The sequence below is a fragment of the Pleionea sediminis genome (genome assembly GCF_007570825.1).
Lineage (GTDB): Bacteria > Pseudomonadota > Gammaproteobacteria > Enterobacterales > Kangiellaceae > Pleionea > Pleionea sediminis.
In genome coordinates this window covers 807,399-865,069 of sequence record NZ_SUNB01000002.1, presented here as the reverse complement: position 1 = coordinate 865,069, position 57,671 = coordinate 807,399, and the positions used below count along the sequence as shown (strand labels likewise).

The 57,671-nt window shown below is 40.1% G+C and carries 50 protein-coding genes (2 of these 50 cut by a window edge); 27 read left to right on the top strand and 23 right to left on the bottom strand.

The genetic code is table 11. The annotated features are described in order from the left end of the window. The 3 genes in view from parE to FAX86_RS13605 are tightly spaced (at most 58 nt apart) and all read left to right on the top strand, a layout consistent with a single transcriptional unit that may run on beyond the window. On the top strand, positions 1–642 hold the end of the coding sequence (gene parE / locus FAX86_RS13615) for a DNA topoisomerase IV subunit B (RefSeq protein WP_144393960.1). Its footprint begins 1,248 nt before the window's first position; only the last 642 of its 1,890 coding nucleotides appear in the window; the start codon falls outside the window, past its left edge; its stop codon occupies positions 640–642. Between the two features lie 18 nt (positions 643–660). Continuing rightward, complete coding sequence (gene parC / locus FAX86_RS13610) at positions 661–2,907, top strand: DNA topoisomerase IV subunit A (RefSeq protein ID WP_144393959.1); 2,247 nt, start codon at positions 661–663, stop codon at positions 2,905–2,907. A gap of 58 nt (positions 2,908–2,965) precedes the next feature. Beyond that, complete coding sequence (locus tag FAX86_RS13605; protein WP_144393958.1) at positions 2,966–3,808, top strand: HDOD domain-containing protein; 843 nt, start codon at positions 2,966–2,968, stop codon at positions 3,806–3,808. A gap of 14 nt (positions 3,809–3,822) precedes the next feature. On the opposite strand, the gene FAX86_RS13600 is transcribed toward FAX86_RS13605, so the two are convergent. Further along, entirely contained in the window at positions 3,823–5,214 is a 1,392-nt protein-coding gene (locus tag FAX86_RS13600; RefSeq protein ID WP_144393957.1) for a hypothetical protein, read from the bottom strand. A gap of 118 nt (positions 5,215–5,332) precedes the next feature. Between FAX86_RS13600 and serB the strand changes: the two genes are divergently transcribed. After that, the gene (serB, locus tag FAX86_RS13595; RefSeq protein ID WP_144393956.1) at positions 5,333–6,262 is read left to right on the top strand and encodes a phosphoserine phosphatase SerB; all 930 of its coding nucleotides are present in this window, start codon (positions 5,333–5,335) and stop codon (positions 6,260–6,262) included. 28 nt (positions 6,263–6,290) lie between these two features. Here serB and FAX86_RS13590 read toward each other — a convergent pair whose 3' ends face one another. The 3 genes from FAX86_RS13590 to epmB all read right to left on the bottom strand — a co-directional run bounded on the left by FAX86_RS13590 (position 6,291) and on the right by epmB (position 11,646). After that, positions 6,291–8,357 (bottom strand): EAL domain-containing response regulator, encoded by a 2,067-nt coding sequence (locus FAX86_RS13590; RefSeq protein WP_144393955.1) that lies wholly within the window; start codon positions 8,355–8,357, stop codon positions 6,291–6,293. A gap of 167 nt (positions 8,358–8,524) precedes the next feature. After that, the gene (locus FAX86_RS13585) at positions 8,525–10,342 is read right to left on the bottom strand and encodes a hypothetical protein (protein WP_144393954.1); all 1,818 of its coding nucleotides are present in this window, start codon (positions 10,340–10,342) and stop codon (positions 8,525–8,527) included. 269 nt (positions 10,343–10,611) lie between these two features. Further along, complete coding sequence (gene epmB / locus FAX86_RS13580; protein ID WP_144393953.1) at positions 10,612–11,646, bottom strand: EF-P beta-lysylation protein EpmB; 1,035 nt, start codon at positions 11,644–11,646, stop codon at positions 10,612–10,614. A 39-nt stretch (positions 11,647–11,685) separates the two neighbouring features. Between epmB and efp the strand changes: the two genes are divergently transcribed. Together efp and epmA are read left to right on the top strand one after the other, a co-directional pair. Further along, positions 11,686–12,255 (top strand): elongation factor P, encoded by a 570-nt coding sequence (gene efp, locus FAX86_RS13575; protein ID WP_144393952.1) that lies wholly within the window; start codon positions 11,686–11,688, stop codon positions 12,253–12,255. Between the two features lie 89 nt (positions 12,256–12,344). Then, a complete protein-coding gene (gene epmA, locus FAX86_RS13570) occupies positions 12,345–13,295 on the top strand; it encodes an EF-P lysine aminoacylase EpmA (RefSeq protein WP_144393951.1) in 951 nt (316 codons plus the stop codon). Positions 13,296–13,478: 183 nt separating this feature from the next. Here the strand turns inward: epmA and FAX86_RS13565 are convergent, their stop codons facing one another. The 4 genes from FAX86_RS13565 to FAX86_RS13550 form a co-directional block, all read right to left on the bottom strand. After that, positions 13,479–14,735 (bottom strand): ATP-binding protein, encoded by a 1,257-nt coding sequence (locus FAX86_RS13565; protein ID WP_144393950.1) that lies wholly within the window; start codon positions 14,733–14,735, stop codon positions 13,479–13,481. Positions 14,736–14,738: 3 nt separating this feature from the next. After that, positions 14,739–15,455, bottom strand: coding sequence for a response regulator (locus tag FAX86_RS13560; protein WP_164503579.1), 717 nt, complete (start codon positions 15,453–15,455; stop codon positions 14,739–14,741). After that, the gene (locus FAX86_RS13555) at positions 15,455–15,817 is read right to left on the bottom strand and encodes a DUF3019 domain-containing protein (protein WP_164503578.1); all 363 of its coding nucleotides are present in this window, start codon (positions 15,815–15,817) and stop codon (positions 15,455–15,457) included. The genes FAX86_RS13560 and FAX86_RS13555 overlap by 1 nt, the downstream gene beginning before the upstream one ends. A 135-nt stretch (positions 15,818–15,952) precedes the next feature. Continuing rightward, positions 15,953–16,801 (bottom strand): MipA/OmpV family protein, encoded by an 849-nt coding sequence (locus tag FAX86_RS13550; protein ID WP_205859197.1) that lies wholly within the window; start codon positions 16,799–16,801, stop codon positions 15,953–15,955. A 209-nt stretch (positions 16,802–17,010) separates the two neighbouring features. On the opposite strand from FAX86_RS13550, the gene FAX86_RS13545 reads away from it, so the two are divergent. Beyond that, positions 17,011–19,005: a beta-propeller domain-containing protein gene (locus FAX86_RS13545; protein ID WP_144393946.1), complete on the top strand. Its 1,995-nt coding sequence runs from the start codon at positions 17,011–17,013 to the stop codon at positions 19,003–19,005. Positions 19,006–19,157: 152 nt separating this feature from the next. Here the strand turns inward: FAX86_RS13545 and FAX86_RS13540 are convergent, their stop codons facing one another. From FAX86_RS13540 to FAX86_RS13530, 3 genes are all read right to left on the bottom strand, one after another. Continuing rightward, positions 19,158–20,000 carry a helix-turn-helix transcriptional regulator gene (locus FAX86_RS13540; RefSeq protein WP_164503577.1) on the bottom strand — a complete coding sequence of 281 codons (843 nt, stop codon included), beginning with the start codon at positions 19,998–20,000 and terminating at the stop codon, positions 19,158–19,160. A 353-nt stretch (positions 20,001–20,353) separates the two neighbouring features. Next, the gene (locus tag FAX86_RS13535) at positions 20,354–21,127 is read right to left on the bottom strand and encodes a hypothetical protein (RefSeq protein ID WP_144393944.1); all 774 of its coding nucleotides are present in this window, start codon (positions 21,125–21,127) and stop codon (positions 20,354–20,356) included. 453 nt (positions 21,128–21,580) lie between these two features. Then, positions 21,581–21,949, bottom strand: a complete 369-nt coding sequence (locus tag FAX86_RS13530) for a methionine-R-sulfoxide reductase (RefSeq protein ID WP_144393943.1) — start codon at positions 21,947–21,949, stop codon at positions 21,581–21,583. A 462-nt stretch (positions 21,950–22,411) separates the two neighbouring features. Between FAX86_RS13530 and FAX86_RS13525 the strand changes: the two genes are divergently transcribed. After that, positions 22,412–24,592: a S8 family peptidase gene (locus FAX86_RS13525; protein WP_144393942.1), complete on the top strand. Its 2,181-nt coding sequence runs from the start codon at positions 22,412–22,414 to the stop codon at positions 24,590–24,592. Positions 24,593–24,757: 165 nt separating this feature from the next. Beyond that, a complete protein-coding gene (locus FAX86_RS13520) occupies positions 24,758–25,138 on the top strand; it encodes a hypothetical protein (RefSeq protein WP_144393941.1) in 381 nt (126 codons plus the stop codon). 110 nt (positions 25,139–25,248) lie between these two features. Here the strand turns inward: FAX86_RS13520 and FAX86_RS13515 are convergent, their stop codons facing one another. The 3 genes from FAX86_RS13515 to FAX86_RS13505 form a co-directional block, all read right to left on the bottom strand. Continuing rightward, positions 25,249–26,472, bottom strand: a complete 1,224-nt coding sequence (locus FAX86_RS13515; RefSeq protein WP_144393940.1) for a DUF5610 domain-containing protein — start codon at positions 26,470–26,472, stop codon at positions 25,249–25,251. 193 nt (positions 26,473–26,665) lie between these two features. After that, on the bottom strand, positions 26,666–27,427 hold the full coding sequence (locus FAX86_RS13510) for an RES family NAD+ phosphorylase (RefSeq protein ID WP_144393939.1): 762 nt from the start codon (positions 27,425–27,427) through the stop codon (positions 26,666–26,668). Between the two features lie 40 nt (positions 27,428–27,467). Then, positions 27,468–27,839 (bottom strand): antitoxin Xre/MbcA/ParS toxin-binding domain-containing protein, encoded by a 372-nt coding sequence (locus FAX86_RS13505; RefSeq protein WP_144393938.1) that lies wholly within the window; start codon positions 27,837–27,839, stop codon positions 27,468–27,470. A 194-nt stretch (positions 27,840–28,033) separates the two neighbouring features. On the opposite strand from FAX86_RS13505, the gene FAX86_RS13500 reads away from it, so the two are divergent. Together FAX86_RS13500 and FAX86_RS13495 are read left to right on the top strand one after the other, a co-directional pair. Continuing rightward, a complete protein-coding gene (locus FAX86_RS13500) occupies positions 28,034–28,456 on the top strand; it encodes a GNAT family N-acetyltransferase (RefSeq protein WP_144393937.1) in 423 nt (140 codons plus the stop codon). Positions 28,457–28,588: 132 nt separating this feature from the next. Further along, positions 28,589–29,467, top strand: a complete 879-nt coding sequence (locus tag FAX86_RS13495; RefSeq protein WP_144393936.1) for a type 2 periplasmic-binding domain-containing protein — start codon at positions 28,589–28,591, stop codon at positions 29,465–29,467. A gap of 49 nt (positions 29,468–29,516) precedes the next feature. Here FAX86_RS13495 and FAX86_RS13490 read toward each other — a convergent pair whose 3' ends face one another. Beyond that, on the bottom strand, positions 29,517–30,827 hold the full coding sequence (locus FAX86_RS13490) for a GGDEF domain-containing protein (protein ID WP_144393935.1): 1,311 nt from the start codon (positions 30,825–30,827) through the stop codon (positions 29,517–29,519). 285 nt (positions 30,828–31,112) lie between these two features. Next, a complete protein-coding gene (gene asd / locus FAX86_RS13485) occupies positions 31,113–31,970 on the bottom strand; it encodes an archaetidylserine decarboxylase (RefSeq protein WP_144393934.1) in 858 nt (285 codons plus the stop codon). 148 nt (positions 31,971–32,118) lie between these two features. Here asd and motA point away from each other — a divergent pair, with 148 nt between their 5' ends. From motA to FAX86_RS13470, 3 genes are read left to right on the top strand one after another with little or no spacing between them, the layout of a single operon-like run. Then, positions 32,119–32,970 carry a flagellar motor stator protein MotA gene (gene motA, locus FAX86_RS13480; RefSeq protein ID WP_144393933.1) on the top strand — a complete coding sequence of 284 codons (852 nt, stop codon included), beginning with the start codon at positions 32,119–32,121 and terminating at the stop codon, positions 32,968–32,970. A gap of 5 nt (positions 32,971–32,975) precedes the next feature. Beyond that, positions 32,976–33,821 (top strand): flagellar motor protein MotB, encoded by an 846-nt coding sequence (motB, locus tag FAX86_RS13475; protein WP_144393932.1) that lies wholly within the window; start codon positions 32,976–32,978, stop codon positions 33,819–33,821. A gap of 3 nt (positions 33,822–33,824) precedes the next feature. After that, on the top strand, positions 33,825–34,364 hold the full coding sequence (locus tag FAX86_RS13470) for a DUF924 family protein (RefSeq protein ID WP_144393931.1): 540 nt from the start codon (positions 33,825–33,827) through the stop codon (positions 34,362–34,364). Positions 34,365–34,458: 94 nt separating this feature from the next. Here FAX86_RS13470 and FAX86_RS13465 read toward each other — a convergent pair whose 3' ends face one another. Together FAX86_RS13465 and FAX86_RS13460 are read right to left on the bottom strand one after the other, a co-directional pair. Then, positions 34,459–36,783 carry a TonB-dependent receptor gene (locus tag FAX86_RS13465; RefSeq protein ID WP_144393930.1) on the bottom strand — a complete coding sequence of 775 codons (2,325 nt, stop codon included), beginning with the start codon at positions 36,781–36,783 and terminating at the stop codon, positions 34,459–34,461. Positions 36,784–37,001: 218 nt separating this feature from the next. Beyond that, the gene (locus FAX86_RS13460) at positions 37,002–38,117 is read right to left on the bottom strand and encodes a cystathionine gamma-lyase (protein WP_144393929.1); all 1,116 of its coding nucleotides are present in this window, start codon (positions 38,115–38,117) and stop codon (positions 37,002–37,004) included. A gap of 122 nt (positions 38,118–38,239) precedes the next feature. On the opposite strand from FAX86_RS13460, the gene FAX86_RS13455 reads away from it, so the two are divergent. Then, positions 38,240–39,127, top strand: a complete 888-nt coding sequence (locus FAX86_RS13455; RefSeq protein WP_144393928.1) for a DMT family transporter — start codon at positions 38,240–38,242, stop codon at positions 39,125–39,127. A gap of 8 nt (positions 39,128–39,135) precedes the next feature. Here the strand turns inward: FAX86_RS13455 and FAX86_RS13450 are convergent, their stop codons facing one another. After that, positions 39,136–41,403 (bottom strand): TonB-dependent receptor plug domain-containing protein, encoded by a 2,268-nt coding sequence (locus FAX86_RS13450; protein WP_144393927.1) that lies wholly within the window; start codon positions 41,401–41,403, stop codon positions 39,136–39,138. Between the two features lie 305 nt (positions 41,404–41,708). Next, a complete protein-coding gene (locus FAX86_RS13445) occupies positions 41,709–42,815 on the bottom strand; it encodes a lipase family protein (RefSeq protein ID WP_144393926.1) in 1,107 nt (368 codons plus the stop codon). 1,115 nt (positions 42,816–43,930) lie between these two features. Between FAX86_RS13445 and FAX86_RS13440 the strand changes: the two genes are divergently transcribed. Beyond that, entirely contained in the window at positions 43,931–45,079 is a 1,149-nt protein-coding gene (locus tag FAX86_RS13440; protein ID WP_144393925.1) for an amidohydrolase family protein, read from the top strand. Between the two features lie 82 nt (positions 45,080–45,161). On the opposite strand, the gene FAX86_RS13435 is transcribed toward FAX86_RS13440, so the two are convergent. From FAX86_RS13435 to FAX86_RS13425, 3 genes are all read right to left on the bottom strand, one after another. Next, positions 45,162–45,428: a hypothetical protein gene (locus tag FAX86_RS13435; RefSeq protein WP_144393924.1), complete on the bottom strand. Its 267-nt coding sequence runs from the start codon at positions 45,426–45,428 to the stop codon at positions 45,162–45,164. A 137-nt stretch (positions 45,429–45,565) separates the two neighbouring features. Next, complete coding sequence (gene rsgA / locus FAX86_RS13430) at positions 45,566–46,552, bottom strand: small ribosomal subunit biogenesis GTPase RsgA (RefSeq protein ID WP_144393923.1); 987 nt, start codon at positions 46,550–46,552, stop codon at positions 45,566–45,568. Between the two features lie 6 nt (positions 46,553–46,558). Continuing rightward, positions 46,559–46,933: a 4a-hydroxytetrahydrobiopterin dehydratase gene (locus FAX86_RS13425; RefSeq protein ID WP_144393922.1), complete on the bottom strand. Its 375-nt coding sequence runs from the start codon at positions 46,931–46,933 to the stop codon at positions 46,559–46,561. 126 nt (positions 46,934–47,059) lie between these two features. Here FAX86_RS13425 and orn point away from each other — a divergent pair, with 126 nt between their 5' ends. The 11 genes from orn to hflC form a co-directional block, all read left to right on the top strand. Next, a complete protein-coding gene (orn, locus tag FAX86_RS13420; RefSeq protein ID WP_144393921.1) occupies positions 47,060–47,602 on the top strand; it encodes an oligoribonuclease in 543 nt (180 codons plus the stop codon). Positions 47,603–47,667: 65 nt separating this feature from the next. Beyond that, positions 47,668–49,194 carry an NAD(P)H-hydrate dehydratase gene (locus FAX86_RS13415; RefSeq protein WP_144393920.1) on the top strand — a complete coding sequence of 509 codons (1,527 nt, stop codon included), beginning with the start codon at positions 47,668–47,670 and terminating at the stop codon, positions 49,192–49,194. Beyond that, positions 49,194–49,652, top strand: coding sequence for a tRNA (adenosine(37)-N6)-threonylcarbamoyltransferase complex ATPase subunit type 1 TsaE (gene tsaE / locus FAX86_RS13410; RefSeq protein ID WP_144393919.1), 459 nt, complete (start codon positions 49,194–49,196; stop codon positions 49,650–49,652). Before FAX86_RS13415 ends, tsaE begins: the two co-directional genes overlap by 1 nt. A gap of 126 nt (positions 49,653–49,778) precedes the next feature. Next, complete coding sequence (locus FAX86_RS13405) at positions 49,779–51,077, top strand: N-acetylmuramoyl-L-alanine amidase (protein ID WP_144393918.1); 1,299 nt, start codon at positions 49,779–49,781, stop codon at positions 51,075–51,077. A 5-nt stretch (positions 51,078–51,082) separates the two neighbouring features. After that, entirely contained in the window at positions 51,083–52,930 is a 1,848-nt protein-coding gene (mutL, locus tag FAX86_RS13400) for a DNA mismatch repair endonuclease MutL (protein WP_144393917.1), read from the top strand. Between the two features lie 13 nt (positions 52,931–52,943). Further along, positions 52,944–53,906, top strand: a complete 963-nt coding sequence (miaA, locus tag FAX86_RS13395) for a tRNA (adenosine(37)-N6)-dimethylallyltransferase MiaA (protein ID WP_144393916.1) — start codon at positions 52,944–52,946, stop codon at positions 53,904–53,906. A gap of 15 nt (positions 53,907–53,921) precedes the next feature. Next, positions 53,922–54,059, top strand: coding sequence for a hypothetical protein (locus FAX86_RS22515; protein WP_205859196.1), 138 nt, complete (start codon positions 53,922–53,924; stop codon positions 54,057–54,059). A gap of 26 nt (positions 54,060–54,085) precedes the next feature. Further along, positions 54,086–54,352: an RNA chaperone Hfq gene (gene hfq / locus FAX86_RS13390; RefSeq protein WP_144393915.1), complete on the top strand. Its 267-nt coding sequence runs from the start codon at positions 54,086–54,088 to the stop codon at positions 54,350–54,352. A 97-nt stretch (positions 54,353–54,449) separates the two neighbouring features. Next, positions 54,450–55,742, top strand: a complete 1,293-nt coding sequence (gene hflX, locus FAX86_RS13385) for a ribosome rescue GTPase HflX (RefSeq protein ID WP_144393914.1) — start codon at positions 54,450–54,452, stop codon at positions 55,740–55,742. A 72-nt stretch (positions 55,743–55,814) separates the two neighbouring features. Next, positions 55,815–56,837, top strand: coding sequence for an FtsH protease activity modulator HflK (gene hflK, locus FAX86_RS13380; protein WP_144393913.1), 1,023 nt, complete (start codon positions 55,815–55,817; stop codon positions 56,835–56,837). Beyond that, positions 56,837–57,671, top strand: the 5' portion of a protein-coding gene (gene hflC, locus FAX86_RS13375) for a protease modulator HflC (RefSeq protein ID WP_144393912.1). The gene runs 53 nt beyond the window's last position; the window shows 835 of its 888 coding nt (coding positions 1–835); its start codon is at positions 56,837–56,839; the stop codon falls past the right edge of the window. Before hflK ends, hflC begins: the two co-directional genes overlap by 1 nt.

The window sequence follows — 57,671 nt, the reverse complement described above, 5'->3', positions numbered from 1 at the left end:
GAGGGAGATTCTGCGGGCGGAAGTGCAAAGCAAGCAAGAGATAAAGATTACCAAGCGATTATGCCGTTACGCGGAAAAATATTGAATACCTGGGAAGTGGATGCTCATGACATTTTAGCATCACAAGAAGTGCACGACATTTCTGTTGCGATTGGAATGGATCCAAATACGAGTGATTTATCAAAGCTGCGCTACGGAAAAATATGTATTTTAGCAGATGCTGACTCTGATGGACTGCACATTGCTACTTTGTTATGTGCTTTGTTTGTCCGACATTTCAGACCTTTAGTTGAGGCAGGGCATTTTTATATGGCAATGCCACCCTTGTATCGAATTGATGTTGGTAAAGAAGTTTTTTATGCGCTTGATGAAGATGAAAAAAATGGAATTTTGGATCGCATCGAAGCAGAAAAAAAGCGCGGTAAAGTGAATGTTCAGCGATTTAAAGGACTGGGAGAAATGAATCCTGGACAGTTGCGTGAAACGACAATGGCGCGAGACACACGTCGTTTGGTTCAACTATCAATTGACGATATGGAGTCGACAGAACAAATGATGGATATGTTACTTGGCAAGAAACGAGCGGGTGATCGTAAAAGCTGGCTTGAGTCAAAAGGCAACTTAGCCGAAGTAGAAGTATAAAAGAGGTGAGTCGTCGTTATGGATTTTAACTTTGAAGGCGTGGAGCGTCAGTCGCTCGCTGAGTTTACAGAAAAAGCTTATTTAAATTATTCAATGTACGTCATTATGGATCGAGCTTTGCCGCACATTGGTGATGGTCTTAAGCCGGTACAAAGACGAATTGTTTATGCAATGAGCGAGTTGGGGCTAAAGGCAACAGCGAAATATAAGAAGTCTGCGCGTACTGTTGGTGATGTATTAGGTAAGTTTCACCCTCATGGCGATTCCGCTTGTTACGAAGCTATGGTGTTGATGGCTCAACCATTTTCCTATCGATATCCATTAGTTGATGGGCAAGGAAACTGGGGATCTCCCGATGACCCAAAATCATTTGCAGCAATGCGTTATACCGAATCCCGTTTATCTAAATATTCCGAAGTGCTACTTAGCGAACTTGGGCAAGGCACTGTCGATTGGATTCCTAACTTTGATGGAACTATGTCGGAGCCGCAAATATTACCCGCGCGTTTGCCTAATTTATTACTTAACGGGACGACCGGAATCGCTGTTGGTATGGCAACTGACATTCCTCCGCATAACTTACGTGAAGTAGCGGATGCATGTATCCATATGCTTGATAATCCTAAAGCTTCAGTTGAGGAAGTTTGTGAATATATTAAAGGACCTGATTATCCCACTTCGGCAGAAGTGATCACGCCCAAGGAAGATATTATAAAACTTTATGAAACGGGTCGCGGCAGTATTAAGATGCGCGCTAAGTACCACACAGAAGATGGTGAAATTGTTATTACTGCTCTGCCTCATCAGGTATCTGGTAATAAGGTGATGGAGCAAATAGCCCAGCAAATGCAGGCTAAAAAGCTCCCTATGGTAAGTGATTTGCGAGATGAGTCGGATCACGAAACACCAACTCGATTTGTTGTTGTACCTCGCTCTAATCGTATTGATACAGATGCATTGATGCGTCATTTGTTTGCGACGACTGATTTAGAGAAAAATTATCGAGTCAATATGAATGTTATTGGCATTGATAATCGTCCTCAAGTAAAACCATTAAATCGATTTATCTCAGAGTGGCTTGAGTTTAGGACTGAAACTACTCGTCGCCGTTTAAATCACCGACTGAACAAAGTGAATGACCGTTTGCATTTATTAGAAGGAATGTTAATTGCCTTTTTAAATATAGATGAAGTTATTCATATTATTCGAACGGAAGATGAGCCAAAGCAAAAGCTCATGAAACGATTTAAATTAACAGAAATTCAAGCGAACTATATTCTAGATACTAAGTTAAGGCAGTTGGCTCGTTTGGAAGAAATGAAAATTAAATCGGAACAAGATGAGCTTTCAAAAGAGCGAGATGAGTTAGAAAAAATATTAGGTTCTGCACGCCGATTAAAAACCTTAGTTAAAAAGGAAATTAAAGCTACCGCAAAAGAGTTTGGTGATGACCGAAAGTCACCAATCGTGGAGCGAAAAGAAGCTAAAGCATTGGATGAAAGTGATCTTGTTCCTGCTGAAGCCGTGACTGTTGTCTTGTCCGAAAAAGGCTGGGCACGTTGTGCAAAAGGTCATGACGTTGATGCTGAAAACTTAAATTATCGCTCTGGAGATAAGTTTTTATCGAGTGCCGAGGGTAAAAGCAATCAACAAGCTGTGTTTTTTGATTCGACAGGAAGAAGCTTCGCTTTGGCGGCTCATACTTTACCGTCGGCTAGAGGACAAGGAGAACCTTTATCTGGACGCTTTAATCCAGTCGCAGGATCTGTATTTGTTGCGGCTACAATGGGGCAAAATGAGGACTTGTTTTTAATTTCGTCAGATGCTGGATATGGATTTGTTGGTAAATTTGAAGATTTTGTCACTCGAAATAAAAATGGAAAGGCGCTGTTAAGTCTGCCAAAAGGCGCAAAGGTTATCACTCCTAAAGTGGTTACCGATTATGAGTCGCAATTCTGTGTTGCTGCGACAAATGAAGGGCGCATGTTGGTCTTTCCTCTACGTGACCTCCCTTGTTTAGCAAAAGGAAAAGGAAACAAGATCATTAGCATTCCCGCCGCAAGAGTGTTATCTCGAGAAGAATTTGTCGTTGATGTGGCTGTCATTACAGAGAAAGATGAGCTCTTGGTTCATAGCGGTAAACGACATTTGAGGCTAAAGATGAAAGATCTTGAGCATTATCGAGGTGAACGTGGGAGACGAGGGAATAAATTACCGAGAGGCTTCCAGAAAGTCGACTTGTTGGAAGTCGAGGTAAGTGATTAGTCACAATTCAATAAATGGTCTATTCTTTAAGCGATAAGCCGCGTTTAGAGAATAGACTGTGCCTGATAATTCCGAAGATGTATTAAAAGGGGTTTATATTCCTCCACAGCCGAAACTGGTTGATGAAATTCAGCTGGCTGGTACTAATCTAGATGATATTGCTGCTTGTATCCGCTCTGATCCTGGAGTCAGCGCTGCTGTATTAAAGACCGTAAACTCCCCATTTTTTGGCTTGAAGTCTCCTTTAGTTTCTATTGATCAAGCGGTTATATTATTAGGCATCGAACGCGTTGTTAATATTGTCAAATCCATGATGTTGCGCGCTTCAATGGAAGAAATTGAAACGTCATTTAATATGGAAAACTTTTGGGAATCGAGTTCAGCGGTAGCGATTGTGTCTTCTGCTATATGTCGGCAGTTGAATTTGGGATTAACAGATGAGGCTTATACTCTCGGTCTGTTCCACAATGTAGGAATCCCTATTATCGCGCAAAAAGTTAAGAATTATGAAGAAATATTATCAGAGTGCTATTCTCGTGAAGATGGAGGAATTGTCCGAGAAGAGTTTCGTCGAATAGGTATGCATCATGCGGCGGCTGGCTACCGTCTTACTCGTGTTTGGAAATTACCGAAGCTCATTTCTCAGGCGGTTCAAAACCATCATTCTGTTGATCGTTTACTAGATGATTCGTCAATTGAGAATCCCAAACTAAAATCACTGGTTTCTGTTCTGAAAGTCTCTGAGAATATGGTTAAGTTACACTGGCGATTGGGTGGCGTGGATAAGGATTATGAGTGGGATAACATTAAAATATCCGTTTTGGGATTTTTGGGGTTGAGTGAATACGATCAAGATGATCTTGAAGATGCCGTATCTTACACTCTTGGTGGTATTCCATAAATTTTAAACTGTTTCTAAGAAGATTCCTCAGAAAGTTTAGGCCAGCTTTTATTGGCTAAACGTTCTGCTTGTCTTTCAATCAATGCAACTGATTCGAGCTTTATTTTTATTGTTTCATCTGGAAAACCATCGAGTGAAAATCCTGAAGATAGGATGTCATCCTTTTGCTGTCCTCGAGGAATTATTTCTGCGATATTTTTACTAATCCAGGCAAACTGTTTTTGTTGCGATAAACTCGATTCAAATTCTTTAAAGCTATCGCCTTCAATTAAACAGTAAAAAGGGTTAACTTTTTTGAGCACAACCTTCTCTTCACCCATTCTCATGAAACAATGGCCCGTAATACTTGAGTTGTTTGCCAGTTTTTGTTGTATTTGATAAATCAGTAAAGCAAGTTTTAGTGCAGAAGCTAATTGCTCTCTAGAGACTGTTACCAGTATTTGCTGATCTCTGACGATCGTTGCTTCCAGTCCATATTGTGAAGATGCATCAAAAATTAATTCTTGCCATTTTTTGATCGCATCCAGTTTTGTTTTAAATGGCGTATCGTCATTAACACCAATGCGGAATAGTTGAACACAACCTTTAAAATCTCGGCTAGGACTGTCTCCTGGCTGCCGTCCTTTCAGTGATGCCGATTTAAAGTGTAGATCTTTAGAGCGCTCATCGTTGTTCTTTATTGAGCTCGCAGCCTCATCTAGTGAGTGAATAGCTGAGTCTGACACTGATTGATCGTTTTGTTTTAATTCTTTAACAAATGTTTTGAGCGCAAGATGTCTGCGCCAAACAATAAAAAGCCCTAAAAATAAGCTTATAAGGAAACCTATAATTGCGATTAATGTTATTTTATAACTAGAGTCACGTATCGAGTGTTCGAGTTCTTTTCGATTTATAATAATTTCAAACCAACCAACGGATGTTGATTCCCAATTTATCTCAACCATAAAGGGATAATTATCATTGAAATATTGGGGTAAATGGGCTGTCAGCCAATCTTTTAAGTTTTGCTCATCACTTTCTGTTGCTAGTTCGGTTGATTCAGGTTTTTGTTCCTGTTTTGGGGCAGTGTCTGTTTTATCGGTTGTACTTTCGATTATTAGAGTTCCGTCTATGCGGTATACAGAAACTTTATTAATGAAAGCTTCTTTTACTAGTTCTGAAGTTAATTTCTTTAAAAAAACAGTGTCTTCTGCGATAACCGCTTCTGCGCTAGCTATGGCAGCTACTTGTGTTAATTGCCGCCCAGTTTCTTCAACTTTATGTTGAAGTAAGCTTTCTAACTGTGAGGTTAACCAAAGCCAAGCACACAAAAATACACTTGCGGTTAGAAAAAGCATTAATAACAAGGATTTGGCAAATGAAGTTGGCAGTTTTTTATTCGTTTTGGGCGCTTCGTTAGTCGTCATCTTAAATTCAGTATCAGTCGCGTCTTATAGAATTATGCGCACATTTTTTCATAAGAGCAATTCCAGGTTAACAATGATACACTGCCGCAATAATTTTGGAGCAAAGTGAATCACTGTTTTGAATTCTGATATTGTTAATCAAACACTCGTTCGCCAGAAATCGACGTTTGTATCTCAAGAAATAAATGAAGAAGCTCAATTCAGCTTGCGTATCTGGAATAGTCAAACTCTGGATTTTCCAGATCTTAATAAGATAATGCATCTGACTAAGGTGGATGCTTTTAAAGTTATTCGTTTGACCGAAGCTAGTTTTGAAGTATTGCTTTGGATGGATGAAATTGCTTTCAGTAAGCTACGTGAATGGCTTTCCAGTCAGTCCTTTAATTATGCGCTAGTCGCATCTCAACACCGTTTTATTAAGCCTAAGCTGATGGTTTTTGATATGGATTCGACGTTAATACAAATGGAATGCATTGATGAGTTAGCGCGGCAGTGTGGATTTTATGACAAAGTATCCGAGATAACTGAGCGCGCGATGCGTGGCGAGCTCGATTTTTCAGAAAGTCTGCGTGAGCGAGTGGCATTGCTTGATGGATTACCTCTCAAGGTTATAGATACTCTGGCGAGCTCTCTACCGGTGACCAAGGGGGTTAATAAGGTTACCAATTGGGCTAAGACGAATAATTGTAAAGTAGCTGTTGTTTCTGGTGGTTTCGTTCCGTTTGTTAATCAATTAAAAAATGATCTCGGTCTCGATTATGCATTTGCAAATACTCTGGAAGAAAACAGCGGTACTTTGACGGGTAAGGTTTTAGGAACGATTGTAGATGGTCACCAAAAGCGAAATCACCTCATAGAAATTCGTGATTCTTTAGGGCTTAAGTCAGAAGAGGTCTGGGCGATTGGTGATGGCGCTAACGACTTGCCTATGATGGAAGCAGCGGGGCTCGGGGTTGCATTTGATGCCAAACCAAAGGTCCGAAAAGAAGCCAATGCATCAATTTATAAACCCGATATGAGCCAACTCATAACATTGTTAACCGACTAACTTTGTAAGTCTCGCCGGTTAATTATTATTAGAATTCTGTCGAGGAAAAGTCAAAGTTTAACCCATCCATAGGCGCTTGTAGGTAAAGTCCCTGGATGTAGCCAACACCTAATGGCCACAGAGCTGCCAAACTGGCTGCGTCTTCAACTTTCGGTACAACAGTAAGAATGTCTCTTTGATGTGCTTCCTGACACACTCGAGTGATGTTTGAGAGCGCATCTCCACCTTCTGCCAGTTTCATGGTGACGTCACCGTCACTGATGGCATAATCGGGAAGCAGTTGATCCATCAATGTGAAATGCTCGTCATTTTCGTGAAGATGACTGATAGCGAAAGGCACTCCAATTTTCTTCAACGACTGACTCATCAAAATGACGCGTTTTAGGTAAGTAAGTGCGTCTTGTGCTTTAACCGTAATCACTAGTGACGTTTTTGGCATTTTGGTGGATTTGAAGAGCTCGCCTATAAAATTCACCATGCCTTCATCAGTGAGTGCCGATGCGGACAAATAAACGAAAAGAGATGCTTTAACTTTTGATTTATGGAGTTGCTTCAATGACTGCATTAACACCCAACGATCAAGCTTTGACGCGAGTCCTGCCGACTCGGCAACGGGAAAAATTTCTTCGGGAGTTAAAGTCGCGTCTTCAGTTTGCATTCTTAATAGCGACTGATACAAGGGACGTTCGTCGCCATGTAGTTTGACAATGGGTTGGAATAACAGGCTAAGCTTGCCATTTTCAATAGCATCGTGGATCTTCTCGATCATTTCGCTATTTTCGCCACTTGAAGTGTCGATAGTTTTATTAAACGCTTTGACGTTGTCACCACCTTTTTTGAAAGCCCTGACGCAAGCAGCATGAGCGTTGGCAATCAGTTCTTTGCCGCTGTTGGCTTGATCGCCTACAGGCGTTATACCGATACTGAAAGTGAGTTTTTGCGTTTTACCTTCTATTTCAAACAGGTGATCTTTTACATCATGGCATAATTTTTCAGCGAAGGTCTTAACCGCTGAGGGAGATTCGTTATCAACCATCGCCATGAATGCCTCGTTTCCATATCGGGCTAGCAATGTTTCTTCATCGGTGTTCTGTTCTAACCAGTTGGCAACGCCGGTAATAATGTCGTCGGTGCCAGTAATGCCAAACTCTTTTTCAATGGTTTCAAATTGATCGAGCTCGATAAAGAGTAAGTGGCGACCTTGCCCAGACTGAGAGCCGGTTGAAATTACTTCGTCCAGCCGTTCTTGGAAATAAGTTTGATTGTATAAGCCGGTTAGAACATCTTGTGCGCTAAGCTCTTTTACTTTTGCTTCCAGTTCGGCGTTGTCATTTGAGGTTTTTATCAGTACTTGAGTACAGGCTTCGTTGTCATAAGTCGCATTAGATACTGTCATGATGGCTTCAAAATCGCTTCCATCACTTTTCAGTCCCATGCAGGCAAAAGTATTGTTCGAAGGGTTTTTCGCGTATTGGCGCAAGAACTGTTTGAAGTCGTCGTGACAACTCGATTCAATCATGTCCATGACAGGCATGCACAAAAGTTCGTCTTGATCTTCAAAGTCGAAGAGATCGACATACGCCTGGTTGGCGTAGATATGCATACCATCGTGAATGTAGGCGATAGCATCCTGTGAGCTATCGAGCAGAAGGCTACAGCGCTTTTCTGTTTCGGAAAGTTGAAGTTCTGCTTTTTTTCTCAGCTTTCGTTGGTCGAGATTTTCCAGTTCTCTTCTGGCGACTAAGAAAAGTCGTTCCTGACTTTTGAAGGGAACTAAATCTTTAACACCCGATTTAAGTGCGGCAATGAGTTGCTCCTCACTGTCTTCTCCGGTAATCAAGATAACAGGTACGTCTCGGCCATATTCATCAATCAATTCAATAACACGGCCAGTGGTCAGGTCATTGACTTTGGCTCTGGTTAAACAGAGATCCCAAGACTGGCGTGAGAGCTGCTCTTGTAAATCTTCTTCTTTGACGACTTGAGTCGCCCGGACCGGATAGCCATGATTGCGCAATGTCGTGATCATGGTTTCGGCATCATTTGAGGATGGTTCCAGTAACAACAAATGAACGGGTTTGATGTCGTTAGCCATGCAGCTCAGATTTTCCTTTAATTAATGTTTTTGTTGGAGCAATACGATTGAGGAAGTTAGCGAGGAAATCACTAAATTTCAACCGCTTTAAGAATTGTAGCTGAGTTCGAGGAAGTTAGAAACCGTTGGTCTGACAAATTGACTCTCGATGGATTCAATAATGTGAGCTAGATCAAATCCCATACATCATCAAAGCCTTCATCCGTTCGAGAAATGTCCAGCGAGCTACCCGTTGACTGCGATGATTTAATCGGCTCAAAGTAAAACTGTCGGTAGCCTTGCGACGATGATACAAGCTTGGTCAAGCGGACATCGTATTTTTCAGTGCCATCGACAATCGTCACTTTCTGTTCTGTTGTAAAGAGAATTGGATTGGTAAGCAACGTTGCTGGCTGGTCAATGCCCTTGAGTGCCGGGAGCATTAGAGCGTTCTGGAATGATTGGCCTCGGGTTTTGCCGTTTTTTAATTGAGATAGAATGGGTTTAGCGCCAGGTGCAATTAGCTGTATGCCCAATTGTACGCCTGAGGTGCCTTTTACTCGTTTAATCCAGCGAATGACGCCTATGTGCCAAGTTTCATGGCCGTCAGCCTCAGTCTCGACTAGGCCAATCACCTCTCCTGTTTGAGTATTGTTTGGAGTATTTTCACTCATGACAATGCAATAGCCACCAGGACTTATGTTAACGATGTCAGCTTCAAGTAAGTCGTAATGGGCATGGCTTTTCAGTTTATCGCTACCAAAGGCTTTCGCGTAATCGACTTCTTTGCTGTCGGGTGCCGCTTCTTTTGGGCGGTACATCTTTGCCCAGATATCTTCATCGGGTGACTTTCGTTGATAGTTTTCGTTGCCAAAGTGGTCCAGCATATTGACGGTCTCATGATCGTCGACAAGAGTAACGTTATGTAAACTGCCTTCGAACTCTTCAAGTGTCGTAGGTTCGTCCGATTCAGTGTCGGTGCCTTTTAGAATTTGAAATGTTGCACTTAGACCAATACTAACGCGTATGTGCCCATCGCAGGCGGTTCTAGCAAAATTACGAGACGATAGGTGTGCCCAATTCTTAAGTAGGTGGCGGGTTAGTCGTAATGATAATCCTTTAGCCGATACTTTCTCACTGGATGACTTTTGAAGATGCTCTTGTAGCTCGGCAACAACATCATCCAAATTAAAAGCGATGGTGTCTTTATTAGGGCGCATCTTTATTAGTGCCTGATGAATGGGGGGGCGGGCCTGATTCAGATCAACAACATACCGGTTTTCAAAACGACTGGCGTTTTCTACCTTACAATGTTCGACGTATTTTTGAAGTCCGTTGAATACGGTTTCAATTTCTTGCTGGCGTAATTGGTAAGGGTTGGCCATGGAAAGCAAGCAAATTTTTACAAAAATGTCACGTATGGAATGCTCATGTTGAAAACCTTCATATTCGCATTCTTTGTCTTGTATTTTTTGCTCAAGGGACGAACGGTATATCAAATTTATTTCTTTCCACAACCTGGCAGGAATATCGGTATAGACCTGATAACAGCGAACGACGGTGAGGGATAAATACTCTAACGCCATAAACATGGATGCATGGAGCATGCCGCGTTTTAAAAGGCTAGGCGATTCTATTTGATGTTCAATTATCGTTTTAAAGCCGATGGCCATTTCAGTATGGATCGCTTGAACCAATGCAGCAATTTTCTTTTGTTTTTCTGATAAGTTAAGGGTGTGGCCAGTAAAATGTCGAGAGAGCGATTTCAATACTATTTGTATCGGGGAGTGAATTTTCATAAGTATTTTAAATCGGTCATCGTCGCTTAATTGAGATTTGTTGCAATCGAGGAGTATTTGATACAAGCGTTTCGAAGAGTCGCTTACGTTGGCAACGGGCAAGGTTTCAAGCCATTTCTGAATGTGCTTAGGTGTCAGCTTCTCGACCAAAGCTGGTTTTGGGTTTTCAGGCTCACGAAAGCTCAGCCCCAGTTGTCCCTGGATCATTTTGACCATATCCCTAATATACGGTTTTTAGTATGAATTTTGTCTATTTTCATAGTAGCCGTAAACCGCCTATATTACAGCAAACTTGCAAGCTAATCTCGCAAAGGTATATTTCTACTCACTTAATAAATAGTTCATAATTCCTCGATTGTCACGTAAAGTTCGCTGTAAAGAAGCGTATGGAATAATAAGATCAGACAGAGTTCCGTTTCGAATATAAATATATCACTACTCTGCTATTTTAAATGAATCCAAATTTTTCTGAGTCTTTAAATGGGCGCTTCACTGATATTTATCGGTGTTTTACTCGATTTGGCGGGCTCCTCTCTAACAAGTTTTGGAACAAGATAGCCGGGAAGCTCGACCAACATTTGATTGTATAACTTCAATGCTTTGTTTTCTGTGACTTCAAAGTGCTGAACCCCAGCAACGCGATCCAGAAGGTGTAAGTAGTAGGGCTGAATTCTATTAGTAAATAAGCGCTCACTTAGTTTCTGCATTACTTCAATTGAGTCATTAACTTTTTTTAATAGCACAGACTGATTGAATTGAACTATGCCTGCATCGTGACAGAGCTTAGCTGCATCTTGGACAGCGTCATCAATTTCAGCGGGATGATTGATATGCCACACTAAAACCCACTGCAGGCGTGAAGACTTTGCCAAAGCCGTGAATTCTTCAGTAATTCTGTCTGGAATAACTAAGGGGAGTCGGCTGTGAATCCTCAAGCGTTTTAGCTGGGGTAATAATTCGAGCTGTTGTAACAGGCGGGCAAGTTTATCGTCGGGAAGTAGTAATGGTTCGCCGCCACTTAAAATCACTTCATCGATTTCAGGGTGTTGTTTAATGTAATCTGCCCAGGAATTCCAAGCCGTATCGTTATAAGATTGGTTTTGATAATCAAAATGGCGACGAAAACAATAGCGACAGTTTATTGCACAAGATGCTGTGGTGATAGTAAGTACTCGCGATTTGTACTTGTGAAGAAGCCCGGGTATTGGATTACTACTTTTTTCTTCTAAAGGATCGGCAATAAAATCAGGGCTCGTAACAAATTCAGCATCATGTGGCCAAACTTGAAGAAATAAAGGATCGTTCGGATCACCTTGTTTCATTCTGGTGATGTAAGCGTAGGGTACTTTAAGTGAAAACAAACTTTGAGCGTTACCTTTGCCCATTTGTTCTTTGTTGATTTTAAGAAGCTCGAGAAGGGCACCAGGATCAGTAATTGCCGTTGCTAATTGTTTTTTCCAATCCTGCTTGTGACAAACAGGGGGAGAACAGGGTATTATTGCGCCTTTCATTATTGACTCGATAGTTTAACTTTTGACCAGAGGTATCCGATGGCGTCTTATAGTACCAATGATTTTCGTAATGGCCTAAAAATAATGCAAGACGGCGAGCCTTGCGTGATTGTTGAGAACGAATTCGTTCGGCCTGGTAAAGGGCAAGCTTTTGCGCGAGCTAAGGTAAAGTATCTTTTAACCGGAAGAATGGTAGAACGTACTTTTAAGTCGGGCGAATCTGTTGAGGGAGCCGACGTCATGGATCAGGATATGGAGTACCTCTATACTGATGGCGAATTTTGGCACTTTATGGATCCAAACTCTTTTGAGCAAGTAGCGGCAGATGCAAAAGCGGTTGGCGATAATGCTCATTGGCTTATCGAGCAAGATACTTGTGTTGTAACCACTTGGAATGGTAACCCAATTGCAATTACTCCACCAAACCAGGTCGTTGTTGAAGTTACGGATACGGATCCTGGATTAAAGGGTGATACATCTAGCGGTGGTAGTAAGCCTGCAACTGTTAACACAGGCGCGGTTGTGAATGTTCCCCTGTTTGTTCAAATTGGTGAGAAAATTAAAGTTGATACTCGATCAGGCGAATACGCTGGGCGTTCAAAAGAATAAAATTTTTCAACGCTCAAAAAAGGCAGCGGTTCGCTGCCTTTTTTGTTAGTAATATCCCTTTTATAACCTCACTTCTCAGGGCTGCAACTATGAGTGGATGGCGACCGTCAGCATCTATCGAAACATTAAAATTTCGTTCGAACGTATTTCGAATAGTTCGCGACTTTTTTTATCAAAGAGGCGTGATGGAAGTGGATACTCCTGCGTTAATGCCTCACTCTGTCACTGATCCTTATATGGATGCATTATCAGTTGAAGTGTGTGGTCAAAAAGCTTGGCTTCAAACGTCCCCTGAATATGCGATGAAGCGATTAATCGCTGCAGGTAGTGGTGATATTTATCAAATGTCCAAAAGTTACAGGCGAGATGAGCGTGGACGAAACCACCAACCTGAATTTATGATGCTTGAATGGTATCGGCTTGGTTGGGATCATCATCAATTAATGAATGAAGTTTATGAGTTAGTTGCAAAAGTAACTGGAATTAACCAACGAGAAATGTTTACTTATCAGGAAGCATTTATCAAATACTTATCGATAGATCCTTTTTCATCGAGTATAGAAGACTTAGAACACATTGCGCGTGAGCAACTGGGAGATTTACCTAATGATTTGTATCGTGATGATTACTTAACGTTGTTGTTTGCGCAAAAAATTGAACCTGTACTTGGTAAAAACTCAATCGTTTTTATCTATGACTTTCCGACTACTCAATCCTCTTTAGCGCGGCTTGTGAGCGTATCAAATAGCGCAAAGTCTGAAATGCGTGCAGCCAGATTTGAAACTTATTGTCACGGAATTGAATTAGCAAATGGGTTTTGGGAGCTAACGGATGTGCAAGAGCAAAAACAACGATTTGAAAAAGATAATAAAATGCGCAACGAAATGGGAAAAACTCTTGTCGATATAGACGAAAAGTTTATTCTAGCTTTGGAACACGGATTGCCAAATTGCTCGGGTGTGGCATTAGGTTTAGACAGACTTGTGATGATAGCGGACAAAAAGCCTCATATTAATGATGTTATTCCATTTCCTTTATAATAAAGAATGTATGAGTAGTTGTTTGTGCTTTGGAAAAAGGAGTTTGAAATATTGAGTTGAAAAATAGAAGCGTAAGCGTTTTAATCTTTAGTTACGAATTGCAGGTTAAAAGTCAGAAATCTGTCGTTAGAGACTTGGGTTAATCGAAAGAAGCTTAGTGATTCAGATTTTTAAAAATTATCTCTAAATGGGCATTTCTATAACAAAACAAGCTCCACCCAAACATGACTTTTTTACGTAAATGCTCCCTGAATGTAATTCTACAATATTTTTTACTATTGCAAGTCCAAGGCCTACACCTCCTTTTTTTTCACTCCGACTCTTATCTAACTGCGCAAAAGGTTCAAACACTCTATCTTGGTCTTTTTCTTCAATGCCCATACCGTCGTCTTCGATTATAATTTTTGCGGCAGTATTTTCGGCTAAGCAGCTTATCAAAATTTTTCTGTTAGCATATCGCTTTGCATTAAGCACTAAATTAGATACAGCTCGTGCCATAAGATGTGGATCTATGTTTATCCTCTCTAGCAGAAAGTTATATTGAATCGTTAGTTCATCATCAACCAAACAGTGCTCAACAACAGACGTTAACCAATCATGAACATTAATGTTTTGATAAACAACTTGATTTTCGAGATTCTCAAACTTTTTATAACTTAAAAGTTCTTCGGTTAAATTACTGAGCTCCTCAACATCTTTTTGCATGGCATCAATAGAGTGTGGTTCAGAGCTTGAGTTCTTTTGCAATTCTAAAGCAAACTTTAAACGAGCTAACGGTGTTTTGAGTTCATGAGAAATAGCGCCAATCAAAGATTTCTGCTCGTCTAGTAAATATTGAATTTTTTCGACCATTTTATTAAAGCTATCAGCTATGTGCTTGATGGGCGATGACGCTGGTAAATCAACTCGATGATTAAAACGACCTTTAGTAATATGATTAGATGTATTTTCTAATAACCTGAGATCTCTTGATAAAGGATATAGCCAAATAATGACAGGCAAGCTAAGTAAAATATAGAATAAAAAGGTCCAAAATGGCACATCGTTGGTTACCGTGTCCGTTAAATACAAAATAACGTATTCAGTGTTTTCTATCATTCGAATTAAATACAAGTCGCCATTATTCTCCAATTGAATGATATCGCCAGATTCTACTTTATTAATCAGTGCGTCATCAAAAGAAAAATTTTCCTTTTTTAGTATTTCTATATTGGCAGTTAACTTCATGCTAGCGAACTTGCTCAAATCTGATAATGCTAAGCTAGGATTGGTAATTAACAACTGTTCGACGTATAAAAAGCTAGCCAAATACCGCTTTGTATGAGCATCCGTTTGTTGTTTTGGTAGAGAGTCTGCAATAAAATCTAATGCAAATCCTATTATCGCTATACAAAGTACTAAGAATAAGTAAAAACGAAAAAAAAGTCGACGTATTAACATAACTTACTCAACCCAGGCATCCGGCACAAATAAATAGCCTTTACCCCAAATAGTTTTAAGTCGAAAAGGGTTTTCTGTATTATCGTTAAGTTTTTTTCTTAGCTTAGAAATTCGAACATCAACAGTTCTGTCCATGCCGTCATACTCTAATCCTCTAGTTTGATGAAATATTTCCTCTCGGCTAACAATCTTTCCTGCATTAGAGGCCAATATCCAGAGAAGTTGAAATTCTCTTGTTGTTAAAGGTATCTCGACATCATTCAATACGACCTTGTGCGAATGTTCCTTTATTTCTAATCCGCCAAAGATCAAAGTATCATTTGGACTATTATCGAGAATAGAGTGTTCGGTATTTCTTCTCAAAAGAGCCCTAATTCGAGCGAGCAAAACATTGGGTTCAATAGGCTTAATAACATAGTCGTCAGCACCGACTTCAAGGCCAATAATTTGATCAAAGTCACTCTTTTTAGCTGTTAACATTAGAATAGGACCGCAAAAATAACCTCTAATTTTTTTGCATACTTCTATACCGTCTGCTCCTGGTAACATTAAGTCCAATATAACGAGATCAAAAGATTTAGATGGTAAAGAGTCAATAGCTTGCCGACCATTATTTATAATGCTTACATCATATTCATGTTGAGTTAAGAAGGTTTTTGTCAAATCCGCTAACCTATCATCATCTTCGACAATAACAATCCGTTTTGCATTGCTTTCCACTAATAAATACTCCAGGGGTGACGTTTTCTACTTCTTTTTCTTTTCTTAAAGTGCTTAAATACTTTGAGAGTATTTTCAGCGATAATGGTTGTATCTTCTAGTAATTGAAAATTAATTGTATTTTTTGTTTCAACTAAAAGCTCGAAATTACCATTGGTTTTATTAATCCAACAACGCAGCTCTTTTTTCTCGCTCCCTTTATACAAACAAGGTGATATTTCATTTTTACTCATCCAATTAATAACTAGGTTATCTCGGCAAGATTGCCTACTGCTCGATAATACACATAGTTTGGGTTGTATAGTTAAAATGACATCGTCAATTTTAACTATTGATTGCGGGCTTTTATTTTTTTCAGACAATAGTGGGCTACTCTTCAAAATTATAAAGAGTAAGACAAAATATGAAATAGATATTGATTTAAACAAAATTAATAATTATTGATTGAGTTTCACATGACTCTAGTTGCTATTTTTCAATCAAACTACGATGCTCATTTAGTTGAATTTCTGATAAAAGCCCAGAAAAAAAGTATCAATGGAATTGTCTTTCACTATAGGGCTGCTTTTTATATTTGAGTCCAAAAGCTCTTTTTCTAATAAACTAATAACATACCAATTTTTTGATAATTGATAGCTCAGTTTTATTCTTATTTGTTGGTTAAAAGATTCATCGGCAAAGTAGAACGGTCGAAGTACACTTTGATCGTTAGGATCCACAACTACCTCATTACTATTGACGCCGTAAAAATAGTTGGTCCAGTTTTTTGATTTAAAAATAAGTGCAATACCAGGCTCTAACTTCCAGTCGTTCAGCTTTAATGTATAGTTGTATCCTAACCATAGCTCTTGTCCCTTATGCTTTTGAGATATATCAGTCAGGAGCTGTAGCTGAAAATCGCCTAATTCGCTGTCGACTAGTAATTCAAATCCGCCGTCAACGGTGGTGTCGCGCTTGGGAGGATCAATCATGACTTGATGATAACTGTCGGAACTTCCTGGCGGTTCGTTAGGATCGGATGCAATATTAAGTTCCATTCGATTTAAATAGGTAAAATAATGACGCTCACTATTTAATCCGGCTAAAACATTTAATTCCCAACTTTTTCCTTCGGTTAGATAGTAACCTAAGTCGCCATTGTCAAAAAAGAAATTATCATTGTCGTAAGTCAAGTGGATAATAATCGGGATTCGATCATCCTTAGAGCCAACTAATGGATTAGTGCGTTCTCCAAACCCATAGGCAACACCGAATTGCCACGACGAATCCTCAATTACCTGCATTTGTTCGGAGGCGTTAGATAATTCGAGATATAAAAATATAAAAATTAAAAGATATCGTTTCACTGAAATTTAAGTCTGTCTACGTAAATATTAATCATCTCAGATATTTCCGGTAGACACCTGATGATTTTCGTTTTGATTTGTTAAAAAGTGTAAAGGTTTGAGTTAAATAATTAAACAATTAACTACATTTTTATAGCCAATTCACCACAGATTTAAACAGTCGCTCTCTATAAGATATTAAGTCTCTAATAAATCGGGATAAAGATAATATGAAAACACTAGGTGGATTGACAATATTAATTGGAGCCGCGCTATTAACTGGCTGTATAGATAAAGATAATGATTCTCTAAGGAAGGTTAAACAGCAAAATGCTAAAGCGGAACCATTGAAATTAGTTTCATCAGAAGCGGAGTATGGGCGATATATTCGCAATGGATTGCTTTCTTCCGCTTATAATGGTCCTTTGGTGGAAATTGCTCACGATTCTGAGGGAGCCTATTCTGAAACCAATTTGCAGGTTGCCGGTGTCGATGAACTCGACTCGGTAAAATATGACGGCGACTACTTATATCTAGCGAAAAATCCAGACCGTTTTATTCATTGGGAAGATGCACACTCTGATGACCATGAACCTCAAGACGAAGATTTTGCTAAAATTAGAGTGATGAAAACATTTCATAACCCTGCCAAGACTGAGCAGGTTGGTGAACATCTTTTATCAGAAGCCGGTATTGATATTAATGGTTTTTACATCAGTGAATTCAATGATAATGCTTTCTTAACTGTATTAACGTCAGATGATGAAAGTTATTGGATTCAAAATTATTGGAAAAATCCATGGGTTTGGGGTAAAGGGCGAACGGGACTGCATCTTCTAAGGGCAAACCAGCCTTCACAACTGGACGAAATATTTAAAATAGAAATTGAAGGTCATTTTCTTGATAGTCGAAGAATCGAGAACAATGTTTATCTAGTGACTCGATATACGCCTGAAGTAGACGGCTTAATTTATTATCCGAAAACATTAGTGGAAAAAAGTACTAACCAACAGTTAGTTGATAAAATGTCTATTAATGACTTAATTCCACAATTAGTTGTTAATGGCGGTGCTGCTAAACCCTTATTTGATACCGAGGATTGTTACATTCCTCAATCGACTAAAAGCGATGAAGGTAATGCAAGCATAGTGACAATTACACGCGTTGATTTAATCACGCAGGAAATTCAATCGTCCTGTATGGGTGGCAATACCGATGGAATTTATGTGTCGCAAACAGGTATTTATCATTATGCGTCAGATGGTGAAAACACTGGGTTTCATAAGTTTTCGATTACAAATAATGACATCCAGTACCTCGATACAGGATTAGTTGCAGGCGATCTTGGTTTGCAAAACTTCTCATTCCGTTTAGATGAGTTTGAAGATTCATTTAGAGTGTTGTCGACTAAAAGAGTATGGAATGAAAACCAAACGGGATGGGACTTTGAACATCAGTTAACCATACTATCAAATCCAACGGTAAGCGGAGAGACATTTAACGTTTTAGGTGTTCTACCCAATGATGATAATCCATCGGCAATTGGCAAGCCAGGTGAAGATATCTACGGCGTTCGTTATTCAGGAAATAGAGCTTTTGCAATCACCTTTGAAAGAGTGGATCCCCTCTATGTCTTTGACTTATCAGACGATAATGATCCCAAAATACAGGGTGAACTAGAAGTTGATGGATTTTCACAACAGCTACATATTTTGAATGAAGATTTCATTTTAGGGGTAGGTCACGAAGCGGATTCTGAATTTGGCATCCCTTTAGGCGTTAAAGTTGAGCTTTTTGACGTGAGCAACTTGAACAGTCCTCAATCGGTGGGAAAAGAGGTGATTGGACAGCGCGGTAGTTCTACCAGTGCTTCACATGATCACCATGCTTTTAGTTTACTCAATATGGGCAATGGTAACATCCGTCTTGCATTGCCTATTGCGCGTAATGATTCTTTACCGGAAGACATTGATGAGAATAATCCTTTCCAGCGGTACTATTTTACTGACTTTGGATTGTTTCTATTTAATATCAACACTGGTGAGAATGCTTTTTTACAAAAACATGGAGAAGTTATAACAGCGAAGGCAGAAGATGGGAGCAATTATTTATATAGCGATCGCCCGAGATCGGTCTTGCATGGTGATTCAGTCTTTTTTACTGACAATGCTCAAGTTTGGTCAACCGAGTGGAATAATTTAGATTTAGTTGAAGGTCCGCAGTAGTTGTCTTTTTAAAATTAGATCAACCTGCCTTTGCCGCTTGTTATGCAAGCGGCTTTTTTAATTTTACAAGAATCGAAAATTTAAGCTAAGTTGCTGCTTTATTTTTCTGTAATAAATTGCCTATCTCATCGGAGAAGGGATTTTATGCTCCGTTATGCTGAGATAGCTTGATTTTTAATTTCATGAATCAGCTGATCAGAATACATTTGGGTATTAATCGGTTTTTTATTAATGTGAATATTAGATAACTGCGTATTCTTCAAAAGAAACTTCGGTGTTATTCCCAGGTGATGTTTGAAATTACGGTAGAAGTGAGATGAATCTGAAAAACCACAATTTACTGCGGCACTGGTTAGGTTTTCTCCTTGCGCAATTCGCACACAGGTTGCGGAAAGCAGGTGCCATAAGCGGTATCGTCTCAAAGGAATACCGACTTTGGCTTTGAATAACGCCATTAAACGATTCTCTGACATGTTAATGGTGTCAGCAATCAAAGGAATCTTAAGCGGCTGGCTTGAGCTTAATTTGACTAAGTCTATAACCATATTGACTCTTTGATCCGTTTGAGCTTGCACAGATGAGGTATAATGCTCGTTAATTGCTTCATTGACCCGTTTAAATACATTGACGGGTGAAATGACTTTATCATCAATGTCTTTAATAAGATCATCCCAGCTTTGCGTTGATATCATTTCAAAAAACGTCGTTCCAACTTGGTCTTGCATTGAACGTTTTAGTAAGTTGTATTCAATTTGGTAAGGATCTAGAAATAAATTTAGTACTCGACCTGAATGTTCTAGCACATGAATGCGTTGATTGACTGGAAAGATAAAGGTATTTGATTCTATCGGCTCTTGGTGGCCATCGAGTAAAATCTTTGCTGGTGCATCTAAGAAGTAAAGGAAAGCAGATGCGCCGGGCTGACAACTCAAGTTATCAGGCAGAGAACCTATGTAGAGTGAGCGGTCTGACCAAAGGTATAAATGAGATGTCATGAAAGTTCCTTGTTCCTCGATTTCCATTGATGGGGAATATACCGCATTGCGATGCCTCTAGGTAATGTAAATTGTTCACAAAATAACACTTTGCCTAATTTTTCATGGCTCTAATCATGCGCTGAAAGCAGTGTAATCCAAATCTTGAGTCATCAATCAGTAAACTTACTTTTAAAAAGCAATATAAAACAATGAGTTATGATTAATCTTTCTGTTCTGTTGAAATCAGCTTGTATTTTCTGATGCTGCCTTTAAGTTCTGTGCTTTTTATCAAATAGTTGAAATTAAAGAATTTGACTTCAAGGACTAAGCACTTCAGGAGTGCTAGAGCACTCCTGAATGTGTGGGAAAGCTTAGTCCCAGCGATTAAAAATCATGTGAATTGTATTATCTGCGTCAGTAACATAGATAAAGTAACCACCACCAGTCGCACCAACTGAGCAAATTGCTGGTTTGTTAGGTCGAGAAATACAAGTCATTTCATGAGCTGGAATATCCATTGTTGCATATTCGCAACTGGAAACGTTTTCTGAAATGTTTTTAACAAGGTCGCGGTTACTTCGAGCGAGTACATAGCGGAAGTCAGAAAAATTGACAAAGGCGGAGGCATTTAAGCTGTGTGCCTGGCTATCGTAAATAGGCGCTAAAAGATCGGTGTAGCACAACTCTGGTTGAGGCAACCATAAACTTTCAAAATCGTTTGCTGAATTAATTTCAGGAAAATCGGTGTAGTCGTTACTGTATTCGGTAAGAATGACATTGGTTGAGTCAACATAATCTTTTACAACAATAAATTCTCCAGCATCGCTTGGTACTGTGCATACTTCACTTCCGCTGAACTTGTAGCATTGAACCGTTTCCCGATTCATTGGTTGTGTAAAGCCTTGGCAAGATGAATCTTCCGCTGAAAACTTTTGAGTAACTTCTTGAATAGCTCGAATAGCATAGTCACGTTTGTCGCTGTATTCATAGTAAAAATCAGAATAGATATTATAAACCTTGCTGTCTTTGGTATTTGATTGAGACATGTCGGCGAGGCAGCGTGAAACAGTAGGCACGTGAAAGTCTGCAGCTAATGTAATTTGAGCTGTTAAAGATAATATCAAGATAGTTAATAGTTTATTCATTCATAATCTCCTTTTTTTGGGGGGCGCGGATATTAGATGAATTAAGGGACTCTGGAAAGAGTGAATATTACCTTTTGATTTGGCATGGTTTATAAAAAAGAATGAATAAAAGAATGTTTTATACTTGTCTAAGCAGACAAGAAAATTTTGTAAATTATAAAATCTTATTTATGAAACAAATGTGACACTTTTGTTTCATAAAAGCGTTTGCAAATCTTGCGAGCGCACAAAGAAAATTACTCATATTTTTCTACTGCTGTTCGATTCTTAAAGAGTTCTAAATTTTTCAATCAAACTGAAAATGATATCTAATTAACTCAATTATTTTAAAAGCGCTACTTTTAAAACTTGCCTCTGCAAAAATCCCCAAAAAAGTTAATCTGATGTTATGTACCCGCTTTCGCAAGTTGTATATTGGGGTGTATTACCCAGAATAGGTGTGCCTGTATTTGCTCAATCGTTCGGAATGAATTTCATCGAAATAGAATTAACACAGTGTCGAATGTTTTTTTCTGTTAATCCTTCACCTTTAAAAACATGTCCTAAATGCCCGCCGCAATTTGCACATAATATTTCCGTGCGGCGACCATCGGCATCGATTTCTCTTTTTACTGCATTTGGAATTTCATCATCGAAACTTGGCCAGCCGCAAGAGGACTGAAACTTATGCTCTGAACGATAGAGAGGAGCATCGCATTGTTTACAGACATATAAGCCTTCCGCAAAAAAGCTATCATACTCTCCTGAAAAAGGTCTCTCAGTGCCTTTATCCCGGATAACGTACTTTTCTTCTTCGGTTAGAACATTATATTGATCCGACATTATTAGCCTCTCAAAAAGTTAGAGTATTAGTAAATAATTCTATAACTGATAGTGGAAGATGTTAATTTTTAATTTCAAATTAAAGAGCATTCGATTATTTCAAATAGATATACTTTCCAATTTCACATGGTTTTCCTTTTTTATACATTCGGTTCTGTTATGTGATTTTTAAGCTATTGAATTTATATCCCATAAGACGGATAGGTGATTCGAATAAAGTATATTTTTCAACAAGCTACGATCAAATCGTCCGGGTAAATTTGGGAAAAATTTAAAAGCTTGCCAGTAATTACCTGTGTTTTAGCTATGTTTTTCGAAGATAGAGCGATAAGTTTTAATCATCACCAATTAGTCGGTGACTCTTTTGCGCAAAAGATAAATAAGGACCTCGAGTGTTAATCATTTTGAGGTCGAAATCAGTGTTCAGCAGTGAAATGCGAATAGAGAATATGGAGACATTCTATGTGCAATAAATATTTAAAACTTGTGGCTCTTACTTTGGGAGCCAGTGTGACCGCTTTATCTGGACTTCATGCCAATGAGTTAAATCGTGAAGTCAACTTAAGTGGAAATACACTACAGGAAAAAAACTACCCTGTTTACTTGGATGAAAGATGGTCAGCTCCTTCGACGCAGATTTCTTACCAAAAAAATGGAAAAAATATTCCTTTTGAGAACTGGATGTCAGAGATTCGTACTAATGGCGAGCAATCTTTTTCTAGTGTTCAAGTGTATTTGAGTGGTAGCGAAAGAGCTATAGAAGCCGAATCACGGTTAACCCTAACTGAAAAAGGTGTTTTATTACCCAAGTTGAACCACGTTCTGCAAAGAGAGTTAAAAGAGTGGACAGTTTGTGCTGAAAAAGAGCGTGAGTTTATTGAAGTTTGTGTTTCTTCGACATTAATACCTAATCGCTATATGGTTAAATTTAGTGATCAGCGGATGTCGCCGAAAGAAATTGATTTTATGGCATCCGAAATAGCTAAATTGCATGATGCGCAAGTTCATCATGTATATGATATGGCATTCAAAGGATTCAGTGGCGTAATGTCAAAAGAGTCAGCAGAAAAGTTAATGGAGCATCAGTTAGTTGAGTATGTTGAACGGGACAGTTTTGTTGAAATGTATACCATTCAAAATCCAGCACCTTCCTGGGGACTTGATCGCATTGATGAGCGGCCACTGACTCTTGACTCTCGTTGGACCTATTTATCAGACGGCACTGGTGTGAATGCGTATATTATTGATTCTGGTGTTGATGGTGGTCATTCCGACTTTTCGGGCAGAATTGGGGGCGGAGCAAGTTTTGTGGCTGGCGCTTTTAATGCTGATTGTAATGGGCACGGTACCCACGTTGCTGGCACAGTTGCTGGGACACAATTTGGTGTCGCAAAAAATGCAACCGTCTTTCCTGTGCGTGTATTCGGGTGTAATGGTGGAACGACGAGTGCGACGATTGTTGCTGCGGTAAATTGGGTGACCGCCAATGGTTCTGCGCCAGCAGTTGTTAATATGAGTTTGGGTGGCTCATCTTCGGGAGCAATCAATGCTGCTGTTAATGATTCTATTAATGCTGGCTTTTCTTATGTTGTTGCAGCAGGAAATAGTAATGCTAACGCTTGTTCTTTTTCTCCAGCAAATGTCAACAATGCAATAACGGTTGGGGCGACAGAAAACGATGACGATCGCGCTTCGTATTCAAACTTTGGATCTTGCGTTGATTTATTTGCTCCTGGTTCGGATATTGTTTCTGCGCGGACAGGAACGACGAGTGGCTCTGATATCATGTCAGGAACATCTATGGCTGCGCCACACGTAGCAGGAATCGCTGCACTGTATTTGCAAAATAATCCTTTTGCAACTCCGGCTACTGTTATGAGTAATATACTTTCTGACGCGACAACTGGACAGTTAAGTTCCATTGGCTCTGGTTCACCTAATTTATTGGCTTACTGGAGAGAAGCTTGCCATCAACCTGTTGCTTATCACGATGGATCTCAAATAACACCTTGGTTTGATTCGGCTAATTGTTTTGTCATGCCAGTACCTAATGGTGCGAGTAATCCGTTTGTTTACAGTGGTAACTACTATATTGATGCGGCGTTTACATCTTGTCCTCTTGGTAATTATGATGGTGCTAACTGTTATGTCATGCCAAAGCCAGCGGGCGGTTTTATTTACGATAATAATTTTTATACCACTTACGATGCGTGTTCAATTGGAGCGAATGATTCGGCGAATTGTTATATTGCTTCAGCGCCTGCCGGAACATCTGCATTTATTTATGCTAACAATTTTTACACCACGCCTTTGTCGGGCAACGTTTGCCCGATTGGTTGGTTTGATGGCGCTAATTGTTATGTAATGCCAAAGCCAGCAGGTGGTTTTATTTACGATAATAATTTTTATACCACTTACGATGCGTGTTCAATTGGAACGAATGATTCGGCGAATTGTTATATTGCTTCAGCTCCCGCTGGGACGACAGCATTTATCTACGATGGGAATTTTTATACTACTCCTGACTCCGCGGCTCCGAGTTGTATTGATGGTACCTACGATGGTGCACACTGCTATATTGGTACTGCTCCGACTGGTTCAACGCCGTTTGTTTGGGGAGGTAACTTCTACTACGCTGATTAGTTAATCGATTTGTTCTTAACTTTGTAAAGTGCCAAAATTATTTTTGGCACTTTCTTATATTACAAAGTAGTGACCACATATTTTCAAATAGTCAGCTGCTGCGAATATATAACACACCTTAACTCCCTTATACTTTGTCTATGTTAAATTTAACTTTGTTAGGTTATGAAAAATTTAGAGATATTTAGTGAGTCAGACTTTATTCGAATGGATTTTCAAGGAAAATTCAATCTCGAGGAGACGCTTTCAAGTTTAAATCGACTTATAAAAGGCGTTGGCAATGTCGAGCTCTACGATATATTGTTTGATCTAACTCGAACAAAATGTCAGTTAACAGAACTCGACATTTATCACATAGCTGAGTTTATGTCGGAAAATGCATCTTTATTCAAAGGACGAGTCGCGATATTGCTTGACTGTGACCTGGCCATTGATAAATCCAGGTTTTTAAAGTTTTGTATTAGCGAACCTGAAATTCGAGTCCGCATTTTTTTTGATAACCAAGCTGCAAAGAATTGGTTTGATTCGCCGCCCACTCTTGTCTAAACCGACTTTTAAATCCTTTTGTTTTTAAACCCCAAATCATAAATTAAGAGCATTAAAAAAGAGAGTCGGAAACTCTCTTTTTTAATGACGCCCAGAAGTAACGTTTTGAACTAAGTTTCTTCTTTGGAGGAAAAGAAGTTATCTAAAATACTATTTAAGTTATTCTTAAAAGCATTCAACTGTTTCTGCTCTACCGAAGGCTCATCGCCTTCAGAGTCATTGCTTAATTGAGAGTCAATCAGGTTTAAGCCATCGGCAATATCATTGATCAGCTTACGAGGTTCTAAAAATGACTCAGCTTCTTTGACTAACTTATCGACTCGACTGAATAAATCTCCAATATTAGGAACGGGTGGTTGTTCCGGTAGTTCGCTATTAGACTGATATGCAGTAATAGCACTAACGCGCGTCGTTTGTTTTAAGTCTAAATCCAAACTAGATAATTCGCTGGCATCAAAATTAATTTGTGTTGCAGCATTGAAAGCTTGGTCCAGACGACCGCTATAAAAGTCGTTGGCGATACTATCTACATCGGATAGTAAATTGTTGATCGCTTGCAGTTCGTCTTCATCCAGTTCTCCTTGTACATTCAATTCAAATTGACCAGAAAACGAAAATTGACGATCTAGCTGCAAAGACTCTTGGCCGTCACTATTTTGGTAAGAGGTAGACTCACTGGCGTTCAGTGAGCGTCGAATATCAATTGAAACTTTATCGCCATCTTGAGTCACGAGATCAAGAGAAAAACTTCGGTTTTGCGAATACTCTGTTGAAGAATCAATGCGGGAAATTGAGTTGCCGGAAGAGGGTTCGTTGATTGCGTTTCTCAGAGCTTCTATTCCATCGGTAACACGCTGGTAAGTATCAGAAATTTCGTCCGATAACTTGTCAGACATTAATCCCATCCCTTCGATAATATTCTTTGCTTCAGCAAACCCCTTCTCAAATCCTTTTTGGGCTTCATTCAGTGATTGATTAAGTTTCTCTGTCGAAGCTCCATTCGCTTTATCGGCGGCTAATCGTTGCTGGATGAAATCTAGGATATTGCCAGCTGCTTGTTCAGAGGTAATCTTTTCAACCGGTTTGAATTGTGCAAAGCGGTTGTCTTGATTGGGCGTTTTAATTTGCTCCGGTCCCTGAGCCAATTTTTGATAAGCCTTTTGTAAAACAGAGTTGAAGATATCAAAGTCGTTACCAGAACGAATACTCGGATTTACATTGGGGCCCAACACAGACGTAGGAGAATTGTTGCCACGATTTCTTAACGTGCTACCGAAATCGTTCGGGTTCTGAGTTCCTGACGTTGGAGTAAAAAAATTAATGGGTTTGAACATCAGTGTTCTTCCAAAAAGTTTATCGCGATTATGTAATAAATCGGCTGAGAATTAGCGGACTTTAAGTTTAAATCGACTTTATGGGTAAAGTTCTCGAATCGAGGTAATTCGTACTGCTTATAGTGTTTAATCAAATAAAAATAGATGCTCTTATAGCCAAGTTTTAGGAGGCGATTGTTGTCCATTTGATGACTTAACGAATGATTGGAAATTCGCCTTCTTGCATAAACGAGTTTTTGGAAAATTCGAGAGATTGATGATTTACGGCATTGTGAAATACGATTCTTTTTTGCTGAGTTAAGCACTGCCAGCTTTCTAATTTCATAGGACTTCGAGAGCGAATGACGGAATGATGGAAAGCTGCACCGTTGATACCTCCTTCTTGCCGGGCAGATTCAAAGCTGAACAGAAGAACCCCTGAGTCTCGCATATCTGAGCCGATCTGTTGTGTAACTGTATAGCTTAGAACCGAGCGTAATTCAGTGCGATAATCCGAGAATGGTTGCTTGTGCAACTGAATGCCAAAGTCCGATTGCGTGTTTACGTAGAACGATGAATGATAGGATTGAATATTATGCTTTGTGAGCGACTCACTGTTTTCCATGTCACAGAGAAATCGAAATCGATAATAGGCAACTTCTGCAAGAGCGCATTCTACTGTTTGGGAGCCATAAAAAAGGCTGGGTTCCCAAACGCTGCCAAATCGAGAGCCATATTTTAATGGTGGGTATCGAAATGGTGTTTTTATGAGATAGTGGCGGTCGGAGAGTTCTTTGTCTTGTTTGGGCTTGGACTCTTCAATCAATTGTTCCAAAATATTTTGTTCGTCTTTTGTCTCTGTTATCAGGGTGGTTGCTACTTGCTCCTGACTTTCTACCACTCGGTATAATTTCATAGTGAGAGGGACAATACTATGACTGCCTTTGACTGCTTGCCAAAGCTTTGAATCGTTCATGACTTTCCGGTTTATTATCGTTATGTATGGAAAAGGAGGGTTAAATTTTCCCGCGCATGGCGTCAATATACTGCACTGTAAGGGTAAGTCCTGTGACGGTCTTCATTATATCTATAGGGCGACCGTCTAATGCTTTGTTATTTTGAAATAACCATTCCCGCATGGCAGCTTGATTGCCCCCTAAAATAGCAAAGAGTCCTCGATAGACTCGTATCAGGAGCAGGGCGAGTTCCCCTGTTTTACTGCCAGGTTCAATAGTGGGATTTTTCTTAAGTCGTGAAATAGATGTCCTATCGCGCCCGATAATGTGTCCTAAGACCTCTGCCGGTAACCCAAGAAAATCAGCCGCGGAAAACAATGCTTTTCCCAGAACTTCTGCGGGCTCTGGCTGAATGTGTTGACTTGCGCTCATATTGAACTCCGTTGTGTATATGCTACATTATAGTTAAATATGATGCATTTGCAACATTCTTGAAGCGAGTGACGTATTTATCACGGATCACAGTGAACTAGGACTTTATCGTGTTAGTTAAGATCGCAAGGGAGCGCTGGGGAGTGATACGATAATTTTCAGAAATAATAAAAGAAACAGGGTGGTAGCCAATCATGAAAGTCAGTTTACTCATTGAAGAACGAGAGATAGATGCTGTTGTTCCAGTGCTTTTACAGCTCAGACCGCAGTACAATCACGAAACATTAAAATCTCAAATAATCAAACAACTTAAAAATGGCTATCAGGTGGCGTATCTAACCAGTGATGATAGTGTCATTTGTGTTGCCGGATTTTATGTCAGCGAAAGTTTGGCATGGAAAAAACACGTTTATGTTGATGACTTGGTAACATCGGAAAATAGTCGTTCTCTTGGAGCAGGGCGAGCAATGATAGACTGGCTCAAGCAGTTCGCGAAAAAAGCAGGGTGTGAGCAGCTTCATTTAGATTCGGGTGTACAGCGATTTGCTGCTCACCGATTTTATTTAAGAGAGGGATTTGATATTACAAGTCATCATTTTGCTCTCTGTCAGTTATAACATAAGTAATATTTTTCGGTGGTTACTTGTTTTGCATTGGTTGCTGAAGTTACTACCCTTTGTTGTCATTGGGTAAGTAGGCATTTTCAATCGACTATACTCCAGTTATGTTTTGCTAGTGGGCTATTTGACATGAGGTGTTTTTTAGTAGTTGCTGTTAGCTTAGTATTGATGCCAGGAACCTTGCTAAGCTCGAATGAGCCGGCAGTAACAAAGGCTGACCAAATCATTATTTGGAATCGCATAAAAGAAGGGAATGAAGCAACCCATCAACTACTTTTGGTAGCTCTCAAATTATCAAAGTCACAATTTGGTGATTATGTCATCCGTTATACGGATAGAATGGAACAAGGGCGTGTTGTTCGAGAATTGAAAAATAATGAACGTGTGCATGTTGCGTTATTTGCACCTGATATTTCTCGAGAAGTTGATTTAAAGGCAATTAAAATTCCTGTAACAAAGGGGCTTTTGGGGCACCGAGTTTGTCTGATTAAAAAGGGAAATGAGCATCGTTTTGATGATGTTTATTCACTTGAGGATTGGAGAAAAAGAAATTTAACAATAGGGCAAGGACTTCACTGGCCCGATACTCGTGTTCTTAAACATAATGGAATTTCCGTCGTTACTAATTCACTCTACCTTCCGCTTTTTAATATGCTTGAAAAAGGACGTTTTGATTGTTTTTCTCGAAGTGTTAATGAAGTGCTTGATGAGTACAAAAAGCATGGTAGTGACAACATAGTAATCGAACCAAGGTTGCTATTGGTTTATAAGTTGCCGATGTATTTCTTTGTTAGTCAGCAGAATAATAAGCTAGCTCAAAGAATTTTCTTCGGTTTGAAGAAAGCAAAAGAAAATGGAGAATATGATAAAATATTTAACCACTATTACGTAAAGGATTTGGAGCCGCTCAATTTAGAGAGTCGAGTTCGAATAAATCTTGAAAATCCATTTTTAACGGATGAAACACTAGAGCTGCTCGATTTACCAGAAAATAAAACGCCCGAATAAAAATGTATTTTTGATAATATTATATATTTCTTAATATTAACGGTATTTTTCAAACTGCATTTAATTTATCTTCATTTATTCTGTTAATTGAATAGCGATCTCTACCGGCATTTTTCGCTTCATAGAGTGCAGCATCCGCTCTATCTAATGCATACTCAACTGACTCTGTTTGAGCATTCATTTGATACAGTCCTATGCTAACCGTCATATGAATTCCTTTTTGCTGTAAACTTTCATTTTTAGGCATCGCTTGAATAAGTCGCCGTGTTAATTGTTCGGCTTCACTTTCTGTTGTTTCGGGAAGTAATATCGCAAACTCTTCACCTCCTAACCTGCCGAGAATATCGGTAGTGCGTAGAGTACTCAAACACGTTTGTGCACAAATGATTAATGCTTCGTCGCCAACTTTATGACCATGTTCGTCATTGATTTTCTTAAATAAGTCGATGTCTAGCATCATAATACACATAGGTCTATTGTAACGTCGGCAGCGTTCCAAGTTTTTGTCCGCAAGCTCCATAAAATAACGACGATTATTCACTTTAGTTAATGAATCTAAAGTGGCTTGGAGTTTGAGTTTTTTATTAGCTTCTTGTAGTTCCTTTGTCCTTTCAGCAACTTTTTGCTCGAGCTCTTCATTCAAATTCTTTAGTGCAACTTCAGCATCATTCCTTAGAGTATTGGTCGTATTTAAAACATCAATTAGCATACCGATTTCTGTATTCTTATGAATTTTCGGTACTCGAATATTTTGTTGTTCCCTGGGTCTGCTGAATATATTTTGTAGAATATGCACTATACGGTTGAGGTGTTGAGTAATGTATAAGTGAGTAACAAAATAGATAACCAAAAATACGAGGAAAGTGCGTATTAACCCACTTGTTAGCATACTGATAGTATTCGCGTAGTAAGGTTGAAGAGCTATATCCCAGCTAAAAAAGATAATTAAGTCACCTAGTTCAGAGTCATATTGTTGGGTTTGTAGAGTTGATTTTCGGCTTTCAATAACTCGTCCCAGTAACCAATGAGTTATAGCTTCGGTGCCTGTTTTTGTTTGTGGGGTCGATTCTAGATTAACGCTAACGAACTCTTGATTCAGTTCATCGTAAATTGTCGCTTTTAGTAAATAGTTATAGGCTTTTAATCCATCAAGAATTTGTTGTGCATTGATGGTGTTCATATCGTAAATGGCTTGCGCTGCTGGACCTTTTGTGGAATCGAATATTCGCTCGATATCTTGTTGAAGAACATTATGCTGGCGTGAAAAATCTTGATAGGAATTGTAAGCAAATTGAAGCAAGGCAATCAACAAAGCCGCGATCGCATAGATAACTGCCAGACGAGACGAAATAGATTTCATAATTTGTATTCACTACCTGCTATTTTAAAGCTTAGACGAAGACTGAACTTTTGCTCAAATTGAGATTAAATTGATGTGGAAAAGTAGGGAGGATTACTTTTAGTTATTAATAAATTTAAAGAGATTGGTTTTAGGAACCGAATAGCATAATAATATTTTTCTATTTAGAAGTGCCCTGATTAAATAGCTATGTAAGTTGCCCGCTTCTAAATTAAGGCGGGCAACAGGTACTTTTGCTAAAAGGTGTATAGCCCAATGCAAAATCCGAGTTGCCTCTTTTAAAATTTAGTGTCTTTTGACCATTGGTTGGCCAAGCAGCGTTGGCGCTTCATTTTTTATACTTTCGTCCCAAGAGTAGGAACCTTTAGGTAGCAATAAAATAACTGTAGAGCCAAGACGAAAACGTCCAACCTCATCTCCTCTTTTGAGAGTTACATCGCCTTCAGCGTACTGAGTTTCTGATACATCTTTTATGGTCGGTGGCGTTACAATACCTGACCAGGCCATTTCCATACTACCAACGATAGTGGCGCCAACCGCAACATAAGCGAGAGGACCAAAGTCGGTGTCAAACATGGCCACAACTCGCTCATTTCGGGCAAAGAGTCGTGGGACGGTTCTTGCGGTTAACGGGTTAACGCTGAATAGTTTACCGGGCACGTGAATCATTCGCGTCAATTTACCGTCGATTGGCATGTGATAACGGTGATAGTCTTTCGGAGAGAGATAGATGGTTATGAATTCGCCATCTTCAAATTGCTCTGCTAATTTAGCATCGCCTCCTAATAAGTCCTGCACTGTATAGGAGTGACCTTTCGCTTGAATAATATCGCCATTCGTAATTTTCCCAAATTGACTGACAGCACCATCGACTGGGCATGCGAGTGTGTCTGGGTCATCGCAAATGGGGCGAGTTTCTGGACGAATTGCTCGGGTAAAAAAATCATTAAACGATTCATAAGCCGTTAAATCGGGCTCAACGGCTATCGACATATCGACACCATAATGTTTAGCAAAGGTTTTAATAACCCAATTTTTGATCCGGAGATTTTTTTTATCGGCAAGTTTTCCTGCTAACACCGACAGTCCATGTTGCGGTATTAAGTATTGGGGGATGGTTTTAAGGTGGTCAAAAACTTTCATGTAATGTTTCTGTGATGCTAAAAGCCGTAAATTCTACCTCAGTCATGCAATTTTAACCATTTTTTTCCAGCAGAACTCGCGAACACACCAAGATATTCTATAGTTAATTCAGCGACTTGAATAATATAAGAAACGCGGGAGATATTAGATGCCACTGTTGATTGGCGCCATCATTGTCATAGTTTCTGTGCTCGGTGGATATGTGCTGTCTCACGGCCAGCTACTGGCATTGTGGCAACCCTTTGAGCTAATCATAATTGGTGGTGCTGCTTTTGGAGCTTTTGTGATTGCTAATCCAGTAAAAGTAACGGCCGATGTTTTTCGTAAATTACCTTCATTATTAACTGGTTCTCCCTACAGTAAGTTTGTTTATCTCGAACTCTTATCAATGATGTTTGATTTGTTTAATGTTATGCGAAAAGAAGGTCTTATCGCTATTGAAGCTCATATTGAGTCTCCTAAAGAAAGTCGAATTTTTAATAAATATCCTTTGCTCCGGAAAAATCATAAAGCGATAGAATTTATCTGCGATTATTTAAGGCTCATGATTATCGGTGATATGACAGCCTATGAATTAGAGAATCTTATGGAAACTGAGTTGGATACTCACCATCACGAAGAAGTCGCACCGAGTATGGCGTTAGGAAAAGTCGCTGATGCACTGCCTGGATTTGGTATTGTTGCCGCTGTCTTGGGTATTGTGATTACTATGCAATCATTGGGTGGCCCGCCAGAAGAAATAGGTGTTCACGTTGCAGCAGCTCTCGTTGGAACTTTTCTCGGAATAATTTTGGCCTATGGATTTGTCGGACCTTTATCTCAAGCATTAGAGTATCGAGCAACTGAAGACAGTAAGTTTTATGAGTGCATTAAAGCTTGCATTATCGCTACCGTTAACGGAACACCACCGCAAGTTGCCATAGAGTTTGGACGCAAAACTTTATATCAGAAAGTTCGACCTTCTTTTGAAGAGCTTGAGCAGCGAATCAGGGGGCGTTAATTGTTATGGATCCTGCGGAGTCCAAACGTCCAATTATTGTTAAGAAAGTTAAAAAAGGACGTCATGACTTTCATGGCGGCAGTTGGAAAGTCGCGTTTGCCGATTTTGCGACCGCAATGATGGCATTTTTTCTGTTGTTGTGGCTAATGGGCAATACTGATCAAGAACAAAAGCAAGCGATTTCTGGATATTTTAATGATCCTGCCGGGACCTCCGCAACTCCTGGCTCCAAAAGTATTCCAATCGGTGAGGGTGGTGCAAACGATGCCATTATCAATCTGAAAGATCCAAAAATTACGGAAGATGACATTGAAGATCTTGCGGAACAGCAAGAGCGCGAACGCTTAAATCAATTACAAACGCAACTGGAAGAGCTTGTTGATACGAGCGATGCATTTGCCGCATTCAAAGAACAAATTATAATTGATATAACGCCAAACGGACTGCGAATTCAAATTGTTGATAAAGATAAGCGTCCAATGTTTGACAGCGGAAGTAGTGAATTAAAGGTATACTCGCGTAGGATTTTATATGGCTTAGCAGATGTGTTAAAAAAAGTACCAAATAAATTAAGTATTACTGGCCATACTGATGCAACGCCATTTGATTTAGGTAATTATGGAAATTGGGAGTTATCGGCTGATCGTGCCAATGCCGCTCGTCGTGCTTTAACTCGAGGTGGGATCCCTGGCGAAAAAATTGCTCGTGTCGAAGGATTTGCTGACTCTGTTTTATTTGATAAGGAGCATCCAACCAGTCCGATCAATCGTCGAATTGCAATTATTGTCTTAAAGCAGAACATTTCGGATGCAATAGAAGAAGCTGCCGGGCAATTTACTGATGAGGATTAACGTTTGAACTATTCTGAAGTACTGAATTTTTGGTTTGATGAAATCGAACCAAAAAGTTGGTGGCAAAAAAGTAATGAATTTGATCGGCTGATTACGGAACGGTTTGGACATGTTCATACGGCAGCAACATTAGGTGAGTTGTATGAGTGGCGAGTGACTCCCAAGGGCAGGCTTGCCGAAATCATTGTGCTCGATCAATTCTCTAGAAACATCTACAGAAACAATGCCAAATCATTTCTTTTCGATACGGTTGCGCTTGTTTTGAGTCAGGAAGCAATAAATTGTGGTGACGATAAAAAGTTAGAAACACATCAACGTTTGTTTCTTTATATGCCTTTTATGCACAGTGAATCAAAAGTGATTCACGAAAAAGCCGTAGAGCTATTTTCTGAACCTGGATTAGAAGGGAATCTGGATTTTGAAATGCGTCATAAAGCAATCATTGATCGTTTTGGTCGATATCCACACCGAAATATTGTTTTAGGAAGAGAGTCGACGGCTGAAGAGGTGGAATTTTTACAAGAGCCCGGTTCTAGTTTCTAAATCTATAAATACCTCGATCAAGTTTTAGAAAATTAATTATTCCAAATAAAAAAGGTGGCTTAGCCACCTTTTTTAATGGACATCTCTATTTTGATTATTTAAATTTTGCTCGGAATGAGAGGCCAAAGTGCCGATCAGCCATGCGCGGGATTTGATAGCGGAAACCATCACCACTGTAAGTCACAGCAAACTTCTCATCAAATAAGTTTTTAGCAACTAAAGAAACTCTCATATTATCGTTATTCATCGAATAGCTAATCATACCATTGAAGATTGAATAGTCTGGTAATAATGCTGCGGGGTTAAAATCGCCGGTATTCGATGGAAGATCGGATTGTTGTTCATCGGTATAGATGTAAGAACCGGCAAATACCCATTTATCCGCACCCATGGGTAACTGATAAGTTCCGGTAAAATTGTATTTTAAATCGGGAGAAAATGGTACATCGAGGCCGGAACGATCACTACACACTTCACCAACTGGGCAGTTAAACTTATCAATTTTCGCATCGGTTATAGCAATGCCGCCGTTTAATCGAAAGTCTTCCGAAATTTGCCACACAAAGTCTGCCTCTACACCAGAGGTTTCAACATCACCAGCGTTAGTTAAGCGAGTAATGGTTGTTCCACCTGAGGTATCAAAGTTATTGGCTTGGAATCCCTCGTAAGTGGTTTGAAATAGTGCAGTCGTTAGTAGAAAACCACCTTTTTGAAGTTTATATCCTAGTTCGATAGCAACTGACTCTTCTGGGCCAATTTCTGCAGTGTCTTTTTCGGCCATGTTATAGAAGACATTGTAGCCAGGGCCTTTATAACCTTGTTGAGCGGTTATGTATACACGGCTGCTCTTATTGATATCAAGCTGATAACCTAACTTGGCAGAAAAATTGGTTTCTTCATTTGCTCCTTGAAAGTTTGTGTTATTAGCCGCATTTCTTACACCAACCCCAAGACGGCCAAAGGGATCATTATTAATTCGGTTGTGGCGAAATTCGACGTCATCAATAGTGTATCGAAGACCAAATAAAATTCGCATTGAGTCGTTTAGGTTGAACTTTCCATCACCGAATAATGCAATGTTATCAAACTCCGTGGCCATATAAGCTGTAGCGTCGACGATGTCATTCGCATTACAGGTTAAACCAGGATTCGCTGCAAGTATGTCATCGTTTTGTCCAGCATTGTTTTGGCAACTGGCAAATCGAGTAAAGTTTCGCTCGGACTTCATGTTCCAGATAAATAAACCGACTTGATAAACAAGCGCTTCATCTTGGGGTGAAGCGATTCGTAACTCTTCCGAAGTTTGGCGCCATTCTTGTGGGCCAATATCGTGAAGCTGGAAAGGTACTCCAAATACGGGTTGATCGGAATCTCCGGCAATGGAAGTAAAGTCACCTTCTCGATACTCCGTATTTTTCCAAACACGGTGAGCAGTTATCGAAGTTAAGTCAAAGTCACCGATCTTTTTATCAATCTGGACGGAGAATGAATTTGATTTTTCGACCGTCCGAGTTTCAAAGTCGTGATCGACAAAACGTTGATCCAAATCGATGTCAGCATTGTTGCCTACTACTCCGTTACTATTTGGTGCCGCTTCTGAAGCTGGATTTCGACCGCTGGGTAGGCCTTCTAAGTCGGCACAACAATCATCATCGGCATTGTAATACTCCATGATGAATTTTGCCGTTGTATCGCTATCAATGTCATAGTCAAGCTTCGCACGAAATGCGGTTCTGTCGTACCCGTTTACTTTTTCATTGTTATAAACGTTTTCAATATAACCACCAAACTGGCCTTTAAGAAGTGAGATACTGGCGCGAGTGTCATCAGTTAGTCCACCAGTAACTCTCATCAACGTTCGATATTCATTGTCTTGATAGACGGTAGAGTCAAAAAGGCCTGAGAATTTTTCTTTAGGACTTTCTGTAATGACGTGCACCACACCGGCTGAAGCGTTCTTTCCGAAAAGCATGCCTTGAGGTCCGCGGAGTAATTCAACTCGCTCAATATTATATAAATCAGCAAAGGCTTGTCCGGAACGCCCTAAAACAACACCATCAACCAATGTTGATACACTGGGTTCTGCTGCGATACTGAATGAGATTGTTCCAATACCTCGAACAGTAACCGCTGAGTTTCGAGTGGTTGTTCCTTTTCGGTAGCTAACTGAGGGCAAATACGCTTGAATGCCCTCGAGATTATAAGTGAAAGAGTTATTGATTTGGTCCTTTTGTAGAACCGTTGTTGCAACGGGAACGTCAATGATTTTTTCTACACGCTTTTGAACCGTTACATCAATATTCAATAAATCTTCTAATGATATGTTTCCGAGATCTTCATCGCTTGCTGATGCAAAAGATGATGACAAAATTAAGCTGGTTGTTACTGCAGCAAGTTTGGTTTTTACAAGTCTTCCCATTGCTTTTCTCCAAGAAATTTTTTTTAGTATCATCATAAACTTAGTTTATTTCTTGAGTTTTGCAAAAGCTTTGTCTATGTCTAATTATTTAAAAGTATTGCGCCATTATTTTGACGCAAATATCTATAAATGAATTAATTCAAATTTCGTTTGAAGTTTTTAGTGAGATCTCTTAGGTAGCTAAATCTCGAAAGGAAATATGCGGTGGCAGAAATCGCTTACTTGAGATCCTTGAGAGCATTTTCAATATCGCTAATTAAATCATTTGAATTTTCACAACCAACACTTAATCGAATAAGTCCCTCTGATACGTTGTCTGTTCCCCAACGTGCTCGTCTTTCGACCATGGTATGCATACCGCCAAAACTGGTTGCTTCGGTTATCAGATTTAATCGGCTCAAAAACAATTCAGCAGATTTTTGAGTTTCTAAATCAAAACTGATAATAAACCCCATCATGTTCATTTGTTGTTGTGCAATTTTAAATGAAGGATCGGTTTTAAGCCCTGGGTAACGCACACTTTTAATAGCGGGATGATCGACTAGTTGTTGGGCTATTTTTTCTGCGTTGGAAACCATTCTTTCTAATCTCATATCCAAACTGGAGAATCCCCTATGAACCAACCAGGTTTCCATCGGACCAGGTATGCTTCCTGAAAGCTTTCGCCACAGTTCTATTTCTTGGAAAATATCGTCATCGTTTGTCGCGATATGTCCAAATAAAACATCGCTGTGTCCATTAAGTGCTTTGGTATCTGAGCAAACAGAAATGTCTGCTCCTAGAGAGAGTGGATTTTGACCTAAAGGTGTCATGGTCGTGTTATCAATGGCCAGCAAACCTCCTGCACGATGAATGTGTTTTGCTAACTGACGAATATCGATGACATCGAGGAGAGGGTTACTGGGTGATTCAATAAAAGTCAGCTTATATTTTGAGAAATCTTGTTCAGGCAAATCACACGTTTTAACGGCATGAATTTCTACGCCAAATTTTTTCAAATAGTTCTCTGTAAAAGCACGAGTCGCATAGTAGCCATCGGCTTGGAGTAAAATCCTATCACCGGATGAGACAAGCGCCATAAAAGTTGCTGCGATGGCAGCCATTCCCGATGGAAATATCAGTACTTTACCGCCTTCAATATCACCTATAGCATTTTCAAGCGCATCCCAGGTTGGATTATGAAATCGTGCATATTGGTGTGAAGCGTTTTCGATGTTGCCTTTCAGGTGAAAAGCGCTGGTGAATATCGGATTACTATTTATCGAAGTACCTTGATTAGAGGTACTGGTTCCTGCGTGTACAACTTTGGTCGATGTTTTTAATTCTTTTTTCATTACTCGCCTTAATGCTCTTCTTTAAAAGGTTGGTTTTCGTTATGATAAACAAAATTAAAAAGAATTCTACCTAAGTTTATGCGCTATACAACTCACTTTAAACCTGACCTTTGTGGCGATTTATGCGTCAAGTTTTAAGTTCTCCCGGAGTTTTTTTCGGTTGTGTAATAGCACTCGTGGCTTTTGCGTTTAACTCTATTCTTTGTCGGTTGGCTTTAGGTGAAGAGTCTATAGATTCAATTAGTTTCACTTCCGTTCGTTTGCTTTCTGGTGCTATCACATTATTTCTTATTACACTTTTAGTCAGCAGAAAAAAAGAGGTAATGTCGAAGTTAGATTTGTCATTCAAATGGAAAAATTTACGAGCTGCTATAGCTTTGTTTAGTTATGCATTATTTTTTTCTTTAGCTTATGTTCAGTTGAATACAGCAACGGGCGCTCTTATTCTTTTTGCAACGGTACAGTTTTGTTTATTGGGTATTCAGTTTTCTAAAGCGGGACAGCTTAGAGCCATTGAAGTTTTTGGTATAACGTTATCTTTAATTGGATTATTAGTGTTGTTGCTTCCTGATGCTACTCGGCCATCTTTCAGTGGTTTGTTATTTATGGTTATTGCAGGTATTGCATGGGCTGCTTTTACTGCTTTTGGCAAGTCAAATAACTCTCCGATTCATACAACAGCAGCAAGTTTTATCTTAAGCATTCCATTTTGTTTTATTATTCAAATCTTTTTTATTAATGATATCTATCTTGAATTCTCTGGACTGTTATTAGCGATTATTTCTGGGGCATTTGCTTCGGGATGTGGGTATGCCATTTGGTATGTGGTTGTTCCGAATATTTCATTGACCTTGGCTGCTGTATGCCAGTTGTCGGTTCCTTTGATTGCTGCCTTTGGTGGTTATTTTTTACTAGACGAATCGATTGGATTCGATTTATTGATATCCGGATTGCTCATTTTAATGGGGATTGCATTAATTAGCTTTTTCCCTGAAAAGCGAGAAGCTTAATAATTATTCTAAAAAGAATAGTTGAGGCTCAGCCACCAAGATCTATTTTCTGTACTGGGTGTACCTTCCGCTCCTAATAAATTACCGGTGCCGGTAATCGGATATAGTTTGTCTGAGTCAAATAAGTTTTTAACAGTTAAACGGGTTGTTAAGTTAGGCAATGAATTGAAGTTTAAAGATGCACCCAAGTTAACGAGGTGAGCGCCGTCTACTTTAACTTGAGTAGGAGAGTGGTAATTCCAATACCAGAGATCGTTTAGATTAAATGACCATTCACCTAAACTCGAAGAGGTTGAATACGAAACATGAAGGCGAGTAACATTTTCGGGGTAAGCCGAATGTTTTTTATTGGGTAGCACGTAAACGCCAATGGTTCCTTCATCTGCCGAAGTGACCTTAACGCTGGCATGACTGGCAGCTAGCGTCCAGTTTTCCAGGTGATATTCAATTTCTAGCTCAAGACCAAGCTGTTTTAATTCGCCTTCTTGATTTTGATAATACCAATTGCCATTCCAGGTACCGATATCATCTGTTCCAATCGTGTCACCAAATGCAAGTCCATCATATTGATGTGCTTGTGCAGTAAGAATATCCTCTACTGTATTATGGAACAGTACCGCATTAAATTTATAGTCTGAGGTATTTCGAGAATAGGCGATTTCAACAGAGGAGAGCATTTCTGGTTCAACACTTTTTATCACCCTGGTATCGTTTGTGCCATCTCCATCAAAATCAAAATCGGCTAAAGTATCTGCTATTTCGTTAACGGCATAAAAATTACTTTCTGCGAGTAAGCCATCCTGAACAAATCCTCCACCGTATTGGACGCTAACCGCTCCACGAAAACCAGTTTGGAAAGTGACTCTAAATAACTGATTTTCATCAAGCGCAAATAAAGCGCCGATACGAGGTGTGATTTGTGACCCCCAGTTTGGGTGAGAGTCCCAACGAAATGCTGCAAACCAATCGGTTGATTCATTGAGTGAATAAACATTCTCAAAAAATACACTTTTCATTGAGAACGAATGCGGTTTTGCCCATGCATTATTGTCGTTGACGCTACCTGTTGCTAAAAAGCCACCGGCACCATCGCTGGTAAGTCCGAGGCGCTGTATTTCTTCGTTGATAATGAAGTTATTTCCGCGACTATCTAGTTGGCCTGAATTATAATGATTATATTCAATTCCAAGTGCAGCTTGATTACCTTCAACAAAGAAGTTGTTCCAATTTAATATTGCCTTAAATCCTCTTCTCGTTTCTCGAGTGCCTCCCATCGAAAGCCCTGGTTCTACAGAGCGATCGGCAAGCCCAGGGATTGATTGCGTAATTGATGAAAAGCCACTCTCGAAGGCTTCGTAATTAAATCGAGCATCAGTTTCAATGTTATACCCATGGGAAAATAAGCCGTAGTCGTCGATCAAATGTTTTCCTGAAATTGCCAGGTTCAAATTGTCGGTCAGCTCGGTTTTGTAAGATAGACTGATGCCTCTTAGTCTTTGTTCGACAGACTCGCGATCTCTATAAAAGTTATAAAGATCTCTCTGGTGTTCAAATTGAAATAAATTGATTTCCAGGTCATTTTTTTCTAGATGAGCAAGCACATTGGTGTATTCGGAGCGTTTCAGGTGATGGTTTCTTTCAAAAACGGTAAGTCCTTGTTCTGATCGTACTTGAGCCCATCCCTGGTTCTCCATTGGCGTACCGTCAAATTTTCCAATGCTGGCATAAATGAAAGCCGAAGTGTTTTCGGATTTAAAATGTGTACTCAATGTTTGTTTAGTCAGCCCGTCTGCTCCTGATTCGTATCGAATATTAGCTCTCTCTGTTCCTCCTTTCTTGGTGACAATATTAATAACGCCAAGTAGCGCTCCTTGACCCAGAGTTACAGAGCCTGGCCCTCTTATAACTTCAATTCGTTCGATGAAATTTAAATCCAGCCCATTGAGAATGGCATCAGGAGGCCCCCAAAACCATTCGGTATTAAGGTTGATACCGTTAAGTAGCATAAGAACTTTTGAGTTATTGTCGGGTATTAATCCTCTAAAGCCAGCAATGGTGTCATCTTGGTCTTCAACTAAAAAGTAGCCTGGGACGTAAATTGTAAGAAGCTCATTAAGAGTACGAGCTCCGCTATTTTCGATTTGTTCTTTTGATATAGCGCTGAAGGACACGGGTTGCTTTTGGGCTTCTGTGACAATATTTGAGGCAACAGAGACTTCGATATTGAGAAGTTCCTCCATTGTCATGCTGGTCAGATCAGATCGTTGCTCAGCCATAGCCAATGGTGCTAAGAGCAGTGCGCTTAGCAACAGTGTATTAGAGATATGACTATTTCTCGTTAATCTATGCTTTAAATAAGTTCTCAATTTAATTTCAAAATGAAATGCACCTAAGTCTATGTATAGACCAAAAATTCCTGAGTTGCACCCGTTGAATCTATATCTGGTCTTCGATATGGAGCTTATAAAGGGAGAGTTTTTCGCTTTTGTTAATACTGTAAGTAATTAGGATGAGCTTTATGTAACCAAAATGAGTTATCAAAGCCGCTGTGACACGGCTTTGATGAAATTGCGGTTAGAATCTATGATCCTGATTTTAGGGCATTAATCATGGAACAGGTATACCCATTTTCAGGCGAGCGCATTAGATGCTCTCCTAAATTATTAGACATTACTTGTACTTTTCGATTTAGCTTATCTATTAAACTGCCAGTGCTGTCATCGATAGCTGAAAATTGCTCTGCAATATTAATCCAGTAATCTTGTTCTTCAATTTCACTAGTCTCGACATCGGAATAATAAGTTGACCCATCGTGCTCAACAATTATGTGGTCGCCAATTAAGCCGAAGTCCATTTGACTGCGTAAACGCCCAGTAAGATTTGCAAGGAAGTCAGAAGCAAAGAAGAAAAGCTCTCTAAACTCGTCTAAAGCGAGGCTGCTGACAGGAATGCGAGCAAACAAGTCTTCAGAATTAGTAATTCGATAAACAGCAGATTCAGATAAAGCCTGACTGGCCATCGCAGCCCAGTTTCTGCTTCCTACTTTCGGTGAACCAGTTGCGTAAACTTGTTTAACATTGAAGCCTTCGTTAACCAATCCAGGGGCTGTTAATAATGCCATGGCACCGCCTAAGCTGTGTCCAAAAACTACGACAGGTTGATTATCAGTTGCGCGTGTTCTTACTTCTTCGACAATATCTGACCAAATTGCGCCAAGCATTGTTCCAAAGCCGTGGTGTACTTTTTCACCCATCGTGAAACTGTAATCAAAATTCCACAATCCGTAATCTGCATTTAAGAGCCAGTTAAGGTTTGAGTCTGTATGGCGGAAAGTCACGAAGATTGCGCCATCATAGTCTGCGATCATAGCTCGTACATTCCATCGAGCATTGTCAATCATTCTAACGTTGCTTAATCCCCAATTTTCTTGAGCGTTTTGTAAGTCAGCATCCGCATCATCTTCAGTCGAATTTGGATCGACATCGAGAGTTTGAAGAGCCAGCCATGAGTAGCTGTATGCATTTGCCATTTCAAACTCTTGAGTATTAGTATCAATATAGATTTTCTCAGGTGAACGACCGCATTGTTCAGTGTCGAGTTGATCAATAAATGTTTGTTTTTCCGTAGCACTTACCGTTAAAGCTAATGTTGATAAAACGAAACTGGATATATAAGAAATGAACTTCATGTTGAGTGTCCTTTTTTGCGCTAACAATAAAGTAATAAGTCGAATTCTTTGATGTGGTTCACCAAAGCGGTGCGAATTCTATCACAAAGAAATTTAAGTTCTGTGTGAATATTTAACGGTAAGTGTCAATAATTTTACCAAGTGAATAGTATGAGAATGTTTGTCATAAAGTTTCAATTTTGATTGCTAATTTGCCATGAGTTGGATTAGTTAAATTAATGGATTGGATAAGTATAATTATAATTGTTTTTGCTGGTTTTCAGCGTACACATGTTCTTTGTTTTCTATTGCTAAGAACTGTCGATTAAGAAAAGATTTTGAGTTTAAATCGCTTTCTAAATTTAATTTTTGACTGGGAGCCTAATGTTTGAGTGATAGTGAAATTAAAAGTAAAGTACTGCCGTAAGTTTTGATTTGATGTTTAACCGAATGCATATGATTTTATAAAAAGTATTACAATTTTTTTAATGTAATGAGCTTTTGATTGGGTTAGATTTAAATCAGTTTAAATATTAATTGTTTGGATACACTTAAAAAAGTTAAGTGAAATTGATGTCCTTAGTTAAAAAGGTTGTTTAAGAAGCTCTCCTTTTTTGAGTGACTAACGTGACCGGCTTTTTAAATCGCTTTTACGCATGATTTTAAAACCTACTGGAGCGAATTGTGAGCCTGTCGTTAGCCCAATTATTACCTGTGTCAGATTGCAGATAGACGTTTTGTTCTATTGTTGTTTAAATCATCAGAATTTTTCTGATTTTTTGGCTGAATGTTTTGACGCCAGTCGTTGTTTCTCAATGAATTTATTTTCCTAAAAATATCAATAAGTCAATGAAAGTGACATTAACGTAAAAATGCAATTTACGAATAAGGTTTTTGTCAGACGGAACAGTCACCTTTTTTCTTATTTTAAATCTCATTTTTCTTTTCAAAAAATATCAGCGATATACTAAAGGTCTCAAATTATCTGCTTATGATTTTGATCGGTTGAGCTATAGGAGAAAGTGCGTTGTAATCCTTCACGATAATTTATGTCGGTAGGAAGGTATTAATCACTATAACAATTCATTCATGTAGCTTTGAGATATGTGCTGCTTGAAATAAATGAGGACCTAAAAATGAGAAAGTTCGCAACAAGTATTGCTATTTCGTTGGCGCTATTTACTCAACTTAATGTTGAGTCTCATACGCCAATGGAATCTGTACCTGAATTACGTAGTTTTAAACAAGAGATTCAGGATTGGGAAGATCATCGGAGCTTTTATGCCGATGAAACCATCGACATTGTTGACATGCATTTACATCCAGGCAGTTTTGATAAACTCGGGCCTAAAGGTCGAGAGTTTGTTCTGAATGCCTTTCCTTTAGATTTACCTGACTTTCTAAAAATTCCACTATTGCGTGTTTTGTCATCGTTTCAATTAAATCCTTACGGCGCATTTATTGGTATTAAAAACGAATGTCGTAAGGCTTCTGCAAATAATTGTATTTTGTTTGCGACATACGCACCTGAAACTTGGGGAATTGAGCCAAATGAAGACTTATTAGGTTATCTTGATGATAATCGTAATAGCTTTGACGGAAACACTTTCTTTTATGGTCTAGCGAGTATTAGCGTTGCTAACTGGGATGAAAATAAAGCAGAGAGTCTTGCGAATTTAGAGACAGCGTTAATGCATCCTAAAGTTGTTGGAATTAAATTAGCATTTGCGCACACTTTGACACCATTCAATGACCCAAAGTACTTCGAAATTTATGAAGTTGCAAAAGAGCATGATAAGCCTATTTATCATCACGTAGGAACAAGCCCGTTACGAAAAGTATCTGACTTTGAAGAAGATCAACGGGAAGATTTGTATAAAACGTTTGACCCAATGTACTTAGAAGATGCAATTCGGTCGTTCCCTGAAGTGAAGTTTATTATGGGACATGCTGGTAACGATGCGAATCGTGAAGGCTACAGTAAAGTTGACGAGGTGTTTTATCTGGCTGAAAACTACTCAAATGTATATATCGAAATATCGGCACTGGGTAATGAGCGTAGCGATCCAACGGGTGAGTTAATGGACAGCATTTTGATGCGAGCGAAAGAAAAAGGATTAGTTAACCGACTTATTTATGGTTCGGATGGCCCTGGTAGTCCAGGAAACACGCAAACTTACAAAGATCGTGTTTTAGAAAGTTTGGAGCGCGTTGCTTATTCTTATGAAGAAGCGCAACAAGTCATGGCGGGTAACGCTCGTAAAATATTTAAAATGGAACGTTAGTTGTTGTCAGTTTTATAAAAGAATTGATGTAATGCCAGTGGCAGTGCAGTACTAGTCCAGGGATGGACTTTTTTATCTCTCACTAGAGATTTGGACTGGAATAGCGCTCATCAAACTTCTCTAATATTGTTCTGTATTTTTGTGCTAACTCTGTTTTTCCCCATATTTGAGCCCACTCCATATCATCTTCGAGCATTCGATGAAGCAGTAAGATACCGCCTTCTTGCTTAAGAAGATGTTGAGTTATTTCAATGGCCACAATTTCATTAACGTGCTCATGTTCTGCGATCGCTTTAACGGTTTCTTCTTCCAAGTCACAAAAGCCGTAACAATCTTCTAAAGTAATCATGGTTTGTCCAATAAATGTCGAGTTAACCTACTTACAATATAGCTTAATCAAACTAAATGTGATGAGATGTTTTAATAAAATTTTATTTTAAAGAAATAGGCCGCTAGTTAAATTGTTTCTAGGCGGCCAGATAAGACCTAAGTGATTATTTTTTGATAGTTTTCTAAACGTTGTTTTTCGATTTTTCCATCGATAACGGCTTGGTGTAAAGCGCAGCCTTTTTCTTGAATGTGTTGACAGTTTCTGAATTTGCAGTGCCCGACAAATTGCTTAAGATCAACAAACCCATTGATGATGGATTCAGTATCAATGTGCGAGAGTCCAAACTCTCTTACTCCTGGAGAATCGATAATAAATCCGTCATTTGCCAGAAAGAATAGTCGAGATGCGGTTGTTGTATGAGTTCCTAACTTAGAGTTTTCTGATACTTCCCCCGTTTCAACTTCAGCCTGCGGCATGAGCGCTTTGATGAGCGACGACTTTCCAACGCCTGATTGACCAACGAAGATGCTTTCTTTTTCTTTAAGCATCGACTGTAGTTCATCGATACATTTGTTAGTTTTGCAGCTTACTTCGAGAACCTTATAGCCAATCTTGTTATAAATTGTTTTTTGTTGATTAAAGTACTCCTCTTCAGACTCTTTGATGAGATCGTGTTTATTAAAAATGATACTCGTTGGGATTTGAGCTAATTCGCAGGCCACGAGATATCGGTCGAGTATCACAGAAGAATAAGCGGGAAATGGAGCGACGACCACAAATATCTGATCGACATTCGCGACAATCGTTTTGACGCCAGCGTAAGGAGTTGGGCGGTTTAATTCGGAACGTCTGGGTTCAATGGCTTCGATAACGCCATGGTTTTGTTCGTCTAACCGAAAGATAACTCGGTCACCGCTCACGCAGCTTCCCAAATTTTGTCGCAGATAAACGCGGTACACCGTTTGTGTTTGGTCTGCAACATCCGCTTGTTCTCCAAATCGGCTGATCACAACACCAGACAGGGCAGGACCCAGTTGTTCTTGCAGGACAACTGAATCCTCTGTTTTTTGTTTTAGCTTGTTGCCTTTGCTCTTAGCAACTCTTCTTTTTTGTTGAAGCGATAGCTTTTGCCGTTTAGCCACTGAATTTTATGACTCATCAGACTGTAGTTTGGGACCAAAATTTCCGACAGAAAGTAAACCATCAACTTTAGCTGCGCATATTAAGTCGTTGATGGTGAGTCGGTTACCAGAGTCGTGAGTGGTAAAACAAACCAGGCATCGACCATAGTTAACTTCCATATCGGGATGGTGAGCTTCTTTATTAGCGATCCAAGCGATGGCGTTGACGAAGTTCATGGTGTGATAGTAGTTCTTAAATAGAAACTCACGTTCGATTTTGGTGCCATCGTCGCTAATTTGCCAGTCCGTTACTTGAGATGATAAGTCGTTGATTTGATCCATCGTTAATGGGGTTTTGCCTTCATCGTCGTATTTGCACTGCATTTCAGCGAGTTTGGTCATTGTTTTCCTGCCTTTTTAAGTTATGCTTTTAATTGATTTGTGGATAAAAAGAGTAAAATTTTCATTCAATCGTGGTATTTTGAGCGATCATAGCGGAACAATTCAAGAAACTACAATGGAGTTCTTATGGCAAATGCCGAAAATCTAATCTGGATTGACTTAGAAATGACTGGATTAGACCCAGATTCAGACCGAATTATCGAAATTGCGACTATCGTTACTGATAAAGAGCTGAATATTTTGGCAGAAGGCCCCGTTCTAGCTATTCATCAACCGGATGAAATTCTTAATGGCATGGATGACTGGAATACCGAACATCATGGTAAATCAGGTTTAACCGATCGAGTTAAGCAAAGTTCGATCTCTGAAGAGCAAGCTGAACAACTAACCATCGACTTTTTGCAACAATGGGTACCAGAACGACGGTCACCTATGTGTGGAAATACTATCTGTCAGGACCGCCGGTTTTTGGTTCGGCATATGGACAAGTTAGAGGCTTACTTTCATTATCGGCATATTGATGTCAGTACGATTAAAGAGCTGGCTCGACGATGGCAACCTGATGTGTTGAATGGATTCAATAAAAAAGGCGCTCATTTAGCTCTGGATGATATTCGCGAGTCGATTGAAGAATTAAAGTACTATCGTGACAAGGTATTTAAAATCTGAAGATTCTCCATTCCAGAACATAAATTTAACACTTTAAGAATAACTCGAACTATTTAGGTTAATTTATGGCGGACAGAAAAGGTCTTTATACGGCCGATCAAATCAAGCAGCTCGAGCAACTTTACGCTCGATTTCACGACGGTTCTACTTATCCGCTGATGGAAAGGGCCGGAGGTGCCGTTTATAACGAACTTCGAGAACGTTGGCCTGATCTTCGTCGGATTTTAGTTGTCTGCGGTAAAGGTAATAATGGTGGCGATGGTTTCGTCGTAGCTCGTCTCGCTGCAATGGCCGGTTTACCGGTTACGGTTGCACTAATGCCTGGTGCAGAATCGCCGCAAGGAGATGCCGAGCGAGCGTTCGCAAGGCTTAAGCCCACTTCTGCAAACGTTGAACCTTGGCATTCTCAGCTTCTTGATGATCACGATGTCATTGTTGATGCAATTCTTGGCACTGGGATAAAAGGTAAAGTCAAAGATCCTTTCGCGACCATCATTAACGAAATTGTTCGTTCAAATAAACCCGTTATTTCGGTCGATATTCCCAGCGGACTCGTGGCCGATACCGGTGCTGTGCTGGGAAGTGCGATTAAAGCTGATGTTACCGTTTCGTTTATCGGAATAAAACGTGGCATGGTTACCAGCATGGCGGCTGACTATTGCGGTGAACTGGAAGTTAATGATTTAAGTTGTGGCCAAGGTATTTTTGCATTGGTTCGTCCTAAAGCCTTTTTATATCGATACCGCGAAAGCATTCATTTTCTCGAGCCACGCCGCAGAACCGCGCATAAAGGATTCTTTGGTCATGTGCTCGTTATTGGCGGTGCGCCTGGCTTTGCTGGAGCAATTCGAATGGCGGCAGAAGCTGCTGCCAGAACGGGGGCCGGTCTTGTTTCCGTTTTAACTCACAGTCAGCACTCCGATGTTTTATGTTTAAATCGGCCTGAAATAATGTGCCACTCAGCGACTGATTCGGCCAGCAAGGAAGGTTTACGTTCTTTATTAGAGGCTGCAACCGTAATTGCTATTGGCCCTGGTCTAGGCCAGCAAAAGTGGGGACGAAACTTAATCACCATGCTTCGCGACTATTTAAAGACAGAGGCTGGCCAAAAAAAGAAAACGGTGTGGGATGCCGATGCTCTTAACCTCTTGAGCGATCAACCCCATAAAATAGATAATCGAGTTTTAACACCACATCCCGGCGAAGCCGCTCGACTATTAAATTCACGAGTAGAGCAAGTGCAGCTGGATCGTTTTACGGCAACTTCAGACATCGTCGAGCGATTTGGTGGTGTTTGCTTACTGAAAGGTGCTGGCACGGTAATCGCCGACGACCATAAAATGAATGTCGTTACTGCTGGTAATCCTGGAATGGCGAGTGGCGGCATGGGCGACGTGCTGACGGGTATCATTGCTGGATTAATGGCTCAAGGAATTCCGCCCTTTGATGCTGCAAGAATTGGTGCTGCAATCCATGGCGAAGCAGCTGAATTGGCGGTGACCGAAAGCGGTCAACGACAAGAGAGGGGGTTGCTTGCAACCGACTTGTTCCTTTATATTCGCCGCCTGGTAAATCCGGAGAGTAAAAATTAGTGTATTCAGCGAGTCGAAAACTACTGGGGAGCGAACAGACTGAAGCCTTAGGTGCAGAGTTGGGGCGTGCTCTAAATGGTAAAGGATTGGTTTTTCTTAAAGGCGATTTAGGGGCCGGTAAAACGACATTGGCACGTGGTTTACTGCGCGGACTGGGGTTTGGAGGCAGCATAAAAAGTCCTACCTATACCCTGGTTGAGCCTTATGAGTTTGGTGAGTACCGCGTTTATCATTTCGATCTCTATCGGTTAGCCGATCCCGAAGAGTTAGAATTTATCGGAGTTGATGAATATTTTTCTGATTCAGGTGCTTTGTTGCTCGTAGAATGGCCAGAAAAAGGCACTGGTTGGTTACCTGAGCCACACATTACACTCGAATTGCGATATGATAACTCACACAGAGTCGCAGAAATGTTTAGTTCTCAGCAGTCTTTGATTCAAACAATGCAAGTTGATTGATATTTATACTAGCGATGTGATTTTATATTAATTGTTGGGAATTGTTCGAGTGAATGTGGGTCGAACTTGAGAACATCTCTTATTTTTATTAAAACTATTATTAATCATTTAAAAAAGCTGTCGTTCATGGGAAAGTTTTCTATAAAAGTTGCGTTGGTATGTTCCGTCATATTGATGTCTTTCGGTCATGCCGCAAAAATCAAAGGAATGCGTTTTTGGCAGTCTCCCGATTCTACGCGGGTTGTGCTTGATTTATCCGATCCTGCAGAGCACACGATTTTTACATTAAGTAATCCTGAGCGACTCGTTATTGATGTCGCTAAATCAGAACTTAATTTTGATCCCGCCGAGCTAAATATAACATCGAACTTAGTACAGCATGTCAGGGCCAGTGAAAGTGATGATTCTGTTCGAGTGGTTCTCGATTTAAAAAAATCATCACAGTTTAAATATTTCACACTTAATCCATTTCAAAATTATGGTCACCGTTTAGTGGTTGATTTGATCGACGAGTCGCAACGTGATGAGCCAGTAAAACCAAAAGTTAAAACGGTAACAGGTAAGCGCGATATTGTCGTTGCCATTGATGCCGGGCACGGTGGCGAAGATCCCGGTGCTGTAGGTCCAAAAGGAACACTCGAAAAAGATATTGCTCTGAAAGTGGCTAAACAATTGGCCGATATGGTTGATAAAGAGCCTGGTATGAAAGCATTGTTAGTGAGAAAAGGTGACTACTTCGTCAGTTTGCGAAAACGTACTCAGATTGCACGACAACATCAGGCTGATATTTTTATTTCCATTCATGCGGATGGATTTCACGATAAGCGAGCTAAAGGCGCATCGGTTTGGGTGGTTTCTCCTAAAGGCGCACAATCAGAAATGGGGCGCTGGTTAGAGCAGCGTGAGAATGAGTCAGATCTTCTTGGCGGCGTTGAAAGTTTGAGTAATAAAGATCCTTTGTTGGCACAAGTTTTGTTGGATTTATCGACAACCTATTCCGTTGGTGCGAGTATTGATGCGGCTGCCGAAGTTCACAATCATTTGGCGCTTAGTGTGCCCAAAATGCATAAAAAGCGTGTTGAACGAGCGGGCTTTGTTGTTTTAAAAATGCCCGACATTCCGGCAATGCTGGTTGAAATGGCATTTATTTCCAACCCATCGGAAGAAAAACTGCTTAATAAATACAACCATCGAAAAAAATTAGCTTCTTCGGTATTTAAAGGATTGAAAAGTTACTTCAGAAAAAATCCACCGGACGGAACTTTGTTCGCGAGTACCAAGCAAAGTCACTACACCATAAAAAGTGGTGATACCTTATCGGAAATTGCGGCGAGATTTAATGTTCCTTTGCCGCTGTTACGCGAAACTAATCGAATTAAGGGCGATCAAATTCGAGTCGGCCAAAGACTGACTATTCCTCGCTAACGGTTATGAATCGAATTCAACAGCTGGATAATCAACTGGCAAATCAAATCGCTGCTGGTGAAGTTGTCGAGCGGCCAGCTTCGGTTGTAAAAGAACTCATTGAAAACAGTGTTGATGCTGGAGCCTCGCGAATTGATATTGATATCGAGCGAGGTGGCGCTCGTTTGATTCGCATTGTTGATGATGGTTTTGGAATTCATCAGCAAGATTTAGCACTGGCATTGAGTCGACATGCGACCAGTAAAATACGAAGCTTTAGTGACCTTTGTGCGGTTGAAAGCATGGGATTTCGTGGCGAAGCACTAGCCAGTATTGCTTCTGTTTCCCGTTTATTGCTTCGCAGTCGACAAGCCGAATCTGAACAAGGTTGGCAAGCGGAAGCTGAAGGGAGAGACATGAAAGTGAATGTTTCTCCTGCTGCCGCAATGACAGGAACTTGCGTTGAGGTCAGAGATTTATTTTTTAATACTCCGGCTCGCAGAAAGTTTTTACGCACCGAAAAAACAGAGTTTACTCACGTTGAAGATACGGTTAAACGTGAAGCGTTAGCTCATCCTGCCATAGCGTTTGCTTTAAAACACAATGGGCGTGTCGTTAAACGCTATCCTGCCGTGAATTCAGAAAAATTAATGCAGGAAAAATTAAAAGCGGCATGCGGAATTAGCTTTGTAAAAAATGCATTACATTTTAACAGTGCATTAGAGCATTTATCGATCTCTGGCTGGCTTGCGTCGCCGAGCTATCACCGAAGTGAATCGGACACCCAATTTATTTTTATTAATGGGAGACCTGTTAAAGATCGTTTGCTGAGTCATGCGATTCGCCAGAGTTACAGTGGACTGATTCCACAAGGAAGGTTTGCTTCTTACGTTATTTATATTCAGTGTCCGCCAGAAGAAGTTGATGTTAATGTGCACCCGACGAAACATGAAGTTCGATTTCGTCAACCAAGACAAGTTCATGATTTTCTGGTTAAGTTGCTTCACCAATGTTTAAGTGAAAGCGATGTTTTTGAATCGACGGTAGAATTTGCTGAAGCTCGATCATCTGAAGAATTAACATGTTCTAATGAAACGGCATTGTCTGAAGCTGTTTTATCGGAAATCGCTGCTGGTGATTCATTTTCATCACGTCCTCAAAGTCATCACTTTGCGCCTCAAACATCAGCTCGCACACCAGTTGCTTATTCTCGGGTGAAACCTTCTTCATCACAAGTTGCTGAGCATCTTGCTTTATATGAAAACTTTTCCAGCGGAGCCGACGAAAAAATTTCGCCAGATCATTCTAGTATTAATCCAGTTAGCTCATCAGAAGCGAAAAGTTTTAACCATCATTTAATTAACGATCGATACTTTTTATTGACTAAAGAGTCTTCTATCTGGCTTGTCGATGCTCTCAAATGGTTTTCGAGTGAAATGTTATCCATTTGGGAAGTCGATACGCATCAGAGTAAACCGCTGCTAGTACCAAAAATGGTTGCAGCTGAAGATAATGATGTTTTAGAAAGCCCTGAGTTCTTTGATAATCTCGCGCAATTAGGAATTGAACTGACTCCCGTAGGTGAAAAGCAAGTGATGCTGCGACGCCTGCCTGTTTTGTCAGTTCCGATTGCCCAGGAGTTTTGGGAGAAGGCGTTAACGTCGTACTTCTCAAAAAAGCAGACGAACATTTCAACTGAATCTTTAAAACAAGATCTGGTTCGCACTATGAGTACATTAAATTGTTCGTCAGACAAACTGGATTGGTTGTACCATTGGTGCCAGTCCACAATAAAAGACTCTGATCAATGGCAGCGTTTTGCGCTAGGCTTAAGTCACGAGGGTGTCGAAAAGCGGCTTGGCCAAATAATATGATTGTGGTTGCAATATGATTATTTCAGAAGGCTCGAAGCGATTACAAAAACAAAAACCTGTTATTTGCTTAATGGGACCGACTGCATCGGGCAAAACGAGTCTAGCGATTGAATTATGCCAAATGTTAGGTGGTGAAATAATTAGTGTTGATTCGGCATTAATCTATCGTGATATGGATATTGGAACAGCTAAGCCTTCAGATGAAGAGCGGAGTGCGGCAGTTCATCACTTAATTGATATTCGGGACCCAAGCGAGAATTATTCGGTTGCTGAGTTTCGTGACGATGCGTACGAGTTACTGGAAGATATTTATCAGCGTGGTAAATGGCCAATTTTGGCCGGCGGCACAATGCTGTACTTTAAAGCGTTGCTGCAAGGCATCGCCGATCTTCCAGCGACAGACGATACGATTCGCGCGCAAGTGAACGCTAAATTAAAAGAGGAAGGGGCTCCTGCGCTGCACGAGTGGTTAAAAGAAATCGACCCAAAAAGCGCAGAACGATTGCACCCAAATGATCCGCAACGTATTTCTCGGGCCATTGAAGTGTATTTAATGAGTGGGAAATCGTTAACGCAATGGCATCAGGAACAAGCATTGCAAAAATTTCCTTACGATTGTTTGCAGGTGGCGCTCGCGCCGCAAGAGCGCAGTATATTGCATCATCGTATTGAGCAGCGGTTTGATACCATGCTTCAGTCAGGTTTTTTAGAAGAGGTGGAAAAACTAATGGCGAGAGGTGACTTAAGCCTTGAATTACCTTCGATGCGCAGCGTTGGTTACCGCCAAGTGTGGCTTTATTTACAAGGAGAGTATGACCTGGAACAAGCCAGATATCGATCGATTGTTGCAACTCGCCAACTGGCGAAACGTCAGCTAACCTGGTTAAGAAGTTGGGAAGAGGTTAACTGGATTGACTCTCTTTCAAAAAATAACTGCGCTATAATATTGAAAAGTTTAAGTAATATCTCCATATAGCAGATTCAGCGGAGCATGCTACACTATATTTTATTGGGATGTGTCGCTTGGCGAGCTGCTAATAGAGACACTGAGTTTCCAAGATATTGCCAAACGTTTTGGGCCAACATTAGTCTGCAAGAACCCGGTGCTAGAAAGTCGGGAAATGAATAAATAATAACATTATAAGGAGAAACACCATGCCAAAAGGGCAGTCTCTACAAGACCCTTTCTTAAATGCTTTACGACGAGAGCGCATTCCAGTCGCGATTTACTTAGTCAATGGCATCAAATTGCAGGGGCAGGTCGAGTCGTTTGATCAGTTCGTTGTTCTGTTAAAGAATACTGTCAGTCAAATGGTTTACAAGCATGCTATCTCAACCATTGTTCCGACACGCAATGTCAAGCTGCCTCATGGTGGTGAAAATGGTGGCTCCGGCGAAGAAGACTTCGGAAATAACGGATAGATCTTTATCGTTCTTGGTCTGCATGGTAGTGAAAGATTACTGCCATGCCGATTCATGTCATACTATACCTCATTTGTATTACAGGTAATTCCATTTAGTGTTTGAACGTTATCAAGGCGGTGAGCGTGCCATACTCGTGCACGTCGATTTTCCCGATCAAAACAATCAAGAAGACCTTACTGAGTTTGTTGACTTAACAAATTCGGCGGGTATTGAAATTTTAAGCATAGTGACAACCAGCCGCTCGTCTCCTCAGCCGAAATATTTTGTTGGTACTGGCAAAATAGAAGAGATTGCTCAGCTTGTTGCTGATGAAAAGGCTGATGTTGTGTTGTTTAATCACTCTCTATCACCATCTCAAGAGAGAAATATTGAGCATTTGGCGAAGTGTCGGGTGGTTGATCGCACTGGATTGATTCTCGATATTTTTGCGCAACGTGCTCAAACCCATGAAGGGAAACTTCAAGTTGAACTGGCGCAATTGCAACATTTATCAACTCGGCTGGTACGTGGTTGGACTCACTTAGAGCGGCAAAAAGGTGGTATCGGATTGCGCGGTCCTGGTGAAACCCAATTAGAGACTGACCGCCGATTATTAAGAGAGCGTATAAAAACTATACGAAAACGGTTAGAGAAAGTCGAAAAACAGCGCGAGCAAGGGCGTCGATCGCGTAAGCGAGCGAATGTCGCAACGGTATCATTGGTGGGCTATACCAATGCCGGCAAATCAACGTTATTCAATCGATTAACGGAAGCGCATGTGTTGGCGGAAGATAAATTATTTGCAACTCTGGATCCGACACATCGACGTATATCTCTAAACGACCATCAATCTGCAATACTGGCAGATACAGTAGGGTTTATTCGACATCTACCGCATGATTTGGTCGCTGCATTTAAAGCGACCTTGCAAGAAAGTCGAGAAGCAGACATTTTGTTACATGTGATTGATGCATCCGATGATCGCAGAGAAGATAATAAAGAGCAGGTGTACGAGGTGTTGCGTGAGATAGATGCAACGGACAATGTGACTATTGAAGTTTATAACAAGTGCGATAAGGTAAATGGTCTATCGCCAAGAGCCGAAAAAGATCCCGAAACGGGTAACTTTCGCGTATATTGTTCGGCAATTACTGGTGCCGGCTTAGACGGCATTTTAGAAACCGTTGCTGAATTATTACAAGAAGAGTGGCGTGAAGAAACATTGTTATTGTCAAATCAGCATATGGCCTTGCGAGGTCAATTGTTTGATTTGAATTGTATAGAAAACGAACAAGTAACGGACGCAGGCGAGTTTGTTCTTCAAATTAAGCTGCCTGTATCTGATTGGAAGCGATTAGAGCGCAAAAATGACATTAATCTGGACGCAATGATTACGCCGAAACATTGATTCTTGTGACAGCGCTCCTTACAATTTTGAACGAAATGAATTTTAACAACCCAACGAATATTGGAGAAAGATATGACCTGGAATTCACCGGGCGGTAATAATAAAGATCCATGGGGCAACCGTAATAAGCAAGATGGGCCTCCTGATATTGATGAAATGGTGAAAAAACTGTGGCGCAAAGTTTCTGGCAGTAATGGCGGTGGTTCGAACTCGGGCAGTTCCAAGCCAATTATTTTTATTGTGCTGATTGTGGCTGCTCTTTTCTGGATTTGGAAAGGCGTATACATCATTAACGAACAAGAAAGAGGCGTCGTCCTTCATTTTGGTGAGTTCAAAGAAATCGTCGGTTCCGGTTTACAGTGGGTTCCTGCTGGCATCGAAACGATACGTAAAGTTAACGTAAACAAGCTTGAAGAAAAGCGTGTTCAAGGCGTTATGTTGACTAAAGACTTAAATATCATCGATGTACAAATTGGTATTCAATATCGGGTTGATGACCCTCGCAATTATCTATTTGAGTTATCTTCACCTGATACAACTTTGCAACAAGCCGCAGAAAGTTCGCTCCGTCAGGTAGTCGGTGATAGCAAAGTTGACGCTCTCTTAACGACAGAAAAAGAGAGAATTCGAAATGAGATTTTGCGTGAATTAGAGCGTATTTTAGAAAGCTACAATGCTGGTTTAAAAGTCGAGCAGCTGACGTTAGAGAAAGCCGCGCCTCCTCAAGCCTTGAATGACGCTTTTGAAGACGTTAACCGGGCGGAACAAGATGCGAAAAAAGAGTTGCAGAATGCAGAAGCTTACAGAAATAAACAGATTCCTGAAGCTCGAGCTAATGCAGAGCAAATGAGACAACAGGCTGATGCGTATGAAGCGAAAGTTGTTGCGCAAGCGAATGGTGAAGTAGCGCGTTTCAACAAGCTTTTACCGCAATATGAAAAAGCACCTCAAGTAACCCGCGATCGTTTGTATTTGGAAACAATGGAACAGATACTAAAAAGTTCGACAAAAGTTATGGTTGATGTCGAAGGCGGTAATAACATGATGTATTTGCCACTTGATCAAATCATGAAAAAGCAGCAGGAGAATCGATAATGCAAGGTAAAAGTTTTTGGTTCCTCTTATTAGGATTTTTAGTTCTTCTGCTTGGTGTTAACTCTCTTTTTGTTATCGATGAGTCAGAAAGAGCGTTGAAGCTAAGATTTGGTAAGGTGCTACGAGATTCGAGTGATGTGCCAATCGTATATCGTCCAGGATTGCATTTTAAATTGCCCGTCGCTGATACGATCAAACGTTTAGATGCTCGAGTGCAAACGATGGATGCTCAACCCGATGTATTTACAACATCGAATAAACAGTTTTTGGATGTTGATACCTACGTTCAATGGCGTGTTATTGATTTTCCGCAGTTTTACTTACGAACTGATGGTCAGTTTCGTAAAGCCGAATCGTTTCTTGATCGACTCGTCGATAATGGATTACGAGAGCAATTTGGTCGACGCACTTTACAGGAAGCTATCTCAGAGCAGCGCGAAGATTTAATGGACGAAATCGAAAAAGCGCTTAACGAACGAGTTCCTGAGTACGGAATTGAAGTCGTTGATATTCGCGTTAAGAAAGTTAATTATACGTCGCGAGTTGTTGAGCAAGTTTATGAGCAAATTCGTTCTGAGCGTCGTGCAACGGCCGTTGATATTCGTTCGCAGGGCCAAAAAGAAGCGAGTATCTTGAGGTCTAAAACGGATGCCGATGTACAACGTATTTTGGCTGAAGCCGATGAGTACTCGCGAACTATTCGTGGTGAAGCCGATGCGACGGTCGCTGAAGTGTATGCTAATTCTTACAACAAAAACTCAGAGTTCTATGCGTTTTTAAGAAGCTTAGATGCGTACAGAGAATCTTTCAGTAATAAAGGTGATGTTCTTGTGA

Excerpts from the sequence above, each read along its gene's own strand:
- parC (WP_144393959.1), top strand. The coding sequence starts at position 661 with ATGGATTTTAACTTTGAAGGCGTGGAGCGTCAGTCGCTCGCTGAGTTT.
- FAX86_RS13600 (WP_144393957.1), bottom strand. The coding sequence starts at position 5,214 with ATGACGACTAACGAAGCGCCCAAAACGAATAAAAAACTGCCAACTTCA.
- FAX86_RS13590 (WP_144393955.1), bottom strand. The coding sequence starts at position 8,357 with ATGGCTAACGACATCAAACCCGTTCATTTGTTGTTACTGGAACCATCC.
- FAX86_RS13585 (WP_144393954.1), bottom strand. The coding sequence starts at position 10,342 with ATGATCCAGGGACAACTGGGGCTGAGCTTTCGTGAGCCTGAAAACCCA.
- epmB (WP_144393953.1), bottom strand. The coding sequence starts at position 11,646 with ATGAAAGGCGCAATAATACCCTGTTCTCCCCCTGTTTGTCACAAGCAG.
- efp (WP_144393952.1), top strand. The coding sequence starts at position 11,686 with ATGGCGTCTTATAGTACCAATGATTTTCGTAATGGCCTAAAAATAATG.
- epmA (WP_144393951.1), top strand. The coding sequence starts at position 12,345 with ATGAGTGGATGGCGACCGTCAGCATCTATCGAAACATTAAAATTTCGT.
- FAX86_RS13565 (WP_144393950.1), bottom strand. The coding sequence starts at position 14,735 with ATGTTAATACGTCGACTTTTTTTTCGTTTTTACTTATTCTTAGTACTT.
- FAX86_RS13545 (WP_144393946.1), top strand. The coding sequence starts at position 17,011 with ATGAAAACACTAGGTGGATTGACAATATTAATTGGAGCCGCGCTATTA.
- FAX86_RS13540 (WP_164503577.1), bottom strand. The coding sequence starts at position 20,000 with ATGACATCTCATTTATACCTTTGGTCAGACCGCTCACTCTACATAGGT.
- FAX86_RS13535 (WP_144393944.1), bottom strand. The coding sequence starts at position 21,127 with ATGAATAAACTATTAACTATCTTGATATTATCTTTAACAGCTCAAATT.
- FAX86_RS13530 (WP_144393943.1), bottom strand. The coding sequence starts at position 21,949 with ATGTCGGATCAATATAATGTTCTAACCGAAGAAGAAAAGTACGTTATC.
- FAX86_RS13525 (WP_144393942.1), top strand. The coding sequence starts at position 22,412 with ATGTGCAATAAATATTTAAAACTTGTGGCTCTTACTTTGGGAGCCAGT.
- FAX86_RS13520 (WP_144393941.1), top strand. The coding sequence starts at position 24,758 with ATGAAAAATTTAGAGATATTTAGTGAGTCAGACTTTATTCGAATGGAT.
- FAX86_RS13515 (WP_144393940.1), bottom strand. The coding sequence starts at position 26,472 with ATGTTCAAACCCATTAATTTTTTTACTCCAACGTCAGGAACTCAGAAC.
- FAX86_RS13510 (WP_144393939.1), bottom strand. The coding sequence starts at position 27,427 with ATGAACGATTCAAAGCTTTGGCAAGCAGTCAAAGGCAGTCATAGTATT.
- FAX86_RS13505 (WP_144393938.1), bottom strand. The coding sequence starts at position 27,839 with ATGAGCGCAAGTCAACACATTCAGCCAGAGCCCGCAGAAGTTCTGGGA.
- FAX86_RS13500 (WP_144393937.1), top strand. The coding sequence starts at position 28,034 with ATGAAAGTCAGTTTACTCATTGAAGAACGAGAGATAGATGCTGTTGTT.
- FAX86_RS13495 (WP_144393936.1), top strand. The coding sequence starts at position 28,589 with ATGAGGTGTTTTTTAGTAGTTGCTGTTAGCTTAGTATTGATGCCAGGA.
- FAX86_RS13490 (WP_144393935.1), bottom strand. The coding sequence starts at position 30,827 with ATGAAATCTATTTCGTCTCGTCTGGCAGTTATCTATGCGATCGCGGCT.
- asd (WP_144393934.1), bottom strand. The coding sequence starts at position 31,970 with ATGAAAGTTTTTGACCACCTTAAAACCATCCCCCAATACTTAATACCG.
- motA (WP_144393933.1), top strand. The coding sequence starts at position 32,119 with ATGCCACTGTTGATTGGCGCCATCATTGTCATAGTTTCTGTGCTCGGT.
- motB (WP_144393932.1), top strand. The coding sequence starts at position 32,976 with ATGGATCCTGCGGAGTCCAAACGTCCAATTATTGTTAAGAAAGTTAAA.
- FAX86_RS13465 (WP_144393930.1), bottom strand. The coding sequence starts at position 36,783 with ATGGGAAGACTTGTAAAAACCAAACTTGCTGCAGTAACAACCAGCTTA.
- FAX86_RS13460 (WP_144393929.1), bottom strand. The coding sequence starts at position 38,117 with ATGAAAAAAGAATTAAAAACATCGACCAAAGTTGTACACGCAGGAACC.
- FAX86_RS13455 (WP_144393928.1), top strand. The coding sequence starts at position 38,240 with ATGCGTCAAGTTTTAAGTTCTCCCGGAGTTTTTTTCGGTTGTGTAATA.
- FAX86_RS13450 (WP_144393927.1), bottom strand. The coding sequence starts at position 41,403 with ATGGCTGAGCAACGATCTGATCTGACCAGCATGACAATGGAGGAACTT.
- FAX86_RS13445 (WP_144393926.1), bottom strand. The coding sequence starts at position 42,815 with ATGAAGTTCATTTCTTATATATCCAGTTTCGTTTTATCAACATTAGCT.
- FAX86_RS13440 (WP_144393925.1), top strand. The coding sequence starts at position 43,931 with ATGAGAAAGTTCGCAACAAGTATTGCTATTTCGTTGGCGCTATTTACT.
- FAX86_RS13435 (WP_144393924.1), bottom strand. The coding sequence starts at position 45,428 with ATGATTACTTTAGAAGATTGTTACGGCTTTTGTGACTTGGAAGAAGAA.
- FAX86_RS13425 (WP_144393922.1), bottom strand. The coding sequence starts at position 46,933 with ATGACCAAACTCGCTGAAATGCAGTGCAAATACGACGATGAAGGCAAA.
- orn (WP_144393921.1), top strand. The coding sequence starts at position 47,060 with ATGGCAAATGCCGAAAATCTAATCTGGATTGACTTAGAAATGACTGGA.
- FAX86_RS13415 (WP_144393920.1), top strand. The coding sequence starts at position 47,668 with ATGGCGGACAGAAAAGGTCTTTATACGGCCGATCAAATCAAGCAGCTC.
- FAX86_RS13405 (WP_144393918.1), top strand. The coding sequence starts at position 49,779 with ATGGGAAAGTTTTCTATAAAAGTTGCGTTGGTATGTTCCGTCATATTG.
- mutL (WP_144393917.1), top strand. The coding sequence starts at position 51,083 with ATGAATCGAATTCAACAGCTGGATAATCAACTGGCAAATCAAATCGCT.
- miaA (WP_144393916.1), top strand. The coding sequence starts at position 52,944 with ATGATTATTTCAGAAGGCTCGAAGCGATTACAAAAACAAAAACCTGTT.
- FAX86_RS22515 (WP_205859196.1), top strand. The coding sequence starts at position 53,922 with ATGCTACACTATATTTTATTGGGATGTGTCGCTTGGCGAGCTGCTAAT.
- hfq (WP_144393915.1), top strand. The coding sequence starts at position 54,086 with ATGCCAAAAGGGCAGTCTCTACAAGACCCTTTCTTAAATGCTTTACGA.
- hflK (WP_144393913.1), top strand. The coding sequence starts at position 55,815 with ATGACCTGGAATTCACCGGGCGGTAATAATAAAGATCCATGGGGCAAC.